The organism is Rheinheimera tilapiae (assembly GCF_042432165.1).
Classification (GTDB): Bacteria; Pseudomonadota; Gammaproteobacteria; order Enterobacterales; family Alteromonadaceae; genus Pararheinheimera; species Pararheinheimera tilapiae.
Map to the genome: position 1 here is coordinate 227699 of NZ_JBHLXP010000004.1, position 57671 is coordinate 285369.

The 57671-nt window shown below is 52.5% G+C and carries 48 protein-coding genes; 30 read left to right on the top strand and 18 right to left on the bottom strand.

What is annotated here, in order from left to right; all coding sequences use genetic code 11:
• Positions 1–256: 256 nt before the first annotated feature.
• From ubiK to ACFFJP_RS15895, 5 genes are all read left to right on the top strand, one after another.
• Positions 257–517 (top strand): ubiquinone biosynthesis accessory factor UbiK, encoded by a 261-nt coding sequence (gene ubiK, locus ACFFJP_RS15875; protein WP_377246282.1) that lies wholly within the window; start codon positions 257–259, stop codon positions 515–517.
• A gap of 9 nt (positions 518–526) precedes the next feature.
• A complete protein-coding gene (locus ACFFJP_RS15880; protein WP_208932701.1) occupies positions 527–679 on the top strand; it encodes a hypothetical protein in 153 nt (50 codons plus the stop codon).
• Entirely contained in the window at positions 654–1457 is an 804-nt protein-coding gene (locus ACFFJP_RS15885) for an alpha/beta hydrolase (protein WP_377246285.1), read from the top strand. Before ACFFJP_RS15880 ends, ACFFJP_RS15885 begins: the two co-directional genes overlap by 26 nt.
• A 106-nt stretch (positions 1458–1563) precedes the next feature.
• Complete coding sequence (locus ACFFJP_RS15890; RefSeq protein ID WP_377246288.1) at positions 1564–3084, top strand: catalase; 1521 nt, start codon at positions 1564–1566, stop codon at positions 3082–3084.
• A gap of 142 nt (positions 3085–3226) precedes the next feature.
• Complete coding sequence (locus ACFFJP_RS15895; RefSeq protein WP_377246291.1) at positions 3227–3820, top strand: ankyrin repeat domain-containing protein; 594 nt, start codon at positions 3227–3229, stop codon at positions 3818–3820.
• A gap of 12 nt (positions 3821–3832) precedes the next feature.
• On the opposite strand, the gene ACFFJP_RS15900 is transcribed toward ACFFJP_RS15895, so the two are convergent.
• Complete coding sequence (locus ACFFJP_RS15900; RefSeq protein ID WP_377246294.1) at positions 3833–4180, bottom strand: RidA family protein; 348 nt, start codon at positions 4178–4180, stop codon at positions 3833–3835.
• 190 nt (positions 4181–4370) lie between these two features.
• On the opposite strand from ACFFJP_RS15900, the gene ACFFJP_RS15905 reads away from it, so the two are divergent.
• Positions 4371–4838 carry a hypothetical protein gene (locus ACFFJP_RS15905; RefSeq protein ID WP_377246297.1) on the top strand — a complete coding sequence of 156 codons (468 nt, stop codon included), beginning with the start codon at positions 4371–4373 and terminating at the stop codon, positions 4836–4838.
• A gap of 99 nt (positions 4839–4937) precedes the next feature.
• Here the strand turns inward: ACFFJP_RS15905 and ACFFJP_RS15910 are convergent, their stop codons facing one another.
• Positions 4938–5753 (bottom strand): DUF2884 family protein, encoded by an 816-nt coding sequence (locus ACFFJP_RS15910; protein ID WP_377246300.1) that lies wholly within the window; start codon positions 5751–5753, stop codon positions 4938–4940.
• Between the two features lie 316 nt (positions 5754–6069).
• On the opposite strand from ACFFJP_RS15910, the gene ACFFJP_RS15915 reads away from it, so the two are divergent.
• The 3 genes from ACFFJP_RS15915 (at position 6070) to ACFFJP_RS15925 (ending at position 10544) form a co-directional block, all read left to right on the top strand.
• On the top strand, positions 6070–7881 hold the full coding sequence (locus tag ACFFJP_RS15915; RefSeq protein ID WP_377246303.1) for an assimilatory sulfite reductase (NADPH) flavoprotein subunit: 1812 nt from the start codon (positions 6070–6072) through the stop codon (positions 7879–7881).
• Positions 7881–9599, top strand: coding sequence for an assimilatory sulfite reductase (NADPH) hemoprotein subunit (cysI, locus tag ACFFJP_RS15920; RefSeq protein ID WP_377246306.1), 1719 nt, complete (start codon positions 7881–7883; stop codon positions 9597–9599). Before ACFFJP_RS15915 ends, cysI begins: the two co-directional genes overlap by 1 nt.
• A gap of 210 nt (positions 9600–9809) precedes the next feature.
• Positions 9810–10544, top strand: a complete 735-nt coding sequence (locus ACFFJP_RS15925) for a phosphoadenylyl-sulfate reductase (protein WP_377246309.1) — start codon at positions 9810–9812, stop codon at positions 10542–10544.
• A 70-nt stretch (positions 10545–10614) separates the two neighbouring features.
• On the opposite strand, the gene ACFFJP_RS15930 is transcribed toward ACFFJP_RS15925, so the two are convergent.
• The 9 genes from ACFFJP_RS15930 to ACFFJP_RS15970 form a co-directional block, all read right to left on the bottom strand.
• Positions 10615–13401, bottom strand: a complete 2787-nt coding sequence (locus ACFFJP_RS15930; protein WP_377246312.1) for a cadherin-like domain-containing protein — start codon at positions 13399–13401, stop codon at positions 10615–10617.
• Between the two features lie 242 nt (positions 13402–13643).
• On the bottom strand, positions 13644–14408 hold the full coding sequence (locus ACFFJP_RS15935) for an outer membrane lipoprotein-sorting protein (RefSeq protein WP_377246315.1): 765 nt from the start codon (positions 14406–14408) through the stop codon (positions 13644–13646).
• A 134-nt stretch (positions 14409–14542) separates the two neighbouring features.
• Positions 14543–15760: an ABC transporter permease gene (locus ACFFJP_RS15940; RefSeq protein ID WP_377246318.1), complete on the bottom strand. Its 1218-nt coding sequence runs from the start codon at positions 15758–15760 to the stop codon at positions 14543–14545.
• Between the two features lie 14 nt (positions 15761–15774).
• Positions 15775–16476, bottom strand: a complete 702-nt coding sequence (locus ACFFJP_RS15945; RefSeq protein ID WP_377246321.1) for an ABC transporter ATP-binding protein — start codon at positions 16474–16476, stop codon at positions 15775–15777.
• A 57-nt stretch (positions 16477–16533) separates the two neighbouring features.
• Positions 16534–17094, bottom strand: coding sequence for a hypothetical protein (locus tag ACFFJP_RS15950; protein WP_377246324.1), 561 nt, complete (start codon positions 17092–17094; stop codon positions 16534–16536).
• 190 nt (positions 17095–17284) lie between these two features.
• Complete coding sequence (locus ACFFJP_RS15955; protein WP_377246327.1) at positions 17285–18136, bottom strand: LytR/AlgR family response regulator transcription factor; 852 nt, start codon at positions 18134–18136, stop codon at positions 17285–17287.
• On the bottom strand, positions 18133–19191 hold the full coding sequence (locus ACFFJP_RS15960) for a sensor histidine kinase (RefSeq protein WP_377246330.1): 1059 nt from the start codon (positions 19189–19191) through the stop codon (positions 18133–18135). Before ACFFJP_RS15960 ends, ACFFJP_RS15955 begins: the two co-directional genes overlap by 4 nt.
• Positions 19181–20419: a hypothetical protein gene (locus tag ACFFJP_RS15965; protein WP_377246333.1), complete on the bottom strand. Its 1239-nt coding sequence runs from the start codon at positions 20417–20419 to the stop codon at positions 19181–19183. Before ACFFJP_RS15965 ends, ACFFJP_RS15960 begins: the two co-directional genes overlap by 11 nt.
• A 123-nt stretch (positions 20420–20542) precedes the next feature.
• Positions 20543–21709, bottom strand: a complete 1167-nt coding sequence (locus ACFFJP_RS15970; protein WP_377246550.1) for a tetratricopeptide repeat protein — start codon at positions 21707–21709, stop codon at positions 20543–20545.
• Positions 21710–21889: 180 nt separating this feature from the next.
• On the opposite strand from ACFFJP_RS15970, the gene sstT reads away from it, so the two are divergent.
• The 9 genes from sstT to ACFFJP_RS16015 all read left to right on the top strand — a co-directional run bounded on the left by sstT (position 21890) and on the right by ACFFJP_RS16015 (position 31906).
• Positions 21890–23122 (top strand): serine/threonine transporter SstT, encoded by a 1233-nt coding sequence (gene sstT, locus ACFFJP_RS15975; RefSeq protein WP_377246336.1) that lies wholly within the window; start codon positions 21890–21892, stop codon positions 23120–23122.
• Between the two features lie 253 nt (positions 23123–23375).
• Positions 23376–24785 (top strand): siroheme synthase CysG, encoded by a 1410-nt coding sequence (gene cysG / locus ACFFJP_RS15980; protein ID WP_377246544.1) that lies wholly within the window; start codon positions 23376–23378, stop codon positions 24783–24785.
• 51 nt (positions 24786–24836) lie between these two features.
• Complete coding sequence (gene cysD, locus ACFFJP_RS15985) at positions 24837–25739, top strand: sulfate adenylyltransferase subunit CysD (RefSeq protein WP_377246339.1); 903 nt, start codon at positions 24837–24839, stop codon at positions 25737–25739.
• The gene (gene cysN, locus ACFFJP_RS15990) at positions 25739–27148 is read left to right on the top strand and encodes a sulfate adenylyltransferase subunit CysN (protein ID WP_377246342.1); all 1410 of its coding nucleotides are present in this window, start codon (positions 25739–25741) and stop codon (positions 27146–27148) included. Before cysD ends, cysN begins: the two co-directional genes overlap by 1 nt.
• A gap of 17 nt (positions 27149–27165) precedes the next feature.
• Positions 27166–27795, top strand: coding sequence for an adenylyl-sulfate kinase (gene cysC / locus ACFFJP_RS15995; RefSeq protein WP_377246345.1), 630 nt, complete (start codon positions 27166–27168; stop codon positions 27793–27795).
• Positions 27796–27810: 15 nt separating this feature from the next.
• Positions 27811–28590 (top strand): 3'(2'),5'-bisphosphate nucleotidase CysQ, encoded by a 780-nt coding sequence (gene cysQ, locus ACFFJP_RS16000; protein ID WP_377246348.1) that lies wholly within the window; start codon positions 27811–27813, stop codon positions 28588–28590.
• Positions 28591–28855: 265 nt separating this feature from the next.
• The gene (locus tag ACFFJP_RS16005) at positions 28856–30436 is read left to right on the top strand and encodes a methyl-accepting chemotaxis protein (protein WP_377246351.1); all 1581 of its coding nucleotides are present in this window, start codon (positions 28856–28858) and stop codon (positions 30434–30436) included.
• A gap of 154 nt (positions 30437–30590) precedes the next feature.
• Positions 30591–31364, top strand: coding sequence for a DUF417 family protein (locus ACFFJP_RS16010; RefSeq protein WP_377246354.1), 774 nt, complete (start codon positions 30591–30593; stop codon positions 31362–31364).
• A gap of 113 nt (positions 31365–31477) precedes the next feature.
• Positions 31478–31906 (top strand): hypothetical protein, encoded by a 429-nt coding sequence (locus ACFFJP_RS16015; RefSeq protein WP_377246357.1) that lies wholly within the window; start codon positions 31478–31480, stop codon positions 31904–31906.
• A gap of 112 nt (positions 31907–32018) precedes the next feature.
• On the opposite strand, the gene ACFFJP_RS16020 is transcribed toward ACFFJP_RS16015, so the two are convergent.
• Positions 32019–33365, bottom strand: coding sequence for a sodium-dependent transporter (locus ACFFJP_RS16020; RefSeq protein WP_377246360.1), 1347 nt, complete (start codon positions 33363–33365; stop codon positions 32019–32021).
• A gap of 335 nt (positions 33366–33700) precedes the next feature.
• Between ACFFJP_RS16020 and ACFFJP_RS16025 the strand changes: the two genes are divergently transcribed.
• From ACFFJP_RS16025 to ACFFJP_RS16040, 4 genes are all read left to right on the top strand, one after another.
• Entirely contained in the window at positions 33701–34444 is a 744-nt protein-coding gene (locus tag ACFFJP_RS16025; RefSeq protein WP_377246363.1) for a substrate-binding periplasmic protein, read from the top strand.
• A 76-nt stretch (positions 34445–34520) separates the two neighbouring features.
• On the top strand, positions 34521–35213 hold the full coding sequence (rsuA, locus tag ACFFJP_RS16030) for a 16S rRNA pseudouridine(516) synthase RsuA (protein ID WP_377246366.1): 693 nt from the start codon (positions 34521–34523) through the stop codon (positions 35211–35213).
• 334 nt (positions 35214–35547) lie between these two features.
• Positions 35548–36633, top strand: coding sequence for an efflux RND transporter periplasmic adaptor subunit (locus tag ACFFJP_RS16035; RefSeq protein WP_377246369.1), 1086 nt, complete (start codon positions 35548–35550; stop codon positions 36631–36633).
• Positions 36633–39827, top strand: a complete 3195-nt coding sequence (locus ACFFJP_RS16040) for an efflux RND transporter permease subunit (protein WP_377246372.1) — start codon at positions 36633–36635, stop codon at positions 39825–39827. The genes ACFFJP_RS16035 and ACFFJP_RS16040 overlap by 1 nt, the downstream gene beginning before the upstream one ends.
• A 6-nt stretch (positions 39828–39833) precedes the next feature.
• On the opposite strand, the gene ACFFJP_RS16045 is transcribed toward ACFFJP_RS16040, so the two are convergent.
• Positions 39834–40298 (bottom strand): GNAT family N-acetyltransferase, encoded by a 465-nt coding sequence (locus ACFFJP_RS16045; RefSeq protein ID WP_377246375.1) that lies wholly within the window; start codon positions 40296–40298, stop codon positions 39834–39836.
• Between the two features lie 178 nt (positions 40299–40476).
• On the opposite strand from ACFFJP_RS16045, the gene ACFFJP_RS16050 reads away from it, so the two are divergent.
• The 4 genes from ACFFJP_RS16050 to ACFFJP_RS16065 all read left to right on the top strand — a co-directional run bounded on the left by ACFFJP_RS16050 (position 40477) and on the right by ACFFJP_RS16065 (position 46343).
• On the top strand, positions 40477–41151 hold the full coding sequence (locus tag ACFFJP_RS16050; RefSeq protein WP_377246378.1) for a putative 2OG-Fe(II) oxygenase: 675 nt from the start codon (positions 40477–40479) through the stop codon (positions 41149–41151).
• Positions 41152–41294: 143 nt separating this feature from the next.
• A complete protein-coding gene (locus ACFFJP_RS16055; RefSeq protein ID WP_377246381.1) occupies positions 41295–42269 on the top strand; it encodes a catalase family peroxidase in 975 nt (324 codons plus the stop codon).
• Positions 42270–42398: 129 nt separating this feature from the next.
• On the top strand, positions 42399–44189 hold the full coding sequence (locus ACFFJP_RS16060; protein ID WP_377246384.1) for an alpha-amylase family glycosyl hydrolase: 1791 nt from the start codon (positions 42399–42401) through the stop codon (positions 44187–44189).
• 519 nt (positions 44190–44708) lie between these two features.
• Entirely contained in the window at positions 44709–46343 is a 1635-nt protein-coding gene (locus tag ACFFJP_RS16065) for a sensor histidine kinase (protein ID WP_377246387.1), read from the top strand.
• A 22-nt stretch (positions 46344–46365) separates the two neighbouring features.
• Here the strand turns inward: ACFFJP_RS16065 and ACFFJP_RS16070 are convergent, their stop codons facing one another.
• Positions 46366–46629 (bottom strand): DUF1289 domain-containing protein, encoded by a 264-nt coding sequence (locus ACFFJP_RS16070; RefSeq protein WP_377246390.1) that lies wholly within the window; start codon positions 46627–46629, stop codon positions 46366–46368.
• Between the two features lie 520 nt (positions 46630–47149).
• Between ACFFJP_RS16070 and ilvG the strand changes: the two genes are divergently transcribed.
• The 4 genes from ilvG (at position 47150) to ilvA (ending at position 53000) form a co-directional block, all read left to right on the top strand.
• Positions 47150–48817, top strand: coding sequence for an acetolactate synthase 2 catalytic subunit (gene ilvG / locus ACFFJP_RS16075; protein WP_377246393.1), 1668 nt, complete (start codon positions 47150–47152; stop codon positions 48815–48817).
• Positions 48818–48819: 2 nt separating this feature from the next.
• Complete coding sequence (gene ilvM / locus ACFFJP_RS16080; protein WP_208932749.1) at positions 48820–49095, top strand: acetolactate synthase 2 small subunit; 276 nt, start codon at positions 48820–48822, stop codon at positions 49093–49095.
• Between the two features lie 359 nt (positions 49096–49454).
• The gene (gene ilvD / locus ACFFJP_RS16085; protein WP_377246396.1) at positions 49455–51305 is read left to right on the top strand and encodes a dihydroxy-acid dehydratase; all 1851 of its coding nucleotides are present in this window, start codon (positions 49455–49457) and stop codon (positions 51303–51305) included.
• A gap of 150 nt (positions 51306–51455) precedes the next feature.
• Positions 51456–53000, top strand: coding sequence for a threonine ammonia-lyase, biosynthetic (gene ilvA / locus ACFFJP_RS16090; RefSeq protein ID WP_377246547.1), 1545 nt, complete (start codon positions 51456–51458; stop codon positions 52998–53000).
• A gap of 111 nt (positions 53001–53111) precedes the next feature.
• Here ilvA and ACFFJP_RS16095 read toward each other — a convergent pair whose 3' ends face one another.
• The 4 genes from ACFFJP_RS16095 to ACFFJP_RS16110 form a co-directional block, all read right to left on the bottom strand.
• Positions 53112–54593, bottom strand: a complete 1482-nt coding sequence (locus tag ACFFJP_RS16095) for a DUF262 domain-containing protein (protein ID WP_377246399.1) — start codon at positions 54591–54593, stop codon at positions 53112–53114.
• The gene (locus ACFFJP_RS16100; RefSeq protein WP_377246402.1) at positions 54526–55125 is read right to left on the bottom strand and encodes a DUF262 domain-containing protein; all 600 of its coding nucleotides are present in this window, start codon (positions 55123–55125) and stop codon (positions 54526–54528) included. The genes ACFFJP_RS16095 and ACFFJP_RS16100 overlap by 68 nt, the downstream gene beginning before the upstream one ends.
• Positions 55126–55612: 487 nt before the next feature.
• Complete coding sequence (locus ACFFJP_RS16105) at positions 55613–56164, bottom strand: HEPN domain-containing protein (RefSeq protein ID WP_377246405.1); 552 nt, start codon at positions 56162–56164, stop codon at positions 55613–55615.
• 392 nt (positions 56165–56556) lie between these two features.
• A complete protein-coding gene (locus ACFFJP_RS16110; protein WP_377246408.1) occupies positions 56557–57291 on the bottom strand; it encodes a hypothetical protein in 735 nt (244 codons plus the stop codon).
• Positions 57292–57671: the final 380 nt, after the last annotated feature.

A 57671-nucleotide genomic window follows, 5' to 3' on the forward strand; every position in this document is an offset into this window, starting at 1 on the left:
CGTCATTTTGTTGCGTATTCAGTTTCATCAGAGTTTTCAGTCACAAAAAGCCGGGTGGTCCGGTCAGGCGCCGCTCGTCGCAGGCAGATGGCGCTTTGGTGGTCGCGCAAGAGGGCGTTAGTGTAGCCCAAAGCAGACAGCATCAGAAGATCCGGCATTTTAATTCAGCGCGCCAGCCTTGAAAAAACAGTCGCCAGCGCCATGTACAGCCCTTACACTGAGGCTTCAATCACGACCTCAGTTCAGGGAGTCTGACATGCTGGATCCGAAAAAAATTGAAGACATTGCGCGCCAGATTGGCGCCTCTATTCCACCAAAATTCCGTGAAGTGGCCGACGATGTCGAAGCCAAGGTCAAAGCAGTACTGCAGGCCAAACTGAGTTCGCTGGATTTTGTCTCGCGGGAAGAATTTGACGTCCAACGCCAGGTGTTATTGCGCACCCGCGAAAAACTCGAAGCGCTGGAACTGCAGGTCCAACAACTGCTGGCTGCTCAAGCCGCTGATAAAACTGAATAAGGAGCTATCGTGGACGATTTTGACCTGGATTTAGATCATCTGGATTTTGATGCTGCTGCAGAAAACAACGCGGCAAAATTGGCCGCAGCAGATGCAGCTGCCGCTGCCGCAGAAGCGTTACCGGACGAAGACGACTGTGCCGGCGGCGCCTGTAAAATCTGACCCGCTCCCAAGGCTAGTCACCGCGCTGGCCTGCAGCCTACTGCCAGGCTGGTCAGCGCCGGGCCTTGCTGCCACGGCAGACTGGCAGCGGATCCACAGCCCGCAACTGCAATACGATCTGCAATATCAGGCGGTGCCAAGCCCCGGTTATCAACCGGGTGATCCGGTGCTTTATGTCACCGACGGCGCCTGGTACGCCGAACCGGGCCAACTGCCTGAGCTGATCCAGCAACTGCGTCATGCAGGCAAGATCCGGCCTTTGTTATTGGTACTGGTGGATGCGCGCGATCCGGCGGATTTGTCCGTCAACCGACGTCATCAGCAATTTATGTGTAATCAGCAGTATGCGGCGTTTTTCCGCGATACCTTGTTACCCGCAGTGCAACAACAATATCAGCCATCGACTGCACGAACAGACCGGGTGATCCTTGGTTTGTCCTTCGGCGCTATTAATGCCGCCTGTTTTGGCCTGTTACTGCCTAATCAGTTTGGCAATCTTGCAATGCAATCGCCCGGCAATAAAGACCATCTGGCGGTACTGACCAAACTCTATCAACAACAGCCGTTGCTGCCACTGAAGATGTCGTTGTCCTTTGGTACCCTGAACGATAATCTCGGCGCCGGCCGCAAATTCCATCAGACTTTGCAGCAAAAAGGTTATGCCGTGGCCTATCAGGAAGTGCGTTTTGGCCATAACTGGCACAACTGGCAACCTTTATTGGATGACGTCCTGCTGCACTTTTTTCCCGCGACATCGACGCCATCGACGGGTGGTTAATCGCATTTAGCGATTACATCTATTTATTTATATCATTTTTTAAATTCATGTGGTGACCCTAAGCTGATCAGGCAGGAAAGAGCTGACTCAGACAGAGGACCACAACATGTACAAAAAAACGTTAGTCGCGTTAGCGATACTCACTCAGATAAGCGGTAGTTTCGCCCTCCAGGCGCAAACTCTGACCAAAGACAACGGCGCACCGGTCGGTGATAACCAGAATTCCATCACTGCAGGTCCAAACGGCAGCACGCTGCTGCAAGACGTACATTTAATCCAGAAATTACAGCGCTTTGCCCGTGAGCGGATCCCTGAGCGAGTGGTCCATGCCCGCGGCACCGGTGCCCATGGCGAGTTTGTTGTCAGTCAGGCTATTCCGGATTTAACCATCGCCAGTCTGTTTGCACAGGCCGGGAAAAAGACACCAGTGTTTGTGCGCTTCTCGACCGTGATCCACGGCAACCACAGCCCGGAAACCCTGCGCGACCCGCGTGGTTTTGCCACTAAGTTTTATACCGATCAGGGCAACTGGGATTTAGTCGGAAATAACCTGCCGGTGTTTTTTATCCGCGATGCGATCAAGTTCCCGGACATGGTGCATTCGCTGAAGCCGTCACCGGTCGACAACATGCAAGACCCAAATCGCGTCTTTGATTTTATGTCGCAAGACCCGGCCTCGACCCACATGCTGACGCAAGTGTATTCAGACCTCGGTACGCCAGCGAGCTACCGTGAAATGGATGGCTTTGGTGTTCACGCATTTAAATTCGTCAATGCCAAAGGCGAGACGACTTATGTCAAGTTCCAGTGGAAATCACAGCAGGGCATCAAGAGCCTGAATGCGGATCAGGTTGCCAAAGTACAAAGCATGGACTTTAACCATCTAACGCGGGACTTGTATAAAGAAATCAATGCCGGCAATTTCCCGAAATGGGACCTTTACGTGCAAACACTGAAGCCGGAGCAGCTGGATGACTTCAGTTTTAACCCGCTGGACGCGACCAAAGTGTGGCCGGGTGTGGCAGAGACCAAAGTCGGCACTATGACGTTGAACCGGATGCCGGATAACTTCTTCCAGGAAACGGAGCAGGCCGCATTTGCGCCAGCCAATCTGGTGCCAGGCATTGAGCCGTCGGAAGACCGTCTGTTGCAAGGCCGTGTATTCAGTTACAGCGACACGCAAATGTATCGCCTTGGTGCCAACCATCAGCAATTGCCGATTAACCGGCCACTGGTTGCTGTCAACAGCAACAATCAAGATGGTGCGATGAACTATGGCAACACCAAATCGAATGTGAACTACGAACCGTCCAGTATCGAGCCAAAACCAGCACTGGCAGCGGCCCGCGCTGTGGCGACGCCGCTGTCGGGCACTGTGCAGCAGCAAATCATCGCCAAGACTGACAATTTCAGTCAGGCCGGCGACTTCTACCGCCAGTTGGACAAAACCGCGCAGCAGAACCTGGTACGCAATCTGGCCGGTGATTTAGGTGCGGTGCGCGATAGCAACACCAAACACAAAATGCTGGCGCATTTTTACAAGGCGGATGTGAACTACGGCACTGCGCTGACCAAAGCAGTTAAAGGCGATATCAAGACCGTGAAAGCGGTGGCGGCAACGCTGTAAAAAGGTGGTCCGGTCCCGTCACAGGCAGGAGTGCCGGGACCTTCTGAGTGTTTAAGTCCTGCGGGGCCCTTTGGCTCCTTCCTGCAATTAGGGTTGGGCTTCGCAGGCATTTTATGGACAGAACAGCTCCGGGAGATTTCAGATGAAAACAAAACGACAGCTGGCCGCAGCATTATTTGTGTTGATGTTCGCTGATGTGGCAGCAGATCCGTTACAGCCTCCAGCGCAGATGGCGACAGCAAAGGCTGCAGAACAGAAGGTGGCCCCGCAGCAGACAGCCACGTTGGCTGAGTTAAGCCGTTATTTTTTTGCCGCAGCGCGCACGGGTGAAATGGCGGTGTTAAAAGAGTTCTTGCAAGCCGGCTTTCCGGTCGATATGCCCAATGATGGCAGTTACACCGCGCTGATGATCGCGGCTTATCAAGGTCAGGCGACTGCGGTGGACTTATTGCTGAAGGCCGGTGCCGATGCCTGTATTCGCGACAAAAGAGGCCATACCGCTTTGATGGGCGCGATGATCAAAGCCGAGTGGGGCATTGCCAGGCAGTTATATGCCATTGATTGTGATCAGGAGAATACCGCAAAAGCAACAGACGCCATCACCGACAAAAGCCAGATGACGGCGGCGCAATTCGCGGAAAAATTTGGCCAGAGTGAGAAATTCAAAGCGCTGGCAACCGAGCTGCAGTCAGCTAAAACAAAGGACGCTTCGACTTCTGCAGCCGGTCAGCCTTAAACTAAGGCTGGTTTAACCGCGAAATGCGGTGACTTTGATTTCGATTTTCCAGGCCGGATCGGCGAGGCGCGCTTCGACTGTGGCACGGGCAGGTGCCTGACCAATGGCAACCCAGCCATCCCATGCCTGATTCATGCCGGTGTAATCCGCCATATCCGCGAGATATATAGTCGCGTCTACGATATCCGCTTTGCTGGCACCGCAGTCCGCCAGTAAAGCATCAATTTGTGCCAGCACATCGGCAGTCTGGCCCTGAATATCCAGGCTGGTGTCGTTTGGCACCATGCCGGCACAAAAAATAAAACCGCCGGCGATCACGGCTTCGGAATAACGGGTTCCCGGTAAAATACGCTGAATCATGGTTGTTCTCCGTAGAAGTTGCGCTGTTTTAACAGGCGGCGATCCTATTGGCAAGTGACATTGAAGGCCTGGTCTCAACGAGGCCGCCCATCAGGGCAAATCAGCGAAAATCGAGGCTTGCCTGTTGCATCAATGGGCTGGGAACGAGAATATACGCTGCATTTCACTAGAGGTTAAAGGATTCAGACTGATGAATAATCCAGCTCCCGGATTGACGATGAATAAATGGCTGTTATTGCTACTGGTAACACTGGCATTTGGCATCAGCGGCTATCAGCGTTGGTTACAACAAGACTGGCTCGCTTTAGGCGCGGTGATTACGGCCTGGTTGATCGTCATTTGGCTGATCCAGCGCCATCGCAGGCAAGGTGCTGCAGTGCTGGCCGTGGAAATCACCTCTTTAAAATCTCAACTACAGCTGGACGGTGATCTGCTTCGAATTGCCGACGAAAGTTGGCCACGTCAGGCCATTTCACAAGTGGAAATGGGCGTTATTGATCAGCAGCGGGCCTATCTGTATTTGACGATCGAACCTGAGCCAACCAGCGCAGAAACAGCTGAGCGGACGCGTAAGTTTTTAATTCCTTATGCCGAATATGAGTTGGTCCGACAGCAATTGAGTGCGGCACTGCCCAATGCGCGCTGGCTATTACCTTAAGACCGAAGTTTGTCTGCTTATTGTGTATAAAAAAAGCCCCGCTTTGGGCGGGGCAACGGGTGTTGAGAGTATTCAGCAAACTCTCGTGGGAAATAAACCTTATTCAGCGCTGTTAGTTTTAGCGGTATCAACATGGTTTTCTTTGGTTGAAACCTGAATTAAATCAAACTGCTGCATCGCCGGTACTTTAGCCTGAATTTGCGCTTCCAGACCGTCCAACTGTTGCAGCGAGCTGCAGATTTGCTGGCCACGCGCTTCCAGTTGCTCGCCGCGGACATTCATATCTGCTTCCAGCTCGTCGCCAAATTTTTCCATTTTCTGGCCGAATGCTTCCATCCGCTGGTCAAAATTGCCTTCACCGCTGCTCATGGCTTTACCAACCAGCATCAGCGCATTGCCGGTGATTTCGGCGACTGACTCTTCAATGGCTTTGGACATTTCGTCATCAAAACCGTTGTCAATGCCAGCCAATTTGCTGCCGTTGATGCGGATACTGTTGTCGCTGCGCAGTAAAATCTGGTCAAGGTTAGTGCGCATCTTGTTCAGCGCGCGGTCGATATTGGCCTGTGCGTCGCCGTTGTCGACTTCAAATTGTGCCATCACACGGGTCAGCGCTTCAGATGCCATGGAGACTGCATCTGCGACCAGCGTCACGGTTTGTTCCGCATTGTCGCGCAGGCCGGCCTGATATTGCTGCAATAACACGGCGGTGGATGCATCGGTATCGACTGATTTATTGTTGATCCAGAGTTGCCCTTGATCGCTGATGCGCCACAGTGGATTGTCACTACGCAGCAATTGCACATCGGCGCGTTGCACTAATAAATCGTCGTGTAATTCCAGTGAGCAGTTCTGCTCAGATTCGTGTGCCATAGCGATTGAGCTAAATAAAGTGGCTGCAATTAACAGTTTCATAAGTCCATTCCTTCTTCATTGTGTTTGATGACGTCAGAGCTGGTCCGGCTGAACCTATGCTGACTGTTACAGATACTTGGATATCGCAAAGGCTGTGCCAAAGTTTATCTTATTGATTTATATGAAGTGTTGTTGATGATGCGTTGGAAAGAGAAATCGGAAACTGGTGTTTTTCACCAATATTTAGCTAAATTCCCACTATCGCCAGACAGTATTGGTATATAACTAATTTGCATAAGTGGTGCAGATCAATTCTTTATTGTTTAGCCGTCTATATGGATAAAATAACGACAATTTTGATAGTACAGGTGTCGTTATGCCGTTTACTTCACTGATCGCACCGGCCAGCCCGCTGAATGCGCAGCAAGTTCAGGATTTACAGAAACTAGTCAGCCAGCTCAATCCAATTCAGCAAGCTTGGGTCAGTGGTTATCTGGCGGCTGCTGCCCAGCTCGCTTCCGGCACTGCCGTAGCCGGCGCTGCTGCAGCACCGCAACAGGCTGCAGTGCTGACCATTTTATATGCCTCGCAAACCGGCAATGCCAAAGGTGTCGCCAGCAAAATCAAAGCAGCGGCCGAAGCACAGGGTGTTGCGGTGCAGTTGCAGGACATTGCCTCCTACAAGACCAACGGCCTGGTGAAGGAAAAATTCCTGATCATCGTGACCTCGACTTACGGCGAAGGCGAGCCGCCGGAATCTGCGGTGAGTTTCCATAAATTCCTGTTTGGTAAAAAAGCGCCGAAACTGCCGGACCTGCAATATGCAGTGCTGGGTCTTGGCGACACCAGCTATGAGTTTTTCTGTAAAACGGCACAGGATTTTGATGAGCAGCTCGAAGCGCTTGGCGCCAAACGCCTGTATGCCCGTGCCGATCTGGATGTTGATTACGCCGATGCCGCCGCGACCTGGCAGCAAGGGGCGTTAGAAGTATTCAGCCCGCTGTTAAAAGCCTCTGGCGCTGGCAGTGCGCAAGTGATCGCTTGGCCTGGCAGCACTGCAACGGCCGGTCATCACAACCCGTATGACAAACAAAATCCAGCCAGCGCTGAGCTCGCGGTCAACCAGAAAATCACTGCGCGCAATTCCACCAAAGATGTGCGTCACATTGAGATTTCCTTAGCCGATACCGGCCTGACCTATCAGCCAGGTGATGCGTTGGGTGTGTTTTTCGATAACGACCCGGCGCTGGTTGATGCCGTGCTGCAAGCGACTGGCACCGCGGCCGATGCCGAAGTCAGTTTTGGCGCTCAGACACTGACGCTGCGCGATGCGCTGCAACGTGAATTAGAACTGACGCAGTCCTACCCGTCTTTTGTCGAGAAATATGCCGCAGCGACCGGCAACAGCGAACTGCAGCAACTGGCAACCGATAAAACAGCATTACGCGCTTATCTGGCCGAGCGCCAGACCGCAGACGTGATCCTGCAGCATCCGGCACAGTTAACCGCCCAAGCTTTAGTGGATTGCCTGCGTAAAGTGCAGCCACGGTTGTATTCGATTGCTTCCAGTCAGGCTGAAGTCGGCGAAGAAGTGCATTTAACTGTTGGTGTGGTGCGGTTTGATGCTTTTGGTCAGACCCATTTAGGCGGCGCTTCCGGTTTCCTCGCCGAGCGGCTGGAAGAAGGTGGCAAGGTGCGGGTCTTTGTTGAGCACAATGACAACTTCCGCCTACCGGATAACGACACGCCGGTCATTATGATTGGCCCTGGCACTGGGATTGCGCCGTTTCGCGCCTTTTTACAGGAGCGGGACAACGCCGGTGCAACCGGTCAGAACTGGTTATTCTTTGGTAACCCGCACTTCAGCCGTGATTTCCTCTATCAAGTGGAATTGCAGGACTATTTAAAACGCGGCGTGCTAAGCAAACTGGATGTGGCGTTTAGCCGTGATCAGGCGCAGAAAGTCTATGTGCAGGATAAACTGCAAGCCAAAGGTGCCGAAGTCTGGAACTGGCTGCAGCAGGGTGCCCACCTGTATATTTGTGGTGACGGCAACCGGATGGCCAAAGATGTCCATCAGGCTTTGTTGCAGATCGCCGAGACGCATGGCGGCCTGAGCGCGGACGCGGCTGCAGACTATTTCGAACAACTGCGTGAAACCAAACGTTATCAGAAGGATGTGTATTAATGAGCCAATATCCAATTAACCCTGAACTGCAGGTGCAGGGCGCGCTGTCTGATAACGAGCGATTAAAAGCCGAAAGCCATCATTTACGCGGCACTATCACCACAGACTTAAAAGATGAAATTACCGGCGGTTTCACCGGTGATAACTACTTAATGGTGCGTTTTCACGGCATGTATCAGCAAGATGACCGCGATTTACGCGCAGAACGTGCTGAGCAAAAACTGGAACCGCTGCACAACGTGATGCTGCGGGCGCGGATGCCTGGCGGCATCATTAAGCCGGAGCAGTGGTTGGCTATCGACAAGTTCGCCAGCGAAAAAACCCTGTACGGCAGTATCCGCTTAACAACGCGGCAGACGTTCCAGTTCCACGGTGTGTTTAAGCCAGACATCAAGCCAATGCATCAGATGCTGAACAGCATTGGTATCGATTCGATTGCCACGGCCGGCGACGTCAACCGCAACGTGCTTTGTACTTCGAACCCGGTGGAATCAGTGCTGCACCAGCAAGCCTATGAATGGGCTGTGAAAATTTCTGAGCATCTGCTACCGAAAACCCGCGCTTATGCCGAAATTTGGCTGGATGAGGAAAAGGTTGAAACCACCGAAACCGAACCGGTACTGGGCGATACCTATTTACCGCGGAAGTTCAAAACCACCGTCGTCATTCCGCCGCATAACGACATCGACGTGCATGCCAACGACTTAAACTTTGTCGCTATTGCCGAAAACGGCCAGTTAGTCGGCTTTAACGTGTTAGTTGGTGGTGGCTTGGCGATGACGCACGGCGACAAAGGCACCTACCCGCGCCGCGCTGAAGATTTTGGCTTTATCGGCCTCGAACACGTGCTGAAAGTGGCTGAACATGTGATCACAGTACAACGTGATTATGGTGACCGGGTTAACCGCAAAAATGCCAAAACCAAATACACCATCGACCGTATCGGCGTGGAAACCTTTAAGCAGGAAGTAGAAGCCCGCGTTGGTGTGAAGTTTCAACCAAGCCGTCCTTATACCTTCACCCATCGCGGCGACCGCTTTGGTTGGGTCGAAGGCATTGACGGCAAACACCATTTAACGCTGTTTATCGAAAACGGCCGCTTGCTGGATTACCCGGGCAAGCCGCTGAAAACCGGCGTGTCGGAAATTGCCAAAATCCACCAAGGCGATTTTCGCATGACGGCGAACCAGAACCTGATCATCGCCGGCGTTGCCGCTGAAGATAAAGCGCAGATTGAAGCCATTGCCCGCGCGCATGGCTTGATTGAAGACACTGTGACCGAACAGCGTAAGAACTCGATGGCCTGTGTGTCGCTGCCGACTTGCCCGCTGGCAATGGCGGAAGCTGAGCGCTATTTGCCGACTTTGGTGACCCATGTTGAAGGCATTCTGGCGAAACACGGGGTGGCGGAAGACCACATTATTCTGCGGGTGGTCGGTTGCCCGAACGGCTGTGGCCGCGCCATGCTGGCGGAAGCTGGTTTAGTCGGCCGTGGCCCTGGCAAATACAATCTGTATCTGGGTGGCAACACCGCCGGTACGCGCATTCCGAAGCTGTATTTAGACAATGTCGCCGAAGCGGAAATTCTGGCGGCACTGGACACGCTGATTGGCCGCTGGGCACTTGAACGTCATGCCGGCGAATGTTTTGGTGATTTCGTGATTCGGGTCGGCGTGGTCGCTGAAGTGAAAGTCAGCAAAACCGACTTCCACGCGTAGATAAACTGTAGGGGTAACCCTTGCGGTTACCCGCCATACAGCGGAGTCGGCAGGGCGGGTAGGTACGGTAAGCAAAGCGCCACCGTACGTTTACCGCCACCGTATATTGGCTGCCCGCCCAAAACACAGCTTTCACGCATCGGTTTGGTCAGCGCTAGGGGTAACCCTCGTGGTTACCCGCCAAACAAACAAAGCAATACAGGTAAACAAATGAGTTATCAGCAGATTCTACAGCTGGACCCGGCCGCGCAGCTGCAAGCATTAGCGGCGATCAATCAGCAGCTGGCGCCGTTGTCGCCCGCTGAACGGGTGGCTTTTGCGCTGCAGGAATTACCGGGCCAGCATATGCTGAGTTCCAGCTTTGGCATCCAGGCGGCAGTGATGCTGCATCTGGTGACTCAGGCCAAAGCGGACATTCCGGTCGTGCTGACCGATACCGGTTATTTGTTCCCGGAAACTTATCGTTTTATTGATGAGCTGACTGAACGGCTGCAGCTGAATCTTCAGGTGTATCGCGCACAGATCACGCCGGCCTGGCAGGAAGCGCGTTTTGGTAAGCTCTGGACGACGCCGGAAGGTTTGAAGCAATACAATCAACTGAACAAAGTCGAACCGATGCAACGCGCGTTGCAGGAGCTGCAAGTCAGCAGCTGGTTTACCGGCCTGCGCCGCAGCCAGAGCAGCAGCCGCACCGAGACGCCGATTGTGGGTATTCAGCGTGGCGTGTTGAAGATTAATCCGATTGTCGAATGGACCAACAAAGATATTTTTTACTATCTGAAGGACCATGACCTGCCGTACCACCCGTTGTGGGAACAGGGTTATGTCTCAGTCGGCGACACGCACTCCAGTGCGCCACTGTCAGCCGGGATGAACGAAGAAGACACCCGCTTTAATGGAATGGGCCGCGAATGTGGCCTGCATGTCGCTGGGGACGGCATCTAACAACTGCACGAAGGCACAGCCAGCAAGAACGAACCCGCCGCTATGCGGGTTCGCACCTTTTGCAGGATAACTAGGTTGTGGCGCTCAAATGGCGTCTAAACCCAACTGCCAGCCATAACAGCGCCAGCCAACCGAATCCAAAGCCACCACCGGATTTTTCTGCCGGCGCTTCTGGTTTTGTTACCGGAGGTACTTCAGTCGCAGTGGCTGTAATAGTCACACTGACTTTGCCGGTGGTGACACCACCTCGTCCATCAGTCACCTGATACTGAATGTCATCGGTTCCGGAAAAACCCGCCTTGGGCTGATAGCTCAGCTGCTGATCAGGCAAAATGCTGACCAGGCCCTGCGTGGCTTTCGCGTCGGTGACAGTCAGCAGATCAAAGTCGGGATCAGCATCGTTTGCCAATACCGCGATGGTAATTTTGGTCGTGTTATTGGTTGTGGCGCTTTCGTTTTTGACCACAGGTGGCCGATTCGGTAACTGAATTTGCCTGATCCGTTCACCATCGGCATTATCTGTAGCGACATAATAAAGCTTGCCACCCAGCTCTACCATGCTGGCACCGATATCGGCGAATTGCTGCGCAGGCAGCAGGTTGCCTTGCAGCACCGGCTTACCATTCACCTGTTTCCATTGTCCTAGTTGGTTCTCAGACAGCAGATAGGTTGAATCCAGAAATTGAATCGAATTGCTAAAAAACTCGCCGGTGAACTGCTGTTGTGCTGGGGTGCCATCAGGCTGAAATTGCTGCCCCCAGCTGCCAAACAAAAAATCACCGTTTTGTATGACTCGCGGCTCTGGTCGGTCGTATGCATCAAAGTGTACCGGTTTGCCTGTCGGCAGATTTCTGGTTTGGTTGTTAAGATCCAGTTTGACTAAATTGCGGGTGAAGATACCACCAGAATCCCAACCGCTCTCGTAATGTTCGGCGATCCCAAAAAGCTGCTGCCGGTATTCAAACACTTTGAGCAGGTTTGAAAAGGTTGGATTCACCATTGCCCCGCCAGCTGATTCCATTTTTCTCGCTAAGGCTTTATTCGCTGTGTATGCCAAGTCTGAAAGATTCAGGATCCCTTCTGACAAGTAGACCTTGCCATTGCTGATGCCGAGCAGCCGAATCGCAGATGAGGAGGGCGGTAACCATTTGAGATTCTGAACTTGGCCTGATATCAAATCAAAATGATTCAATCGTGCCGTGTTGATGTATGTGTCGCCTTCGTATCCTTCTTTATGGCTGAGATAATAAAAACTGTCGCCAATCAACATGCCATCACTACCCTGGTATTCTTCCAGCACAGTGGTGGTGGCTTCAAAACGCTGAGTGTCAGGATTAAAACGGTGGATCTTGTTGTAGCGTAAATGCCACAGATTTGTACTGCCCGGCAGCAACATTAAATGTTTAGCGCTGAGATTGTCTGAAAATGTATCTAAAACAGATGTTTGCTGAGTCTTCGGGTTGAAGCTTTTAACACGCCATTGCTCGTTCTGCTCCAACCATAACAAAGTATCTTTCCATGTAATCAAGCCACGGATGGGGGTGCGGTTCGTGACCTGAACCTGTGCCAGTTCTAGTAATTTTGTCGAAGGCAGCACTAAGTAAGACGGTGCCTTCCCTTTACATTCACGGGCGGTGAGGTTGTTCGCTGGTGATCCATAGACGAATAAGCAACTGTTTGCCACATAAAACAGCTGCTCATTCAGTTCGACCGGTTTTACATCGACATAACCATGGCAACAATAGTCTTTTGAGGTAAACCACGGCTGCTGGAGTGACGTAAATTGAGTTGCTGTTGACTGCAGTTGGGCGATTCCGCCTCTGCCGTAAAACATCACAAAACTGTCGTCTGGCAGCCCCTGAGCACAGGAATAACTCTGAGTACAAACAAGCAAACTACCATCCCAATTACGATTGTTGTCAAAAATCGTTGTATCGATTTGTACAATTTTCTGACTGGCAAAATGGAGGCGTTTAAACTGCGAAGCCCGCCCGTTTTCATCTTTGGTCACATACAACAAATGGTTGGGGCTGATGCCAATCACCTGGAATTTATTCGGTTCAGCATTGAGCGCTGTAGCATTCAGAATGATTTGCTCATTGCTGTGACGTTTCTGCATCACCACATTACCGTTACTTAAGAACCAAAATAACTGTTGGTGTTTAATGACAACCTGAGTTGGCAACGACTCATCTTGCAGACTGTACTTTTGCGAATTTGGCCACTCGTGGCATGTCTTACCAAGACAAAATAAGCCTTCTTTAACAATGATTTGGTCAGAAGCTTTGAGTGTGGTTGCAAAGGGATGGAACAGGCCATCGGCCGCATCTAATCGAAAAACTAAGCTGTTGCCTTCGGTATTCAGGTCACAATAGAGCAAGGGGCCATTTTCCCAGCCCTGTATCGAACAGTTTTTTAATTCTTCTTGCGGTTGCTGGGCAAACGCACTGTAAAAAGACTCACTTTTGGGATCAAACCATTCGACATAGCCAACCGGCGCAATTTTTAGCAGCAAGCGGTTGCCTATCTTGATTCCTTCCTCAGGTAGATCAGGTTGATACGAGCCATATTTTTCTTTACGGGGAAAATGCGAGCGCCGTACATCAGCAATTTTTCGTTGAACCTGAGTTTTAGGGTCAAACTCTAGGATGAAATGGGCCGCCAAATCTTTGACATAATCATTCGTCTTCTCTTTGGCAAATAAATAGACTTTTTCATTCAGATTGACCGCATTACCGGTCAGATATTCGACATTGGCCAGGTGTTTCTCAGTGAGTGGATCAATAACCTGTTGCGCCTGGATCATTGTGGCCGCGCTCATCAGCGCGAACGCTACAAATCGTTTTATTCCATTCATCAGCAATTCCCTGCATTTACGTCCGGTAGGATTATTGCATAAAAGTTAACACGAGAAACACATTTTATTCAATCGTTCCTTTTTTAGTGTGAGGCTTGTTCCAAGAAAACCCGAATATTTGCAGCAAAGTAATTGCAGGCCACCCATCGCCAGAGCAAGACCTGCCTGTCGCCGGTGACGGCATCTGAACAACAAACGCCTGCGCCAGCGTTGCCGCAAGCGTGTTGATCTCTGGCTAAAGGTTATATCGCCTGCACAGTGCTGAGCGCCTGCGGATTAAATAACCGTGCCGGCAAAGTTTGTGGTGTCACCACATCGTAATGCAGCACCGTCACGTCTTTGCTTTGCATCCGGTCCAGCAGTTCCATTGCGACCACGCGCGGTGCTTCACTGTTACTGCTGCGGACAAAACGGGCGGATTTGGCCTGTTTGCCGGATGGCAGATAAAACTCAGCCCGCAGCGGGAATTGATCGGTGCTGCTGACCCATAGCTCAATGCGTTGATAGCTCAAGCCTTCGCGCTTGGCCTGCAGGCTCAGCTGAATACCTTCACTTTGTGTATCTGCGGCCACCAACTGGTAATCCTGTTGCCAATTCAGTGTTGCGACATCACCGCTGGACGCTTCGCCCATCAGCTTTTGCAGCGGCGTGATGCGCAGCGCGCGGCGGCTGCCTGGTAGCTGTAACCAGAATTGCTGGTCCTGCAATAACACTTTTTGCCCCTGGCTGGTGCCTCCAGTGAAAATCACCAGCGACTTGCGATCTTCGCCCGACAACAGCTGATACGGCTGCATTTTTTCGCTGCGACCGGCCTTGATGGTTTCAATCCGGCCCTGCAGCACAAAACTTTGTTGCGGTCCGCGAAACTGTTCGGCGGTCGCCAGATATTGCTGCGCCTGCGGCAGTGGTAATTCAGCGGCGACGCTGACATTGAGGGCGCTGCCGAGCAGTAACAAAGTCGGGATCAGTGTCGTCAGACGGGAAAATGTATTCAGTTTCTGTGTCATGGTGCAGTTCCTTACCGTGCTTAGGTTTAGAAGCAGACTAATGAAGATTGGTTTTTGTTGCAGAGCGCTCTGACCAACGGTTGCTGGCGCCGCCAGATGGCAGCCGGTGCGGACCAGCTGCCAACGAGTGTTAGTTAAACAAACCCCAACGCTTCCACTAACGGCTTACGCGCGGCGCTCAGACTGGCTTTCAGCGCAAACAACATACAGACCGCCATCAACACCAGGCCGGCATAGAGGGTCAGTTCGGCACTGAAACTGATCATCAGTGGGTAGCCCTGACTGGAGCCTGGTGGCGGTGGCATCATCACTTTAAACTGGCGCAGCAATTCGCAGCAAACTAAGGTCGACAGGGTAGCGACGACGGCGCTAAAGGCACCTAACAGCAAGGCTTCCAGTACGAAGTTACCGACGATGCGGCTGCGGCGCTCGCCAAGCGCAGCCATAGTGCCAATTTCGCGGGTGCGCTCAGTCACCACTTGCGAAATGCCATGGCCGACGGCGAATAACACCAGCAATAACATCAGGATACCGAGAGTACCGAAAATGCGGTTGTATAGGTCGCGCACGGCTTTAAATACAAAGGCGCGGTCTTGCCAGGGCGTCACTTTGCTATCCGGTAATTCGCTCTGCAGCGCGGCCGCCAGCTCGTCTTGGTGTTGGTCGTGCAGTAAATAGATATTCAGTTCGCTGATTTTGTCGCTTTGCAGTAATTGCTGGCCAGCTTTGATCGGCAGATATAACTGGCGTTTATCCAGGTCCGGCACGCCGGTAGAAAAGATCCCAACGACCACTACATCTAACGCATTCAGCGCGCCAGTACTGGTGGCAGACATCAGGCTCAATTCACTACCGACTTTGGCTTTTAAAATGGCCGCCAGGCCTTCACCAATTAGCAGCGGAATGCTGTCGTCGGCTTTGCTGAGATAGGCCGGCGGTAACACGCCGCCTGCTTTGATTTGCAGGAACGGGCCTTTTAACTGGAACTCGCTGCCATCGACGCCACTGCCGAGGAAAATCGTCGATTTTTCACCGTTGGAAACCAGGCCGGAAAACTGTAAGCGAGGTAACACCGCTTTGACGTCGTCGCGCGCCAGCAGACGTTTTTCTAGCGCCGGGTCGCGGTTGATGCCGTGTTGCAACGGTACATCTTCGTTATCTAAGAAATAATCCGGGTGGCTCAGGGTCAGATGACCCAAATCGCGCGCGGCTTTTTCCGCCAGCGACTGATAAGTAAACAGGGCAAAACCAGCCCCCAATAACACAGCGGTCATGGCGGCACTACAGACCAGACCGGTGAACAGCGTGCGGCGGCGGTGGCGCCATAGATTGAGTAATGCGGCCTGAAACATGATGATTCTCCTTGTTAGCCGGCGCGGCGCGCTGGGTTAAGGCTTTGCGGCTGGTTTTCCACCAGCACGCCGTCTTTGAGGGTTAACAACCGCGAGCAGCGCTCGTACAGCCGTGGATCGTGGCTGGCAATTAAAAAAGTGGTGTTGGCATCACGACCAAGTTGCTGCATCAAATCAATCACTTGTGCAGCGCTGACGCCATCGAGGTTGGCCGTCGGTTCGTCCGCAATCACCAGTGGTGGCGCTTTGACTAAAGCCCGCGCGATCGCGACGCGTTGTTGTTGGCCGCCGGATAACTGGTCCGGGCGTTGGCCGGCAAATTGACCAACGCCAACCGCCTCCAGCAGTGCCATGGCGCGCGCCCGCCGTTCTGATTTGGCGACGCCAAGCAACTGCAGCGGATATTCGACGTTTTCCAGCGCAGTCAGCACCGGTAGTAAGTTATAGCGCTGGAAGATAAAGCCAATAGCCCGGCAGCGCAGTTGGGCCAGAGCGGCCGGATCTGTTGGCACCGGCTGCTGATCCAGCCAAATCTGGCCTTGCGTTGGCGTGTCGAGCAGTCCGAGCAGGTTCAGCAAGGTGGACTTGCCACTACCGGACGGGCCGCATAAAGCCACCATTTCGCCACAGCTGATGTCGGCGCTGACATCCTTTAATGCGGTGTTTTGCAACAAACCGCTGCCGTAAGTTTTGCTTAAGTGTTGAAAAGTCAGCATGGCTGTTTCCTTGCCTGATCTATTGGCTTGAGTCGTTGGCTAGAGTAGTTGGCTTGTTCACTGCGCGCTTTGCTGTTGCCAGGTTTTAGCCAATGCTTCGTCACCGGCTTTGCTGGCGGCTTTGGCGCCACAGCTATACAGGGCTTGTTGCGCTGCTGCGGGTGCAAAACCGAACGCCGGGCTTTGAATTTGGTTTTTCAGCAGGGCATACCCTTCTTCAAAGCGGTTAAACAGGTCGGGCAGATTGATAAAAGTACAACCAGCGATGGTATGGACCTGCATCGTCACTATGGCCTGTGTACGGTCTTGCGGGTCTAACTGACGCAGCGTTTTATCCAGTTTGCTGAGGCCTTGTTCGGCCGCTTTCATTTTGTTCCACGGCAGCATGGCATGCTTAGCCGCCGCTGTTTCGACAGCTCCCAGCATCGCCTGCAACTGCAGATCTTCCGGGGCAGCAGCGCTGGCGGTGCTCAGCGTCGCAATGGCCTGTTCGTTGGCGGTCGCATCGCCCTGTACGCCTTGTTGATAAACGGACATCCAGTTATTCGCCATGGCTGGCGTGGTCAGGATCAGCGCTGAGGTCAGTAACAGTGGGCGGAAGAAGTGAGTTGTATTCATGTTGTCTCTCCTGAGTTGAGGCCGGTTGGGCATAGTGGCCTGATGGAGTGACTTTAAGGGCTCAGCGAACAAGCTGCAGACTGAGCTGACAGACGGGCAAAAATGGCGCTGAATGGTAAAAAACGGCGCTGAATGGTGGACAGCAAGTCGCAGACTGCGCGGTAGTGAGCTTGTTAAACGAGATCGTTTCCTAATGCTGCCGAAATAAATGCTGATAAGCGCGGCTGACGGCAAGTTCCGTCGGGTTGTTTTTCAGCACTAGCGTCATATGGCCAAACTCGTCGCGTTCGACTTTCAGGATGCTTTTTACCCGGACTATGCAGCCGCGGTGAATGCGCCAGTACAGCTGCGGGTCGAGCTGTTGCTCTAAGGTGGCGATTGAGGTGCGGATCAGGTATTGCTGGCCGGCGCTGTCCACTGTGGTGTATTTGTCTTCGGCGAGGAAAAAGTCGACATCGGCGACATCCAGTAAATGAATAGTGTCGCGCTGGCTGGCCTTGATCCAGCGCAGTGGCTCTGTCTCAGACGTTGCAGCTTTTACTTCCGGGGCTTCGTTCAGCGGCAGCGTTCCTGCAGCTGTGGGAAGCAACTGGCTCAACAGCTGTTGTAAATGCAGTAAATTGGCCTGTGGCTTTTGCTGCTGGCTCAGTCGTTGTTGCAGGCGTGTGATGCACTGCTGCAGCCGCGCTTCTTCTAAAGGCTTTAACAGATAATCCACCGCCTCCAGTTCAAAAGCACTGACCGCATGCTGGTTATAGGCGGTGCTGAACACGACCAAAGGCGGCGCGGGCAACCGGCGTAACTCGCGCAATAACTGCAGACCATCTAAGCCCGGCATCTGAATATCCAGAAAAGCGACGTCGAACTGTTGCTGCTGACACAAAGTTAATGCCACAGCGCCATCTTCGGCCAATGTGGTCTGTGCTTCTGGCCAGAATTCTGCCAGCAGTGCCTGCAAATGGCGGCGTAATAACGGTTCATCATCGGCAATTAACAGACGTGGGGCCGCAGGATTTACACTCGAATTCAGACCAGTATTCACAACGGGATCTCCAGACGGACAATGGCCTGATGGTCGGCCAGCGTTAAAGTTAAACCAGACAAATCGCCATATCGTTGTTGTAGCCGTGCGCGGGTATTACTGAGGCCAATGCCTTGTCCCTGATGACCGCCTTGCGACGGAATGTCGCTAACGGACGGGATCGAGTTGCTCAGCACACAACAAAACTTCTGCTGTTCAACAAAAAGCCGGACTTGCAGCTGACCGCCGCTACGCACCGGTTCAACGCCGTGCTGCAAGGCGTTTTCTAACAAAGGTTGCAACAGCACCGGCGGAACCTGCAGTTGCAGTGGCAGGTCGTCGCTTTGTTGCCAGTCCAGCTGCAAACGCTCACCGAGACGAATTTGCTGAATTTGCAGATAAGCGCGGCTGAAGCTGATTTCATCGGCCAGCGGCACCAGCTGAGCGCGGGTCTGGTCCAGACTTTGACGTAACAAGGTCGTTAAGGCGGCCAGCATCTGACTGGCCTGTTGTGGTTCAATCCGGATCAACGCCTGCACATTGGCCAGCGTATTAAACAAAAAATGCGGTTCGATTTGCGATTGCAGCAGTTTCAGCTGTTGTTCCAGCAGCTGTTTTTCCTGCTCCGATTGTTTCAGCGCGGTTTGCATCAGCTGTTGTTGTAATTGAAAGCGTTGATCCAGCAGATAATAAAACGCCGTCATCGCCACGCTGACCACCAGTACGATGCCGAGCAGCGACAAGTCAAAGCCGGGTTTAAACTCCTTGCCGGCTGCACTGAGCTGCCACCAGGTCCAGCCCAGCGGCAAGCCAAACCAAAGCAAACCGGCCAGCGCCAAGGCGAGAAGTGTATTGAGTGTCATCGACAGCGCAGGTCTGTTGCGCTGCAGCCAGCGGATCGTTGTGCGCATGGTCAGGCCTATGCCGTTGGCGTAAACCAACTGTAGCCACAACGGCCCCATGCCAAATAACGTGAACAGCAGTGCCAACAAAGAACAAGGCACAATCAGGTTTAGTTGATCGCGCCAGAACGGGGGTTGTCCTTTGCAATGGACGGGTGGGCTGTCAGAAGGCATATTGGGCTCCGGCTACGACTTCGTGTTTTTTGCCAAGCAGACGGAAGCTGCTATCGGCAGGGCCAGCGAAGTGCTTGATCCCTAAGTTAATTTTAAACTGATCGCTGACACTATAACTGACAGCCCCTGAGATTAACAATCCTGTTACCGCTGGTTGATACAGCAACGTCAGTGACGGGTGCCAGTCGCCTTCAGCGCGCAGATGCAGCAACCATTGTTGCCGCGTCAGCTGGCGGCCACTGAACAATTGCAGACTGCTTTGTCGTTCCCGCGTTTGCAGCGCCGGGCCTTGCAGCCGTTGTTGCAGCGCCTGCCAGTCCCTGTCGGCGCTGGCCTGACCGTCATAGCTATATTCCAGTATCAGATTCCAGCCGGCGGCAGCGGTGTAATTCAGGCCGGTACTGAGCTGCCAGGCACCTTGTTGTTGCAAAGCATCAGCCAGCGGGCGATCGATGCCGGTTCCGACTCCGGCGCCAGCCGGCTGTTGTGACGTGGGCCATTTGATCCAGTGATTGGTCCAATAGTGCTGCTGCCAAAGCAGACTACCCTGCAGCGCCAGCCCTGCATTGAGCACCCAGACCTGACTGGCGCCAACGCGCCATCCGATGTCCTCGTCATAATGCGCCAGCGCCTGCCACTCCAGATCGCCGGCCTGCTGGTAATAACGCGCGCCACAACCGGTGCTGGCGGGCAGAGTTTGGCCATAGCGGCGAAACACTTGTTCCGTCTGATTGCACAGTAAAGTCCAGGCATTGTCGGCACCAAACCAATCGGCAGCCGCTTGCCAGACGCCGGGTGCGACGACGGTGTAGAGCGCTAAAGTGTCGGTCGGAGAAAATAAATCCAGCGGCCGCAGGCCATAATTCACGTCAAAATCGCGTTTGCGTTTGCCGGCGCTGAAACTCCAGTTGCCTTCGTCAATGCTCCAGTAAGCTTCGGAGAATTCCAGCTTTTGCTTCGATGTGGCGCCGGCCGGCTGCTGCGGATCTGTGCGCCACAATGTACTGGCGAGCTGAAATTGCTGGTTGGTGCCAAGCTGGTTTTGCCATTGTAAATCGAGGGTCTGCAGCAGCAATTGCTGATGCTGTGGCCCCCGTAACCGGCTGTCGCCTTTGGCGTTGCTGCCGAGTACACGGTATTGCAGATCTGGCTGTGCCGCCTGCACGCTCGTGCTGAAGCTCAGACTAGCACTCAGTACCAAAGCCATTGTTGGATACCACCACGACATAGATCCACTCCTGTTCATTCAACTCAACCCGGGAAAGGCTGTGCGGACAGGATAAAAGCAGTGGTTCACTGCTGCTCTGCGCGCTGACCAAAGGTCAAAAACGCCGACCAGCTGTTGGATTTGCTACATAGTTCGTAGCATTGTCAGTTTGTGCTCTAGTAACGAACGCTTTTCTGGCTCGTAACTATATTCCAGCGCCTGTTCGAGTAGCTGTCGCGCGGCTTGGTATTGATGATTTTTCAGATAGTGCCGTACCAGCGCCTGATTCGCTTGCAATAGATAGGGCACTCGTTTTTGTAACCGCTGATAGAAGCTGATTGCCAGCGCCTCGCGACCAGCTTGCTCCGCCTGGACCGCCTGAATATACAGCTCAAAAGGATCGTCACTGTCAGCCAGCGCCAGTTGCTGTTCTAACTGCTGCACCAGCGGCTGGTCGCCCAGTTGTATCGCCAGCACCTGATAGTTGTTTAACAGCGCCAGCTGCTGCGGGGCAATCGCAAGGCCATATTGATACCATTGTTGTGCCAGCTCTGGCTGTTGCTGACGACGCAATAAAACCGCCATCAGGTTAATTGCCGGGACGAATTGGTCATCCTGCTGCAGGCTGGTCTGTATCAGTGCATACGCCTGATCAAGCTCACCACGCAGCAAAGCTTCCGCCGCCAAATTGTTGAATACAGTAGCGAAGAACCGGGCGTCACTGAGAAAATCACCCTGATAGCTGATGGGACCGCGGAAATAATCGATGTACAGCGGGCTGATCATGCTGGAATCCGGATCCGCGTTCAGGTAGCTGCGCACATGCGTGGCCTGTAACAACAAGTCGCCACGAATATCGATGACGGGTTCCCGGTAGGTTGCCCGGAATCGAACTTCAATGTCGGCGACATCAGCCAGTGCCTTGGTTAGCAAGGCGAGACTGACACAATTGGCCGAACCGGTGCGCATCACCTCACTGGCGCTGGTGGTGTTGCCGTTAAACTGAAACACAGCCAGCACGTTTTGCATATAGCTGTACAGCCGATACTCGGGTTTTTGCCCGGCATAAAGCGGGTCATGGAAATAGCTGAGGAAATCTTGTTGCTGCGCGGCTGTCAGTTGCGATAGTTCCGCGAGGTCCGGTACAGCGGCGGCAGTAGCGAAAATCTGCGGCGGGATCTGCGGTGCTTTCGCTCGTATCGGCGGTTGCACGACTGCATTCGTCTGCTGGGCCTGGTTTGCAGTAGCCAGGGGTACTTGTTGCGCGCAACCGGCCAGACAGATACTGAGGAATAAAGCCATCAACCGCATGAATAGACTCCGTTAGAATTTTTCATATTGTTAACACAGAGACAACACTGAATTCCAGCAGTAAATAAGCGGGATCTGTCGCATACAACCGGTGGTTTAGCCACATCTATGCTGGTCAGCCTTGCTCCGCCCGTTCGGACACGGCAGAATCAGGCAGTACTCCATTTGGAAATTCCTATAATGACAACAAAAACAACAGTATCAGGCGCTGAAATTCCGAAAAAGGGCTTTTTTGCCCATTTTGGTTTAGTGCCACAAATTTTATTGGGCATGATTTTAGGTGTCGCACTGGCGAGCTGGTCGACAGAGGCAGGTCAATCAGTTGCGATGCTGGGTGCGTTATTTGTTAAAGCGTTAAAAGCAGTCGCGCCTATTTTGGTGTTTGTGCTGGTGGCATCCGCCATTGCTAACCGCAAAATCGGTGGCCAGGCCAAAATGAAACCGGTGTTGGTGCTGTATTTACTCGGCACCTTTTTAGCGGCGCTGACTGCAGTAGGCGCCAGTTTTCTGTTCCCAAGCAGTTTAATCCTGAGCGACGCCCAACAAGCGGTGACAGCACCGGAAGGCATTGGCCAGGTGCTCAAAGGCATTCTGTTTCAGGCAGTCGATAACCCGGTCAATGCGCTGCTGACCGGCAACTTTATCGGCGTTTTAACCTGGTCTATCGGTTTTGGTCTTGGTCTGCATCACGCCAACAGCACGACGAAAAAAGTATTCAGCGATATTTCGCACGGTGTCTCGCATCTGGTGACGTTAATCATTCGGTTAGCGCCTATCGGTATTTTTGGTCTGGTGGCTGAAACTGTCGCTACCACTGGTTTTGCTGGCCTCGCCAGCTATGGCCACTTACTGGCTGTGCTGGTTGGTTCGATGGCCTTTATTGCTTTTGTGATCAATCCGCTGTTGGTGTTTATCACAACGCGGCGCAATCCTTATCCGCTGGTGCTGACCTGTTTGCGTGAAAGCGGTGTGCCGGCATTTTTCACCCGCAGTTCAGCCGCCAATATTCCGGTTAATATGATGCTGTGTGAAAAGCTGAAACTGGATGAGGATACCTATTCAGTGTCAATTCCGCTTGGTGCCACTATTAACATGGCCGGAGCTGCGATCACTATTACAGTGCTGACGCTGGCTGCAGTGCATACCTTGGGCATTCCGGTCGATTTTGCTACCGCGATGTTGTTAAGTGTGGTTGCGGCGATCTGTGCCTGTGGTGCCTCTGGTGTGGCCGGTGGTTCTCTCTTATTGATCCCACTCGCTTGTGGCCTGTTTGGTATTCCGGCGGAAGTTGCGATGCAGGTGGTTGCGGTTGGCTTTATCATCGGTGTGGTGCAGGATTCCTGCGAAACTGCACTGAATAGTTCAACAGATGTGGTGTTTACCGCAGCTGTTAGTCAGCGCGCTGGTGCCTGATTTTGTCGCCTTGGCCGGTGTCGCCAGACGCCGGCCTCTGCTGATAACCCACCTTTGAATCCTCCTAAAGTCCCAAAACCAAGCCGCTAATTCCTTTTAGTTATATCTGAGCCGATTTGCTTCTTGGATTCAGGACGTTTAGACGTCTAATATCGCAGCCATATTGGATAACCCCGCTGTGTTTTACTCAAATGCAGTATGGTGTGTCGATGATCTGAGCCTGACTAAGGCAAGAGCCCGTGGGGACCTGAGCGTGCAGTATTTACCGATTTTCACTGATTTGACTGGCAAAGCCGTGCTGCTGATAGGCGGCGGTCACGTTGCCTTGCGTAAAGCGCGGGCGCTGCTGGATGCTGGCGCTGTGCTGACCGTGGTGTCGCATCAGTTTGAAACGGATTTCCAACATTGGGCTGCGCAGGGCAAAGCCGTGCTGGTGCAGGGCGATTTTCAGCCTGCGCAAATCTCTGGTCACTGGCTGGTCATCGCTGCGACGGACGATGATGCCGTCAATGCTGCGGTGCATCAGGCCGCCACGGCGCGTCAGGTCTGGGTGAATACCGTCGACGACCAGGACAAATGCGAGTTTATTTTCCCATCCATTATTAACCGCGCGCCTATTCAAATCGCGATTTCCAGTGGCGGCACTGCGCCTGTGCTGGTGCGCCGGCTGCGCGAACAGTTAGAAACTTTGTTACCTCAGCATCTGGGGCCTTTGGCCACGTTGGTGGGGAAGTTTCGTAAAAACGTGCAGCAGAAGCTGGACAATTTTGCCGCCCGCCGGCAGTTTTACGAACAGGTATTCAGCTCTAAAGTGGTGAGTTTGCTGCAAAGCGGCCAGCCACAGGCGGCGGAAGATACACTGGAGCAAATGCTCGATGGCCATCAGCCACTGCGCGGTGAAGTCTTTGTCGTCGGCGCCGGGCCTGGTGATCCGGAGTTATTGACGCTCAAAGCGCTGCAGCTGATGCAACAGGCCGATGTCGTGGTGTACGACTACTTAGTGTCGGAGCCGATTATGCAGCTGGTGCGCCGTGACGCCGAGCTGATTTGTGTCGGCAAAAAAGCCGGCGCGCATTCAGTGGCGCAGGAAGAGACCAATGCTTTGCTGATTAGGCTCGCGCTGGAAGGCAAAAAAGTCTGCCGGTTAAAAGGCGGCGACCCCTTTATTTTTGGCCGCGGTGCGGAAGAAATCGAAGTCTTGTTGCCGCATCAAATCCCGTTTCAGGTGGTGCCGGGCATTACCGCTGCCGCAGGTTGTGCCGCTTACGCCGGTATTCCGCTGACGCACCGCGACTATGCGCAGGCGGTGCAGTTTGTCACCGGACATTGCCAGAAAGACGGCAAAGAGCCGGACTGGCAAAGCCTCAGCCGGCCGAACCAAACTTTAGTGATTTATATGGGCCTGATGAAATCGGCGCATATTCAGGCGCAGCTGCTGGCTGCAGGCCGATCAGCAGACACGCCGGTCGCCATTCTGGAAAACGGTACGCGACCTGAGCAGCGGGTGTTCACCGGCACGCTGGGGCAGCTGGCGGCATTGATTGAGCAACACCAGGTGCAATCGCCGGCCTTGCTGGTGATTGGCGAAGTGGTGGCGCTGCAGAAAAAATTGGCCTGGTATGGCGCGCAAACACCGCGTGCGCAGATCACGCCGCTGAATTGATCGCAAGTCAACCGTATTGAATTGAATAGTTTTTATAGCAAGGTAACTGATATGCCGACCCTAACGCACTTACAACAGCTCGAAGCGGAAAGTATTCAGATCTTCCGTGAAGTAGCGGCCGAATTTGATAATCCGGTCATGCTGTATTCCATTGGTAAAGACTCGTCGGTGCTGTTGCATCTGGCGCGCAAAGCCTTTTACCCGGGCAAGATCCCGTTCCCGCTGCTGCATGTCGATACCGACTGGAAATTCCGCGAGATGATCGCGTTTCGGGATCGCTTGGCTAAAGACTACGATTTTGAACTGATCGTGCACAAAAACCCGGAAGGTCTGGCAATGGGCATGAACCCGTTCACTTTCGGTAGCGCTAAACATACCGACGTGATGAAAACCGAAGGCCTGAAACAAGCGCTGAACAAATATGGTTTTGACGCGGCCTTTGGTGGCGCACGCCGGGATGAAGAAAAATCCCGCGCCAAAGAGCGGATTTATTCATTCCGTGACCAGTACCACCGCTGGGACCCGAAAAACCAGCGGCCTGAGCTGTGGCATACCTATAACGGTCAGGTCAATAAAGGCGAAAGTATCCGGGTGTTCCCGCTGTCCAACTGGACTGAACTGGATATCTGGCAATACATCTATCAGGAAAACATCGACATAGTGCCGCTGTATTTTGCTGCGCACCGCCCGGTGGTTGAACGCAATGGCACCATGATTATGGTCGACGATGACCGGATGCCGCTCAATCCGGGCGAAGTACCGGAGCAGAAACTGGTGCGTTTCCGGACTTTAGGTTGTTACCCGCTGACCGGTGCTGTCGAGTCGGAAGCGACGACGTTAACCGGCATTATTGAAGAGATGTTGTTATCGCGTTCCAGTGAACGGCAAGGCCGGGTCATTGACAGCGATTCCAGCGGGTCGATGGAAAAGAAAAAACGTGAGGGCTATTTCTGATGTCAGTGGCAATTGAACTCGAACAGCTGGGGATCGAAGAATACCTCAAGCAGCAGCAACACAAATCTTTGTTGAAGTTTTTAACCTGTGGCTCGGTCGATGATGGTAAAAGCACCTTAATTGGCCGTCTGTTGCATGACAGTGCACAGATTTATGAAGATCAGCTGGCGGCTTTGCATAAAGACAGCAAAACCCACGGCACCACCGGTGAAGCCATTGATCTGGCGTTACTGGTCGACGGTTTACAGGCTGAACGTGAGCAGGGTATTACCATTGATGTGGCCTACCGGTATTTCTCCACGTCCAAACGGAAATTTATCATCGCCGATACGCCGGGCCATGAGCAGTACACCCGCAATATGGCGACCGGCGCTTCAAACTGCGACCTGGCGATTATTCTGGTCGACGCGCGCTACGGCGTGCAGGTGCAGACCCGTCGCCACAGCTTTATCTGTTCACTGCTGGGCATTAAGCAGTTTGTCGTGGCCATCAATAAAATGGATTTAGTCGGCTTCTCTGAAGCGCGTTATGACGAGATCCGCCAAGAGTATTTAGCTTTTGCGGCGCAGCTACAGGTACCGGATATTCAGTTTGTGCCACTGTCAGCGTTAAATGGTGACAACGTGGTGAACCGCTCGGCGCAAGCACCTTGGTATCAGGGCCCGACGTTACTGGCGCTGTTAGAAGATGCGCCGGTGACTGGCTTTAATCATGCGTTTGAAGCGCGGTTGCCAGTGCAGTATGTCAGCCGACCGAATCTGGACTTCCGCGGTTTTGCCGGTACAGTTGCCTCTGGCAGCTTTAAAGTTGGTGATGCAGTGGTTGCCTTACCGTCAGGCAAAGGCTCTGTGGTGAAATCCATTGTGACTTTCGATGGCGAATTGCCGGAAGCTTATGCCGGTCAGGCGGTCACATTAACGCTGACTGATGAAATCGACATCAGCCGTGGTGACGTGATTGTGCCTGCGCAGCATCATGCCAGTGTGTCGAACCGGATATTGGCCAAAGTGGTGTGGATGCATGAAGATCCGCTGAACATCGGCAAGCAATACAACATCAAACTCGGCACGAAAAAAGTACCAGGCACAGTCACTGCCATTGCGCATAGCATTGATGTGAACACGTTGGAAGAGCATGCCGCTACCGAGCTGAGTCTGAACAGTATCGCGCTGGTTGAGCTGGAACTGACCGAAGCCGTGGTATTTGACCCGTACAGCAAGAACCGCGACACCGGTGGCTTTATTTTTATCGACCGGATCAGCAATATCACCGTCGGTGCCGGCATGGTCGACAGCGCGCTGGCGTCAAGCAGCAGCCGTGCTGAGTTCAGTGCTTTTGAGCTGGAATTTAACGCCTTAGTGCGTAAACATTTCCCGCACTGGCAGGCAGTTGATATCAGTAAGTTGTAATAGAAGGCAAACAGCAGATGGGTCAGGCTCCAGCGTCAATCAACGCCAATAACATCGTTTGGCAACAACATGCCGTCAGCCGCAGCGAGCGCGAAACGCAGAAACAGCAGCAGGCGGTGGTGTTGTGGTTCACCGGCTTAAGCGGTGCCGGCAAATCGACCGTCGCCGGCGCTTTGGAGCAGGCATTGCTGCAGCGCGGCGCCCACACCTATCTGCTGGATGGCGATAACGTGCGCCATGGCTTGTGTGCCGGTTTAGGTTTTAGTGAAGCCGACCGCAATGAAAACCTGCGCCGCGTAGGGGCTGTAGCCGGTCTGATGCTGGATGCAGGTCTGATTGTATTAAGCGCCTTTGTCTCGCCGCTGCGCAGCCAACGCGATGCTATTCGCGCCAGTTTGCCAGAAGGCCGTTTTATTGAAGTGCATGTGGCCACCTCGCTGGATGTCTGTGAACAGCGTGACGTCAAAGGCCTGTATCAGAAAGCCCGCCGTGGCGAAATCGCCAATTTCACCGGGATTTCAGACCCTTACGAAGCGCCGTTACAGCCGGAGATTAGCCTGGATACCGGTGTGTTATCGCTGGATGACAGTGTGCAGCAGTTGCTGAAATTACTGGAGCAACGTGGCATTATCCAGCCACAATCCTGACAGGGACCTTCCTGAATGTTAACGACACCTGCTGAACTCAGCCATTGGTTGCCACAAATCCGCCGCATCAGCATCGATGCGGGTCATGCCATTCTGGCGATCTACAATCAACCACAAGCCATTGATGTGCAAAATAAAGCTGATGACAGCCCGCTGACAGCCGCCGATTTAGCCGCGCATCAGCTGATCATGCGCGAACTGCAGACGCTTACGCCGGACATTCCGGTGTTATCCGAAGAAGCCGCCGATATTCCGTGGAGCGAGCGCCAACACTGGCAACGTTTCTGGCTGGTCGACCCGCTGGATGGCACCAAAGAATTTATCAAACGCAACGGCGAATTCACCGTCAATATCGCACTGATTGACGCCGGTGAGCCGGTGCTCGGCGTGATCCATGCGCCGGTGCTGGGCAAGACTTATAGCGGCGCCGAAGGGCTGGGAGCTTTTGTCGCAGACAGCAGTGGTGAACGCCTTATTCAGGCCATAGCACCAAAAGCCGGTGAAACGGTACGGCTGGTCGGCAGTAAAAGCCATTATCAGCCTGAAGTAGAGCCGTATCTGGCGCAGTTTCCGCAGCATGAACTGGTGGCGGTTGGCAGTTCGTTAAAATTCTGTCTGGTCGCCGAAGGCGTAGCGCATATCTATCCACGCTTTGGCCCAACCATGTTATGGGACACCGGTGCCGGCCATATCATCGCCACCGCCGCAGGTGCCAGTGTCGTATATGACGGCGTCGAAGGCCCGGCCTATCAGCGCGAAAACTTGCGCAATGGCAATTTTGTCGTGCGGGTATAACTCCTCCTTCATTCTGCCCGGTACCGGATTGATGCCCAATCTGGCACCGGGCTGTTTGGTTGCAAATGGCCAGGCAGACCGCTTTGTCACCGCTTTCTTTTGCGGGCTTACGCCAATATTACAAACTTCAAAGCCCGCACCACGCCGTTGCGCATCCTATTTTTTTGCGAAGACCTGAAAGAATTTTATCCTTGCGCCAGTCTTTCTATTGTTCATTCAGACAACAGCAGAAACAGGCAGGTGCTCCTTGGCTAGTTCAGGTTCAGTGAAAAGTCGTATTTTTATCGGTTATGCCGCTATTTTCTTCGTCACTCTTGTTGCTGCTGTCTTGCTGATCCAAAGCAATCGCCAGCTGATGCACGAAGTCGGTGGTTTTGTTGACCGATCCGTGCCGGCGTTACAGGCCATATCAGCGTTGCAGAATGTGACGCATCAGCAAGTGCTTGCCGGCTACGAGCTTTACGGCACGACCATCAAAAGCGCGGAATTTACCGACAAACAGCAACGGATGGAACAGTCGTTGCAACGCCATCTGCAGGTGTTGGATAAAGTCGGCGGGCAAGGCTTGCAGACCGGGCAACAACAGCTGCAGCAAGCTTTACAGCAGCTGTTGCAGGTGATGGCTGCGGCACAAGTGGATTGGGACCAGGCCCGCTTACAACTCAGCGCCATTAATCAGGCTGCCGGCGCTCTGAATCAACAGCTGGAAAAGCTCGCCGCCAATATCACCAAAGACGCACAAACCAGCACCACCAATATCAGCGGGTCATTAGCGCAAAACAGTACCACTGTTGTGGTGCTGGTGTTATTGATCCTCTCGGTGGCCATTGGCTTTTTCCTGTTGGCACAAAAACAAATTGCCAATCCGATCATCCGGTTGTCCGGCGAATTACAGCAAGTCGCGGATAGCCGCGATTTAAACCGCAGCCTGAGTACAGATACGGTCGCAGAAGTGAACAGTGTGGCCGCCAGCGTTAATTTGCTGCTTCGGGTATTTAAAAGCGGCATCACCGATATCTATCACGCGATTTCCGGCATCAATCAGGCAGTTGACGCGTTGGCGGGTAGTTCGGCGCAATCTTCAAGTGCGGTGCAGCAGCTGGAGAAAACACTCTCTGTATTGGTCAGCAGCATGGCGCAGCTGGAGCAGCAAATGGAAGACAGTGTCAGCCGCTCGATGCATGCTGCCAGTTCGGCACATGCCGGTGCGGCGGCCATGTCGCAGAGTCAGATCGAAGTGCGGCAAACTTCGGACAGTATTAGTCAGTTGTCTGGGGACATTGAAACAACAGGGCAAATGCTGCTGACGTTGCAGGCGACGGGCACTGAAGTCTCTGGAGTCGTAAAAACTATTGCCGACATTGCCTCGCAAACTAATTTGCTGGCCCTGAACGCCGCGATCGAAGCGGCGCGCGCCGGTGAATCGGGCCGTGGTTTTGCCGTGGTTGCGGACGAAGTACGGACGCTGGCCGTGCGGACACAGCAATCTACGGCGGAAATTAACAATATGCTGGCGAAGATTGTTAGTTCGATCCAGGCTGCTGTGGCCAATATGCAATCCAACCGTGAATCCGCGCAGCGCTCAGTTGAGCTGGCCGGACAGCTGGTGCAAACGCTGGAAAGCGGGCGTCAGGTGATCCTGACGCTGGCGGGGGTGAGTCAGGAGGCCGCAGATTTGGCCAATCACTCCCAGCAAAAAGCCCGTTCGCTCAAACACGAGATCGCCGCGTTTGAGCAAAATGGCCAGTCGGTAAGTGCCGCCAACCAGGCGGTGGCATCGACCAGTCAGGCGTTAACCGGGCTGGCCGGTCAATTACGCAACACAGCGGGCCTGTTTAAGCTCTGAGGGCTGCACCACTTCAACTGTGGTATTTCGGCCAAAGACGGGTGCAGTGAAAGAAAATTGGTGCTGCACCGGTCAACTGCCCGTCATTTTTCCAATCAGGTTGTTCAAGATGTTGCAAGCCGCGTTGATTCTAATCGCCCTTTCTGCTGCGCTGATGGCGTGGTCATTTCAGGCCGGTCAATATGGCGCGTTTAGCGCTATTGTGGCCTATTTCACTGAAGTCTCACCGACTTTACTGGCCCAGTTAGCACAACCGCAGATTGGGTTGCTTTGGACTGTGGTGTTACTGGCGTTGCTGGGGTTGCGTTGGCGTCTGCCGCAGCGGTTACTGGCGCTGACTCTGGTCCTGTTCAGTCTTTTGCCGTTAATCAGCCTGTTCGGCGCACAGCACTATATCGCCAGTCTGGGTGGCTTCCCGATTATTGGTTCCGGCCAGGGCGTGATTAAATTTGTCGCGCTGGTCGCGCTTGCTATCACATTATGGCGCTGGCCTGTGTCTTCACCGGCCGAACGTTTTTGGCTGAATTATCTGCCGGTCGCTTTGGTTTTGCTGTGGATTGGCGGCATGAAGTTTCTGCCATATGAAGCCAAAGGCATTGTTGATTTGGTCAGCAGTTCGCCGCTGTTAAGTTGGCTATATCTGGTGGCGGATGAGCAAACAGCGTCTGATTTGATCGGCCTGTTTGATTGGCTGGCGCTGCTGCTGCTGGCTGCAGGTTATCGCTGGCCACGGCTGTTTGTGCCCGGTTTTCTGATGTGTGGCTCGGTGTTTGTCACGACGCAGACCTTTTTAATCAGTTTTCCGGATGCCTGGACAGCACCAGCAGTGCTCAGCAGCAGCGGTGTGTTTATCATCAAAGACTTGTGGTTTATCGCCAACATGCTGTTGCTGGCGCAGGCATGGCTGATTCGACCAAAGCAGGGTTAAAATTTCCGCAAATAATACTGTTTTTCTTTACAGCTCCGAAGGATAATAGCCGGACCGCCCGTTGCCGTGTTTGATCCGGCTGCTGAGGGTGGCATGCGACCCCGAGGATCGGAATGAGACTGTTACGTCATCTGCATAAAGCGCCTTTGCGAGTGCTCCGGTTACAACGTCGCAAAAGTATGATGCGGATCCGCTTTAGTATGATCCGGCTGCAATGTGCGTTGTCGCAGGAAAAAGCTGAAACTAAGCAGATGCTGCGCATTTATCAGCAATATGTGACCGGTCAGGTCAGTAAAGCTGAGTTGCAGCAGGCGAATGCACAGCTGGCAGACGTATTGCGCGCCACCGGACTTGGTGTGTTCGCGATTCTGCCGTTTGCACCTATCACTATTCCGCTGATCGTTAAACTGGGCCGTAAACTCGGCATCGAAGTCATGCCCAGTGCTTTTGCGCCAAAAGACAAATATCTGCATCCGGGCAAATCCAGCAAAGCGTTGTCCGGGCCTGCGACAGCCAAGTCGGTAAAGAAGACTGAGAGCTGAGTGAAAGTTCAGGTGCCGTTTTTATCGCACCAGTCAGCCAAAAATAACAAAGCCAGCGAATGCTGGCTTTGTCTAAGATGCAAGTCTTACTCTTACACAGAGCCTACAGGCATCAGCCCTTAATCGTCATATAAGCCACGATCGCAATCAGCAGCGGTGCGACCACGGCAGCAAGCAGGCGATAGCCTGACAGCACGTGTTTATGCATTTCGTCCTGCAGGATTGGCTTGATTTTGTGCCAAATTGCCCAGCCAACAAACACGGCGGCAAACATACCGCCCAGTGGCATCAGCAGGTTCGATGCGACAAAATCCATCAGGTCAAACGGCGTTTTGCCAAAGACTTTCATGCTTTCGGCCATGCTGCCAAACGACAGTGCTGCTGGTACACCCAGAATCACGTAGTTGGAAACAGACACGACCAATGTCGCTGTGCGACGTGCCATGCCGTATTCATCAATCAGGAAAGCAACCGCTGGTTCGAGGATCGAAATCGAAGAGGTGACTGCTGCGAACAGTAACAATGAGAAAAACACCAGTGCCAGTAACTGGCCACCAGCCATTTGCGCAAACAGGGCCGGCATCGTGATAAAGGTCAAGCCAGGGCCAGCCGCCGGGTCAACGTGGAAGGCAAATACCGCCGGCAGAATCATCAAGCCAGCCAATACTGAGGCCATAGTCGCAAGGCCGGCGATCCACAAACCTGCGTTGACAATTTTGGTCTCTTCACTTAAATACGAACCGTACGCGATCATCAGACCGGCACCGACCGACAGCGAGAACACCGCCAAACCCAGCGCATCTAACACCATCTTAATCGACAGCTTGCTCCAGTCCGGCGTAATAAAGTACATCACGCCTTCCATCGCGCCTGGCAGCGTCAGACTGCGGTACACCAGGAATAACATCAACGCGAACAACACTGGCATCAACACCTTACAGATCCGTTCGATACCAGCTTGCACGCCGGCGACGACAATCAGTGCTGTAATACCCATAAAGCCGGCGGTGTAAATGAGCGAGGCTGTCGGATCGGCAATAAAGTTGGTGAAGGTATCACTGAGCACTTTGGCGTCAGTGGTTAAGATGTCGCCTTTGACCGCTTCGACGATGTAGGCAATGGTCCAGCCACCGACGACGCAATAAAAGCCCAGGATCAGATAGACACAGAGCACCGAGATCCAGCCGGCCCAATGCCATTTGCCTTTGCCAAGCACCCGGTAAGCGGAAGTGGCTGATTTTTTCGCGCTGCGGCCAATCATCATTTCCGCCAGCATCATCACGACGCCTACCGAAAATACACAAGCCAGGTACACCAGTAAAAATACGCCGCCGCCATTGGCGCCTGCGACATAAGGGAATTTCCAGATTGCACCCAGGCCTACTGCTGAGCCAGCTGCGGCCAGAATAAAGCCGATGCGTGAGCCCCAGTTGCCGCGGGCGGTTAATTGATCAGTCATGATGTTCTCGTCGGTGAATCATTCGTTTTAATAATTATGTGGGTTGGTAGGCAACCCCGGTCCTGCTGTTGCGCAGAAGTCAGACAGAGGCAGCAGCAATGTAGAGGAAAGCGCGGGGTAAATGCAACCAAAAAACGCTGAGAAAAGCCGCGCTGCGGTTAGCAACAGGTTAGCAATGCAGCAGGTCATGGTTTTCTGCGGCAGCAGGCGCCAGTGCAGGGTTGGACCAGTTTGTCCGGTTTTCATTTGCTACAAACCGGCAACATTTGGCCAGCTGGCGTATCGATGCGATGACAGCTAAGGTTAAAACCGGGAGTCCAGTGGAGTGGCAATGCATGCGGAATTGGTGGTGGTTTATTCTCTGGTGCTGGCTGAGCCCGGCCACCGCCACAACAGTGGTGACGTTGTATGCGTACCACAATGCGCCGCCCTTTGTGATCAACGCAGAGAATGACACTGGGCTGAATTATGATCTGATCCGCGCACTCCAGCAGGAATTGGGCGACCAGTATCAACTGAATCTGCAGCAAATCAGCCGGCCTGAACTGAATCAGCGGCTGGCGGCACGATTACCGACCATTGCCTTGTGGACCAACCCGGCCTGGTTTGTGGCAGATGCAGAGCCTTACCTCTGGTCTGGCACTTTATTCAGCGATCGCGAAGTCTTTGTGTCGCCGTATCAACATGCACATAAAATTCAGCAGCTTAATGAACTGACCGGCAGCCGGATTGGTGCTATCCGCGGTTATAGCTATCCGGGTTTGAATGAGTTGATTGCCGAGGGCAAAATCCAGCGCATTGATACCGATTCGGACAAAGAAAATCTGACGCGCTTGCTGGAAAAACAGCTGGAGCATGTGGTGATCACACGCTCCAGCTTTTTATATTACGGGCGGCAAACCCAATATCTCGGTAAGCTGAAAATTACCGGTCAGCCTTATCCGGCCTATCGCCGGCAAATTCTGTTTACCCGGGATTATCAGCAGCTATATCCAGAGTTTGAACAGGCATTGCAGCGACTGACGTTGCAGAAATACTGGCTGGACCGGCTCAGTCTGTACGGCTTAAAACCGCTGTAATAGCAGCCTGCCGCTGCTTGCAGGTGCGCGGACGCCTCAGTACACTGACGCCCCCACCGTCATGGACCATATACCAATGCGTTTAGATAAATTTGTCTGTGATTGCACCGGACTGACGCGTAGTCAGGCCGGCAAACTGATCCGCCAGGGCGAAATCCTGCTCAATGGCGTGTTGTGCAAGCAGCCGGCGCAGCAAATCAAAGACAGCGATATTGTTTTGCTGGATAACGAGCCACTGCAACTGACCGGGCCGCGTTATATCCTGCTGCACAAACCCACCGGGTATGTCTGTTCGACTGACGACCCGGATCACAACACAGTGTTCGTGTTGCTCGATGAGCCTAACGTCGAAAAACTGCATACCGTCGGCCGGTTAGATTTAGATACTACAGGCTTGCTGCTGATCACCGATGATGGCCAGTGGTCACATAAAATCAGTAGCCCAAAACATCATTGCGCCAAAACCTATCGCGCTTGGTTAGCTGATCCGGTTGAAGACAGCGCTATTGCCTTGTTTGCTGAAGGTGTGATGCTGCGCGGCGAAAAAGATCTGACCAAACCGGCACAGCTGGAAATTGTCAGCCCGACCGAATGCCTGTTGACCATTCATGAAGGCCGTTACCATCAGGTCAAACGGATGTTTGCCGCCATTGGCAATAAAGTGGTACGGCTGCACCGCGAACGTGTAGGTTCGCTGGCGCTGGACGAAAGTCTGGCCGAAGGTGAATATCGTTTTCTGAGCGCGGACGAAGTCGCCTCATTTAAGTAAGTTTCTAATTTGTAATAAGTATTTAACCCTGACTAAGCGTCAGGGTTAAATACTTTGCGCCTTGCCCCAACGATCCCACATCATTTGATCTCGACTGCCTTTTATTAATCTGGTTTTTCGGTTCGATCCAGCTGTAGGCACGGCACTTTCTAATTAGAATTTTCTAATATATACTTATATTAAATTTATCTAATGCAGTGTGTGGCGACTATACTGTTCCTGCCTCAGGGAACTATGTCGGGGAACTATGTCGGGGAACTATGTCGGGGAGCTATGCCAAGCACCAGCGCATGGAAATGCTACACAGCAGCAACGCAATACATTGGGAGGCAATATGCAGATGAAAGAACTGGGACAGCAGCTAAGTGCGTCATTGACCGCGCTTTTTACTATGCTTGCCATTGCCATACAGCCGGTGGCAGCGAGCGCAACAGAGTGGCATACGCTAACACCGCAGGCGCAACCGGTCTGGCTGGAATTACCGGCGCTGGTCGAAGCGGTGGCGCAATCGACCATTTCAGCTCAAACCTCAGGCCGCATCATTGAATTGCCATTTGATGTGAACGATCTGGTGCCGCAGGGTGCGGTGGTGGTGCGTTTTACCGATACTGAACAAAAAGCCCGGCTGGCGCAGGCTGAAGCGGCGCTCAGTGAAGCGCAGGTGCGTTTTATCGAGCAGGACAAAGAGCTGAAGCGGGTGCAGCAAATTCATCAGCAGGGGCTGGTCGCCAAAGCTGCGCTGGATTTGGCACAGGCCAACTTTAATGCCGCCAAAGCCCGCCAACAACAAGCCAGTGCCGCTGCCAGTGCAGCAAAAGAGCAGCTAGAGCAAACCGTGGTGCGAGCGCCTTACAGCGGTATTTTACAGCAGCGACTGGTCGAGCTGGGCGAACTGGCGACGGTCGGCAAACCATTGTTGGTCGGCCTGAGTCTGGAACACTTACGTTTAACGGCGCAGTTACCGCAACAACAATTACAGGCTGCGCGGCAAAGCAACGCGGCCGAGTTGCAATTGGTCAATGGCAGTCAGCTGAGTCTGGGCGTGCCGGATCTGACCATTGCGCCACAGGGTAATGCGCTCAGCCATAGTTTTCTGCTGCGACTGAAATTACCAGTCGCTGATTACAGCGCCCAGCAACTGTATCCGGGCAGCTGGACCACACTGAAACTGCAAACCGGCAGTCAGCAGCAATTACTGTTACCAGCCAGCGCCGTGTTATGGCGCGGTGAAGTGGCGATGGTGTATCTGCAGCAGCCATCCAAGCCGCAGTTACAACCGGTGCGGGTGTTACGACTGCATCAGCAGCAATATCAGCTCTTATCGGGTCTCAGTGCCGGGCAGAAGATAGCGTTGGATGCGCAGGCGATGCTGCAAAGCCTGCAACCGGCGGCTAATGCGACAGTGCAGGAGTCAAAATAATGCAACTGGGCATCTCCGGCCGTTTAGCGGCAGCCTTTAAACAAAATCAGATCACGCCACTGCTGGCGCTGGTCAGTTTGTTGCTGGGGCTGTTTGCGGTGCTGGTCACACCGCGTGAAGAAGAACCGCAAATTGAAGTGACATTTGCCAATGTATTTATTGCTTATCCCGGCGCTTCGGCTGCCATGGTGGAGCAGCAAGTCGCAGTGCCGGCGGAAAAAATCATCGCCGAAATTGCCGGCGTCAAACATGTGTATTCAGTGTCAGAACCTGGCCGAACTGTGCTGACCGTGCAGTTTGAAGTCGGCGAAAAACGCACCGACGCGTTAGTGCGCTTATACAACGCATTTTACGCCAAAGCCGACTGGCAACCCGCCGCCGCTAATATTGGTCCCGTGCTGATCAAACCCAAAGGCATCGATGATGTGCCGGTGTTTGCCGTCACGCTGTGGAGTAAAAACCCGCAGCTTGGCCGCGCTGAATTACAAGCCGCCGCCAATCTGCTGGAAGAACAGCTGCAGCAAGTACCCGGCAGCCGCGATATTTATACGATCGGCCGCCAAGCCGAGCAGGTCAGCGTGCGGCTGGACCCAGCGCGGTTAGGCGCTTATCAGCTGTCGTTACCGCAATTAAGCCAGGCGCTGCAGCAAGCGGGTACGGTGCGCAGCAGTCAGGCGATGCTGGCGCCGCAGCAGCTGGTGCAGCTGGAAAGTGGCAGTTTTTTATCCAGCGCTGATGAAGTGGCGCAGCTGGTGGTGGCAGTGCGTAGCGGTACACAAGGTGAATTGCTACCGGTTTACTTACGCGACGTTGCCGACATCAGCCGCGGTGTGGCTGAACCTGATACTTATGTGCAGCATCTGCAGCCGGTTGGTTCGGATAACAACGCACTGAGTTCTGCTGCTGTCACTGTAGTCGTGGCGAAACAACCGGGTTTTAATGCGGTGGATGTCACTGCTGCATTACAGGACAAACTGGCACAGCTGCAACAGAGTTACTTAAGTCAGGATATCGAACTGAGTATCAGTCGCGATTATGGCCTGACCGCCAAAGATAAAGCCGACACGCTGATCCATAAACTTGTTTTTGCCACCGCTTCGGTGGTGTTGCTGGTCGGTTTCGCACTCGGCAAACGCGAAGCCATAGTCGTCGGTGCGGCTGTCGTGATCACGCTGGCGCTGACGTTATTTGCATCCTGGGCCTATGGTTTTACGCTGAACCGGGTGTCGTTGTTTGCGCTGATTTTCTCCATCGGTATTTTGGTCGACGATGCGATTGTGGTAGTTGAAAACCTGCACCGCCATTGGCTATTAGGTGGCAAACCGCTGTCTGAGGCGGTGCCGCTGGCGGTCGAAGAAGTTGGCAGCCCGACTATTCTGGCCACTTTCACCGTCATCGCCGCATTGCTGCCGATGGCTTTTGTCAGCGGGCTGATGGGGCCTTATATGAGCCCTATTCCGCTGAATGCCAGTATGGGCATGCTGATCAGTCTGCTGGTCGCCTTCATTTTCACGCCCTGGTTATTCCTGAAGATGTTTGCCAACCGCACGCCGGCGGCTGGTGCCCATCATGCGCAGGATGAAAAACTCGAGCATTTCTTCCGCCGCCTGATGCAGCCGATGCTGCGGGCGCGGGCAGGGCGCAGTAACCGGGTGAAACTGCTGGTGGGCTTACTGGCCGCGATCACGATGTCGGTGCTGCTGGTGACCAGTCAGCAGGTCGTGCTGAAAATGCTGCCGTTTGATAACAAATCTGAGTTTCAGGTGGTGGTGGATTTGCCTGAAGGCAGCACGCTGGAGCAAACCCAGGCCGTGCTGAATCAGGTGAGTCAGGCGCTTTTGACCTTACCGGAAGTCACCCATTTGCAGACTTATGCCGGCACCGCCGCGCCGATGAATTTTAATGGCCTGGTACGGCAATATTATCTGCGTCAGCTGCCGTGGCAGGGTGACGTGCAGGTCAATCTGCAAGACCGCCATCAACGTGACGAGCAAAGCCATGCCATTGCGCTGCGCGTGCGGCCGCTGCTCAGCAAACTCGAACAAAGCACCGGCGCCAGCATCAAGCTGGTGGAAGTGCCACCCGGACCGCCGGTGATGGCGCCACTGGTCGCCGAAGTGTATGGCCCGGATTATCAGGCACAGCTCAAAGCCGCGACGCAGCTACAACAGCAGTTTGCGGCGACACCGCTGCTGGTCGATATCGACAGCACGGTCGAAGCACCGCAGCCGCGCTGGCAGCTTATCGCTGATCAGCAAAAAGCTGCACTGCTGGGCGTGTCGGTCGAGGCGATTAATCAGACTTTACAAATGGCCGTGGCCGGTCATACCGCTACTTTTGTCCGTGACGACCACAAGCGCCAGTTGACGCCGGTCGAGCTGCAACTGGGCGAAGGCGTGCTGGCCAACTGGACAGCGCTTGGCCAGCTACCGGTGGTGAGCCAAACCGGCCAACTGATTGCGTTGTCTGAACTGACGCGCAAAGTCGAAACCACGCGGGAAAACACGATTTATCGCAAAGACTTACGCCCTGTGGTGTTTGTTACAGCCGATCTGGCCGGTGGCCCGGACAGCCCGCTGTACGGCATGCTCGATGTGAAAGCTGCGCTGTCACAGGGCGACGCCGCGCCTACGCAACAGCTGTTCAGTGTGCCAACGGATACCGACCAAATCAGTATCAAGTGGGACGGCGAGTGGCAAATCACTTTTGAGACTTTCCGCGACATGGGCATCGCTTATGGCGTCGGCCTCATCATGATTTATCTGCTAGTGGTGGCGCAGTTTAGATCTTACGGCGTACCGCTGATGATCATGGCGCCGATTCCGCTGACGATTATCGGCATTATGCCGGGCCATTGGCTGCTTGGTGTGCAGTTCACCGCGACGTCGATGATTGGCATGATTGCGCTGGCCGGTATTATCGTGCGTAACTCGATTTTGCTGGTCGATGCGATCCAGCAACAAACGTCAGCTGGTATCGATCTGGAGCATGCCGTGGTGCACGCTTCAGCGGTGCGGGCGCGGCCTATTATCCTGACCGCACTGGCGGCGATGTTAGGCGCGATGTTTATTCTGGATGACCCGATCTTCGGTGGTCTGGCGGTGGCATTGATTGCCGGTTTAGGCGTGTCGACCGTGCTGACGTTGGTGGTGATCCCGGTGGTGTATTACGCCTATCACTATCAGCGCGTTTGATCCTGCCTAAAAAAAATCATACTGCATCACCGCAACCCAATGGTTCTCGTAGAACTCGCGGTGATGCAGCTCCCAGCCTAATTTTTCGTAAAACGCCTGCTGGTCTTCAGTAAACAGATACAGCTTCCTGAGCTCGCGCTGGCGCGCTTCTGCCATCACCTGCTTCACCACTTGTTTGCCTAAGCCTTTGCCGCGTTGCAGCGGGTGAATATAGATATTGGCAAGCCACGGGCTTAACTGCTGATTGGTGGTCATATCCGATAGCAACAAAGACGCAGTGCCAATCGCTTCACCCTGCGCATCCAACAACACCCAGGTTTGTGGCAGCTCATCCTGCTGCAGCGACTCGCGCAAGTCAGCAGCGAAATCTTCCACCGATTTATGCGGGAACAAGGCGTGCCATTCATCAAAATGCCAGCTTGCGATGGTCGGGATAAAGTCAGCACATTCAAGCAGATTCAGCAGTTGCATCGGGGCGGTTCGATCTTCAACAAATTCAGTTGCCGCAGTTTAGCAGAGGCCTGATGGTTTCAGAATAATCTTAATTGATTCAGTGATTAAGCGTTAAAAAAAGGTTGCATAGCCCATTGGCACGTCGAGACAACTGTTGATAAGATCGCGACAGAACCTATGGAAGATTGGCGCAAACATGTATCAGTTACTGCAGTTGTTTCCGAGCCAGGTACTCAAAGTAACCTGGCCGCAAGCGCAACGTTTAAATCCGGCATTAATTGCTGAAGTGCTGAATTTGAGGGGCCAGTTACCTTCAGTCAGTAAAACTAATGTCGGTGGCTGGCATTCACCTTCGGTGTTACAAGAGCGGAACGAACCGGCGCTGCGTGAGTTTACCGACACGCTGCCCGCTCATTTGTCGGCCTGGGCGCAACAATTTTTCGCCCTCGAGACACCGCTGGACCCGGAGCTATGGCAAATGGAGATCTGGGCGAACTGTAATGAAACCGGTCATTTTAATAGAGCGCATGATCATTTCCGTAGCGGCGTTGTCGTCAGTGCATTTTATTATCTGCGTTGCGGTGGTGCCGGTGTCGGCGGCGAAACAGTGTTTATTAATCAACAAAGTTGCCCGCTGAATATTCATAGTCCGGTGCCGTTACGTGAGCAGAGTTTCGCCGTGACGCCCGAAGATGGCGATATGTACATCTTCCCGAGCTGGCTGGGGCACCGGGTGAACCCGTATCTGGGTCAGCAAACGCGGATCAGTCTGGCGCTGAATGCCTGGCATCCGGCACTGAATGTGCGGAAAAAAACCGATAAACAGCGTTTTGCCGGATTACGGCAGGTGCTGCGGAAAATCCGTCGTTGATGGCATACCGACAGCCTGGAGTAGATAATTTCGGGCTGTCATCTCTGATATCGGGCGGTTGACCGCAGTCCCTGCACACAAATGCACGAAAGACCGGTCCGATGGGCTACAAACTATGTAACTCAGTTGCCCAAGGACCCAAGATGTCTCTGCTCAAACCACTATGTATTGCGACTTTGCTAAGCCTGACTGCGCCCGTCGCAGCCGACCCTGCCACCGCGCCAGAATTTATTGATACCTTTGCCAAAATTTTTGGGGAACATCCCGGCGTGCGCAAAGGCCACGCCAAAGGTATTTGTATCGCCGGCGACTTTCAGGGCGCTGCCGCCATCCAACCCTACAGTAAATCAGCCTTGTTCAGCGGCGCCAGTTACCCGTTAATCGGACGTTTTTCGATGGCCGGTGGTAATCCGAAAGCTGCAGAAAACAGCCGTTCTCCGCGTGGATTGGCGCTGCAAATCAAGCTCAATAATGGCGAGCTGCAGCATTTCGCGCTGTTGTCGACGCCGATGTTTGGCGCCAAAGATCCGGAGTCATTTCTTGGTCTGCTAAAAACGCTGATCCCGGGCCCAGACGGTAAACCAGACATGGCGAAAGTGGCCGCGTACCGCGCCGCCCACCCGGATACGCAGGCGCAGGCCAAATATCTGGCCAGCACACCACCGCCGGCCAGCTATGCCAATACGCCATATTTTGGCCTGCATAGTTTTATGCTGACGAATCAAAATGAGCAGCAGCAGGCGGTGCGCTGGCAACTGCAACCGGTCGATGGCGTGAAAGGTTTAACTGCAGCTGAAATTGCCGCCAAACCCAGCGAATTCCTGCAACAGCGACTGGCAAAGCAGCTCCAGCAGGGGCCGGTGCAATTTAAGCTGCAACTGGTGCTGGCCGAAGCCGGTGACAATCTGCTCGACCCTTCAATCGTCTGGCCGGCGTCGCGCAAAACGCTGGATGCCGGTTTGGTGACGCTGCGCACGCAGGGTGACAACGCTTGCGACCAGGTGAATTTTGACCCCAATGTGCTGAGTGCCGGCATCAGCCCCAGTGCAGACCCAATCCTGGCGATGCGCTCGGCGGCCTACGCGATTTCCTTTGGTAAACGGCTGACCGGCCACTGATTTTTGCCTGATGCATACCATAGCCAAAGCCACTGCAAACGTATGCAGTGGTTTTGCACCAAAGCGGTGCTATTCGCGGTACGTTGACTTCGACTAAGCTGAGGCGGTCTTTATTCACCGGAGCCGCCCATGGCCAGATCTATGCTGCGTACTGCCTTTTCCCCTGTCGCTTTTGCTTGTCGCCGTGCTGTACCTGCACTGAAGGTGTCATTGCTGGCGGCGTTGTTGTCAGCCTGTCAGCCAGCCCCTGAGGCCAGTAAGCCTGTTAGCGCGGCTGTCACGGTACAAAAGGTAAGCGAACAAAAAACCAGCCAGACGCAGACCGCTGCAGTGACCACGCCCTGGTGGCAGGACGCAGTGTTTTATCAGATTTGGCCACGCAGTTTTGCCGACAGTAACGCCGACGGCACCGGTGATTTCAACGGCATCGCGCAAAAGCTGCCGTACTTAGCTGATTTAGGTGTCGACGCGCTGTGGCTGACGCCGATGTTTGAAGCGCCGAGTTATCACGGTTATGACTTTACCGAGTTTTATCAGGTTGAAACCGACTACGGCAGTCAGCAGGAATTCAAAGCGCTGATTGATGCCGCCAAAGCAAAAAATATCCGTATTATCCTCGATTTAGTGATTAACCATATCTCAGACCAACACGATTGGTTCAAACGCTCCGCCGCCGGTGAAGCGCCGTATAAAGACTACTTTATCTGGCGCAAAGACCTGCCAACCGACGGCTGGGGCCCGGCCTGGGATGCCAGCAAAACCGACCCGAAAGTGGTCTGGCATTACCATGAAGGCCGCAAAGAATATTATTACGCTGCTTTTGGCGCGTCACAGCCGGATCTGAATCTGACCCATCCGGATGTGGTCGCTGAGATGAAAAAAATGGCGAAATACTGGCTGGATATGGGAGTTGCTGGGTTTCGCTTAGATGCGGTGCGTTATGCCATTGAAACCGGGCCGGATGGTCAGGCCGATACCATGGAAACCATTGAATACTGGAAAGATTTCACCCAATACGTCAAGTCAGTGCAGCCCGATGCGATGCTGGTCGGTGAAGCCTGGGCCGACCTGCCGGTCGCAGCCAAATATGCCGGTGATGGCAAAGCACTGGATGCCGGTTTTGATTTTGAATTTGGTTATAAAGTGCTGGAATTGCTGCAAGGCAACGGTGGGGTCAAAGCCGAATTTGGCACTATGAATAGCAACACTGCCAGTGGTGCCGAACAGCTATTGCAGGCCAATTTCAACGCGCGTAAGGCCGCCGGTGTTGCCATGGGTTACTTCAGCCCGTTTCTGACCAACCACGACCAACCGCGGCTGGGCTGGCAGTTACAGGGCGATCAGGCCAAAGCCAAGCTGGCGGCCGCGATGCTGCTGACCTCACCCGGTAGTACTTATCTGTATTACGGCGAAGAAATTGGCCTGAATCAGGCGTCGGATGCTGAACATATTCAGCGCCGCGCGCCGATGCTGTGGGACCAAAGCCCGCAGGCTGGTTTCACCACTGCCGCCAATGCCTGGGTGCAATCGGACCAACTGTTCCCGCCACAGCGCGAAACCAGCTGGTGGGCGCCGTTCCTGCAAGCGCAGCTGGCCGCTAAAGTGACGGTGGCAGACCAACAGCAAGACGCCAAATCACTGTGGTCGCTTTACAAATTCCTCATCGCGCAAAAACAACAACGCGCCGAATTTGGCGTCGCTGGCAGCTATGAAGCAAAAGCGCTGAACGGCGGCAAAATGCTGCAAATCAGCCGCGAACTGGCAGGGAAAAAGAGCATTGTGTTGCTGAATCTGTCGGCAGAGCCACAGGCGGTTCCGGCTGAATTACTGCAGGATAACAACTTGCAAAACGGCTGGAACGAAGCCGCTGCCGACGCCACACAACTGGCCGCCTGGCAGCTGCGCAGCTGGTTTAACTGAGCATCTGGCAGCGGTTCCGACCGCTGCCACTTTCCGGGTTTGGCGCCCTGGTTCCGAGCAAGTCCCCCGGTCCCCTGTGACTGATGTTGGTCGCACCCCATTTGTGTGGATGTTTAGAGCGTGTTGACGTTTGGTGTTTGTTTTTGCAGCAGTTTGGCAGCTTTTTATGCAAGGCAGTGTGAGTGCGGTGTAGTTATTCTACTCAAGCGAGCACTAACGCAGCAGAAAGAGCTGCCAAACGCTGCCCGAAGGGTTCGTTTGGCGGCGCTTTGGGCTTTGTCACTCGTTGCTCACATAGAATCACTATGCTACGCGCCTCGTTTCGCGCCCCAAACGCCGCCAACTCGAACAAAACCTAACCACCAAACGTCAACACGCTCTAGTCACAGCGGACTTTTTAAAGGGCCGGGCGCCGCTTGTTTTGTTTGATCTCGCACCGCCTTCGGATTTTCGCTGGCAATCTGGCTGCGGCGTTCTACCTTTAACGTTTCAGTCGTTGTGAATAAGCGAACTCTAACATTGCAGCAGTCCAATATACCTTCCTGGTTACAACAGCAAAAACTCCAAATCACCGGCCAGTTTCTCGACTCGTTATGGCGCGATTTTTTAATCCTGACGGCGGTAGTGTTGCCGGTGTCATTGTTGCGGATCTTCCAAACAGGCTGGCTCAATCTGTACGCCGTACATCTGACCATTGCCACAGTCGTCATTGTCACGGCGCTGAACCGGCAACGTTTATCCGTGCAGTTAAAAGGTTTTTTGATTATCACCGTGATGCTGGTGTTGGGCGCGGGTGGTTTGTACAGCTTTGGTCTGGCGGCCAACGGTACTTTCTGGTTGATTTGTGGCTGCCTCATCACCGGTTTTTTGTATTCAGCCCGCACTATGTATTTGGTTTGTGCGTTGGCGCTGACCATCTTCCTGACGATTTTTGCCGGCTATAGCAGCGGACTGCTGCATACCCAAACCAATCTCGATGTATACATGCAGAGTATCAGCGCCTGGCTGAATTTCCTGCTGACCGCGGTGATGATGGTGTTTATCCTGCATCGCGCGGTACAGGCACAACAACAGCAACTGATGGCGGTGACACAACACCAATACCGGCAATGGCTGGATGATTTACCGCTGGCGCTGGAAGTGGTCGACCTGCAGCAAAAAACTTATTACCACAATCACGCGGCGAGCCGTTTGTTTGGCCAGGATAGTCAGGCTGGCATGCCGCTACAGATGATGGCGCACCTGCGTGATAAAACCAGCGGCATGCCTATGCGGGCCGCTCAGTTACCGGCGATGGCGGCACTTCGCGGTGAAAACCTGTTTATCGATGCCGCGTTGCTGCAAACCAGCAGAGGTGAGACTGTGGTGCGCTGCTGGGGCTGGCCCGGTTATCTCGAAACGGGCGAGATCGGCTATGGCATCACCGTATTTGAAGACATCAGCCGCCAGGCGCTGGCAGAACAACATAAAAACGAATTTATCGCCAACGTCAGTCATGAACTGCGCACCCCACTGACCGCAATCCGTGCCAGTATCGGTTTAATTATGGGCGGCGCTTTGGGTGACATTCCGAAACGCGCCGAAGATATGGCACGGATCTGCCAGCAAAATTCAGAACGTTTGTTGTTTTTAGTCAATGACTTACTCGACCTGCAGAAGATTGAACAAGGTAAGCTCGAAGTGACGGCGATCCCGGTCGATGCCAGTCAATTGCTGCGCGCCTGTGCGCAGAATCTGCAGGGATATGCTGAGGAATTTGGCTCCAAAATCCTGTTTAACGACCAGGCGCCGCATGCGGTGGTGAATCTGGACCCGGACCGGCTGCAGCAAGTGATTGCGAATCTTTTATCCAATGCCGTGAAGTTCTCGCCAAAACATAGCGTGGTGATGATGTGGGCACGCTGCGAGAACCATCAGCTGATTATCGGCGTACAGGACCAAGGGTACGGTATTCCGGCCGCGCAACAGAGTAAAATTTTTGAGCCTTTTGTACAGCTGGAGCCGCAACCTGATCAAAGCCATCCCGGCACCGGTCTTGGTTTGTCGATCAGTAAAAAACTGGTGGAATATATGGGCGGGCAGATTAGTTTCAGCAGTCAGGAAGGCCTCGGCACCACCTTTGAATTGCGTTTTGCGTTGCTGGTTAATCCTTAACAGCCGCCGATGAATACTGGGCTCAGAAACCAAATAAATCTGGTGTTGAGGGCGGTTGATCGGCTTCGAGGCTGGCGTCGGGCTTACCGGCCAGTCGCGCGGCGTCGCGGCGGGCGCGGCGTTGTTCCAGCAGTTTCAGAATGCGGGCGCGTTCGGCGGCCGGTTTCTGATGCCAGTTAAAGCGTTCATCCCGCGAGCGCAGACACCCCATGCAATAACCGCGGTTATTGCTCTGGCACACCCCGATACAGGGGTTGGGTAAGTCAAACAGCTCGAGTTGGTCCATAGCACCTGATGTGGTGGCAGCGCCGGCCTGAATCGCGGATCCCTTGAGTCTACCCAATCTGCAGCCACACTGCCAAGCCGCTGACCTTGCTGATTCTGTCGCCAAGCCCTGTACAAATGTTAATCCACAGCCGTTTTGACGGCTGATTTCGCTAAAACGGAAAATAACTGTTGACTTAGGCCGTGCAGACGGCTATTTCTAATAGCGTTTTGCTGTGGCCGATGTGCCATCGCCGTTTTCAGACATATAACCAACAGAGTTATTGCAACAAACATTATGCGTAAAACAACCATCCTGAACATTATTGTGGTCCTCGTAAACGTGGTGATTATTAGTCGCCGCGGGGGCTGCTGTTTGGGACTGAGACCGTAAAATAATCAGATTCCAACAAAACCCCCGCACCGCAAGGTCCGGGGGTTTTGTACTTTCTGGGCCTGTGAAAAAAATGCAGGCGGCGGGAATTGGCGGATTAGCAAAGCGACTACAGCCGGCACAGGCCGGACAGACAGAGGATACGGGTATGACAGGCGCAGAATTGGTAGTGAAATTATTAACAGAGCACGGCGTGCATTCCGTGTTCGGTTATCCGGGCGGGGCAATTATGCCGATCTACGACGCGCTCTACCAAAGCCCGGTCAAACACTACCTCTGCCGTCATGAGCAAGGCGGCGGTTTCAGCGCTATCGGTTATGCCCGCGCCAGCGGCCAGACCGGCGTTTGCCTGGCCACTTCCGGCCCTGGCGCGACTAACCTGATCACTGCTTTAGCCGATGCGCTGCTGGATTCTGTGCCGGTGGTTGCCATCACGGGTCAAGTGTCGCAAGCGGTTGCCGGCACCGATGCGTTCCAGGAAGTCGACGTATTGGGCCTGAGCTTAACCTGCACCAAACACAGTTTTTATGTGCGCGATGTCGCCGATTTAGCCGACACCCTGCGCGAAGCTTTTGTGTTAGCGCAAAGCGGCCGGCCTGGTCCGGTGCTGGTTGATATCCCAAAAGACGTGCAGTTAGCGCAAGTGGATTACCAACCGCTGCATTTGACCACCGCCACCGCTGCGCCAGATTGCTCCGGCCTGGCCACACAAATCGCTGCCGCCCGGACCTTGCTGCAGCAAGCGCAAAAACCGATGGCCTACATCGGTGGCGGTGTGCATATGGCCGATGCGTTGCCGGAACTGAATGCCTTTTTAACCGCCACCGGCATGCCGTCGGTCACCACGTTAAAAGCGATGGGCTCGGTGGAAAAAGCCAATCCGTTGTATTTAGGCATGCTCGGCATGCACGGCACGCAGGCGGCGAATATCGCAGTGCAACAAACTGATTTGCTGGTCTGTTTAGGCGCCCGTTTTGATGACCGGGTGACCGGCAACCTGAAGAAATTCGCGCCGGAAGCTAAGGTCATTCATATCGATATCGACCCGGCTGAAATCAACAAGTTACGTATTGCTGATGTCGCCATGTTAGGCGATTTAAAAGCGCTTTTGCCCGCCATCACAACAGCTGGTGATTACAGCCAATGGCAGGCGCACTGCAGCGCGCTGAAAAACCAGCACGGCTGGCGCTACGACCATCCGGGCGAGCGCATCTTCGCGCCGTTATTACTGAAACAGCTGAGTGAGCGGATGCCGGACAATTCGGTGGTTAGCTGCGACGTTGGCCAGCATCAGATGTGGGTGGCGCAGCATATGCGCTTTAACTCGCCACGCAATCATTTATCCAGCGGTGGCCTCGGCACTATGGGCTTTGGCTTGCCAGCAGCGATTGGCGCCAAAATCTCGCGGCCGCAGGATACCAGCGTACTGGTGACCGGCGACGGCTCTTTTATGATGAACGTGCAGGAACTGGCGACGATCAAACGCTTCCGCCTGCCGGTCAAAATCGTTGTGATCGACAACCAGCGCCTCGGCATGGTGAAACAATGGCAACAGCTGTTTTTCGCCGGTCGCTACAGCGAAACCGATTTATCTGACAACCCGGATTTTGTCTCGCTGGCCGCTGCTTTTGCCATTCCAGGCCACAGCATCAGCCACAAAGACGAAGTGGAATCGGCCTTAGACGCCATGTTCAGCTGGCCAGGCCCTTATTTGTTACACGTACGCATCGACGAAACGGACAACGTCTGGCCATTAGTACCGCCAGGTGCCGCCAACCACGACATGATGACCGACTTACCCCAGTGGGAGGAATAACCATGAGCAACGCAGCCAAAAGCCACCAGCATACTTTGACGATCCACACCCGGCATGAAGCCGTCGCGATTGAGCGTTTATTGCAAGTCACGCGCTACCGCGGTTTTACTTTGGCCGGTCTTGAATTAAAGCCGCTGGCTGATTTGACTGGTTTACTGATAACCTTAAGCGTGGTCAGCGACAAGCCGATCAGCCTGTTGGTGAACCAGCTGAATAAACTGTACGACGTGCTGGATTTGGAGCTGCATCAGGCCGAAGCCGGTGCGCTGCGGGCGTGATTCGGAATACGTTGAATGGATTGGTAACGGGCGGGTACAAGACCCGCCCCTACGGCGCCATCTCTGATCCGAAATTAACGTAGGGGCGGGGTTCACCCCCGCCCGCAACGGGCGTGAAAATGCCCAATGCGAAGACGAAATTGTAGGGGCGGGGTTCATCCCCGCCCGCAACGGGCGTGAAATCCGCCCGTTAAAAACGTAAAAAAACAACAGCACGGGCACCCCATAACCGCCCGGCATGATCACTGCCACAGGCAGTGACGTTACAACCAAGTGGCCCTGAACCCAAAACCCGATGCTGGCGCATTCATTTTCTTAAACGCCGCATCACTCAATTTGTAAATGCAGGAGTAAATTGCATGCCTAAATTACGTTCAGCCACGACCACCGAAGGCCGCAATATGGCGGGTGCCCGTGCCTTGTGGCGCGCTACTGGTGTCAAAGACACCGACTTTGGTAAGCCGATCATCGCCGTGGTGAACTCGTTCACTGAATTCGTGCCGGGCCATGTGCACCTGCGCGATCTCGGGAAGCTTGTCGCTGCAAGTATTGAAGCCGCCGGCGGTATCGCCAAAGAATTCAACACCATCGCCATCGACGACGGTATCGCCATGGGCCACGGCGGTATGCTGTACAGCCTGCCGTCGCGCGAAATCATCGCTGACTCGGTCGAGTATGTGGTCAATGGCCACTGCGCCGATGCGATGGTTTGTATCTCTAACTGCGACAAAATCACGCCGGGCATGCTGATGGCCGCACTGCGCCTGAATATCCCGGCGATCTTTGTTTCCGGTGGCCCGATGGAAGCCGGCAAAACCAAGCTGTCGGACCAAATCATCAAACTCGATTTAGTCGATGCGATGGTGTCTGCCGCCGATCCGAAAGTGTCAGACGAAGACAGCGAAAAAATCGAGCGTAGCGCCTGCCCAACGTGCGGTTCCTGTTCCGGCATGTTCACTGCCAACTCGATGAACTGCTTAGTGGAAGCTTTAGGTTTAGGTCAGCCGGGCAATGGTTCAATGCTGGCGACCCACGCTGACCGCCGCGAACTGTTTATCAGCGCCGGCACGCGCATTATGGACCTGACGCGCCGTTGGTATCAGCAAGACGACGCCAGTGCGCTGCCGCGTTCAATCGCCAATAAAACCGCCTTTGAAAACGCCATGATGCTGGATATCGCGATGGGCGGTTCCACCAACACAGTACTGCATTTACTGGCTGCCGCCATTGAAGCCGAAGTTGATTTTGGCATGGCCGACATCGACCGCTTGTCGCGCATCGTGCCGCATTTATCCAAAGTGGCGCCGTCGACGCAAAAATACCATATGGAAGATGTGCACCGCGCCGGTGGTGTGGTCGCCATTCTGGCCGAGTTACAACGCGCTGGCCTGGTGAACCCGGACACGCCGCATGTCGCCGGCAGTTCGCTCGGTGATGTATTAAGCCGTTTTGATATCGTCACGACGCAAGATCAGGCAGTAAAAGATTTCTACCGCGCCGGCCCGGCCGGGATCCGCACCACGCAGGCGTTTTCGCAAAACTGCCGCTACCCGACACTGGACGATGACCGTGAAAACGGCTGTATCCGCAGCAAAGAACATGCGTATTCGCAGGACGGTGGCCTGGCCGTGTTATTCGGCAACCTGGCGCCAAACGGCTGTATCGTCAAAACCGCCGGTGTAGATAAAGACAACCTGGTGTTTAACGGCGTGGCGCGGGTGTTTGAATCGCAGGACGACGCCGTGACCGCTATTTTAGGTGGCGTGGTCAAAGCCGGTGATGTGGTGGTGATTCGCTACGAAGGGCCAAAAGGCGGCCCGGGTATGCAGGAAATGTTGTACCCAACCAGCTACTTAAAATCGATGGGCCTCGGCAAAGCCTGTGCTTTAGTCACCGACGGTCGCTTCTCTGGCGGCACGTCTGGCCTGTCGATTGGCCACGTGTCACCGGAAGCAGCCAGCGGCGGCGCTATTGCGCTGGTTGAAGATGGCGACGGCATCGACATCGATATCCCGAACCGCAGTATTAATATTCGAATTTCTGACGAAACTCTGGCGGCGCGCAAAGCCGCCATGGACGCCAAAGGCAAACAAGGCTGGAAACCGGTGGACCGCACCCGTTACGTCAGCCCGGCTTTAAAAGCCTATGCCTTACTGGCGAGCTCGGCCGACAAAGGCGCAGTGCGCGATTTGTCCAAGCTGGAAGACTAATAGTTTCAGGCCGGTGCTGTGGGTACGAAGCCACAGCCCGGTTCATCAGAAAGGCGAGAAAAAATGACTGCGTTACAACAAGTGCCCGTGTCTGTTGCAGAAAAGGGCGCTGCTGCACTCCATGCCCATCCGGCAGACGAACGCGCTGCTTTGCAACAACATTATCTGCGCGAAATATTGCTGTCGCCGGTGTATCAGGCGGCGGTCGAAACCCCGTTGCAGACGATGCCAAAACTGAGCAAACGCTTAGGCTGCCAGGTCGAGCTAAAACGCGAAGACCATCAGCCGGTGTATTCATTTAAGCTGCGTGGCGCTTTTCATAAGCTGCATAAAGTAGCGGCCAAAGCCACGGCAGCCGGCACTTTAGACAGCACGCGGGTCATTTGTGCATCTGCTGGCAACCACGCGCAGGGCGTGGCTTTGTCAGCCAGCAAACTGGGCTTGCACGCCACTATTGTGATGCCAATCACCACGCCGGAAATCAAAGTCAGCGCGGTACGCGGTTTTGGCGGCAATGTGCTGCTGCACGGCACGGCGTTTGACGAAGCCAACCGCCACGCTATCGAATTGGCGAAAAACACCGGCGCCATTTATATCCCGCCGTTTGACGATGTTGATGTGATCGCCGGACAAGGCACTGTTGCGAAAGAACTGCTGACGCAAAACAATCAGTTAAGCGCGGTATTTATTCCGGTTGGCGGCGGTGGCTTATTGGCCGGCATGGCGGTCTATATCAAAGCCGTGCTGCCGAATGTGCGGGTGATTGGCGTAGAGCCGGACGACGCCGCTTGTTTAGAGGCTGCCCTCAAAGCTGGTGAACCGGTCACATTAGACCGAGTCGGCTTGTTCGCCGATGGTGTCGCCGTTAAACGCATCGGTACTGAAAATTTCAAATTAGCCCAGCTGTTTTGCGACGAAGTGGTGACAGTTTCCAGCGACGAGATCTGCGCCGCCATCAAAGACATCTTTGAAGACTTACGCGCCGTGGCCGAACCGGCCGGTGCTTTGGCGTTAGCGGGCCTGAAAAAATACGCCCAGCAACATAGCCAGACCGGCGATGTGACTGAGCAAACGCAGCTGGCGGCGGTATTAAGCGGCGCGAACCTGAACTTTGACACGCTCAGATACGTGTCCGAGCGCTGTGAACTGGGTGAGAAAAAAGAAGCGGTATTCGCCGTCACCATCCCGGAAGAAAAAGGCAGTTTCCGCCGCTTCTGCCAGACGCTCGGCGGCCGCGCCATCACTGAATTTAACTACCGCTACGCCAGTGACAACAAAGCGCATATTTTTGTCGGTATTAAGCTTAGAAACGGCGCACAAGAACTGGCACAAGTCACGCAAGCACTAACGGACGCTGGCTACCAATTCCAGGATTTATCCGACGACGAACTGGCCAAACTGCACGTCCGCCACATGGTCGGCGGCATGCCACCACGCCTCGTCAACGAACAAGTCTACCAGTTCAACTTCCCGGAATACCCTGGCGCCCTGATGAACTTCCTCAACACCCTCGGCGAGAAATGGAACATCACGTTATTCCACTACCGCAACCACGGCGCCGCCACCGGTGATGTGATGGCTGGGTTTGAGATTGCCGAACCTTCTGAGATTGAAGGGCACTTAGAGGCTTTGGGTTATCCGTATCAGCTGGTGAGTGGAAATAGTTCTTATAAGACTTTTTTGACTGCTGGGTGAAATTACTATGTCACATCAGTCTTACGAGGAATGCGCGCCCCCGTAAGACTGTATTATTTTTCGACAACCTGATCGTATATCTTTAGATATATTTGACGTCAACTTCCTGTCTTATTTTCGCGTTATTTTTTCAATTTGTTCAGCTGTCATTGTCTTTAATAAAAAGGATAACCCTAGAGCTTTAACTTTTTGTTCAAATGTACCAAGTGGTATTGACCAGTATTCTTCTAAGAAATTTAGCATTAAAATGCCACGTTTAAGAATTTCATACTCGTCCCATTCTCTACATGATGAAACTTCAATTTCTGAATAACTGCCATATCGATATCCAACTTTATTAGTATCATCACCAACTTTATCAGGAAAAGGTTTGTTACTTAGGGACGAATTCTTTGGCTGAGATAAAGCCAACAGATTGCCAAGTGAGTTTCTGAGAAGCTTCTTTTCGTGTGGTTTAAATTTAGCGAAACGATCAGTCCAGTATTTTTCTCGCGCTCTCTGTGGGTAAATATGCTCAATAGATGTGTAGTTGTCATCGAATATTTCAGATGAAAAAACATCCCAATCTATTTTTATCCTGCTTGATTTAGATTTCTTCTGTAGGTGCGATTCATATTCATATAAAAAATAATTTATCGCTTTCCAACCATAGTATCCTTGACTGCCTTTCACCCAATCGCTGATTATTTCTAATGATGTGTCTTCTTTTAGCCATGAACTAGATATGTTGTTGTAAGAAGTGGTTAATTGCTCAATGGTTATTTCATCTTTTATGTATTTTGCATGTTCGGTTATCATGTTTTTTTCAACGCTTGATATTCTTCCGAATCTAAGTGTTGCAAGAAAGGCAAGTTTTTCGTATGATTTTAAATAATTTATTCTTTTCTTAGCGTCATGTTCTTTTATGTACACAGCCAAAGTAGAGTGTCGTGGGCTATAGCCTAACAATCGACAAATACGTTCAAGCAGCAAACATTCTTCTGGTTTGAAATTTCCGTCCTGAGGGGTGCTAAGTTTATAGTATATCTCGACCGTTCTTTTTAAATCTAAGGAGTACTTATGTATTTCTTTACAGGTTATTTCCGGTAGCTCTTCGCCAGTATTATTCCTCCTTCTGCGGACAAAAACTTTACCAAGAAGAAAATCACCAGCCCTATCTACAATTCTCTCGAGTTTTCTCATGTGGAGGTATGAATCGTCTTCATCTTTTACGGGTTTTTTATTTATTTCTTTGTTGTAGTATATGAAAAGATGAGATCCAAGGAAATCATCATCCTTGAGCAATCGTTTATCATTTTTGCCAAGATAGTGATAGACAGATTTCCATGCTTCGTTAATGTCTCTTCTAACTTTTATATTGTCAGAATTGTTTGGAAGGTGTGCAGATAAATAGATAAGTCGATTCTTTAAAAGTTCTAGGTTTGTTAGCGGTTTACCACGGTTGTTCATCGTTTCAAATGCAACGAAAACATCAATTTCTTTCGATATTTCATAAGCGTTAAAAACCAATTGCTGAGTTATTGTTCTAAAAATTTTTTCCGCTTCGGATATCGATAGTTGTTGTATTTTTTCGCAAAAAAAACTCTTTAGCATTCATTAAATTTTTTGTGTATATGGTGTATTCTGTTGCATGGTGTATGCTGGATGTTTCTTCAAATATAGAGCTTTTGAGATACTCATAGCTCGGATTATCTTTTTCATATCCAAAAATATACGACCTTTCTATGGAGTCAGCTTTGCAGTCAAATATATACTTCCTTCGCAAATCACTTATCATAGTGTGGTTTATAAATTTTGAGTTTTCAGCTTCAAATTTTTTAATTATGCAAAATATTGCAATGGTAATTGTTGTTATTCTTTGTTGTCCATCTACAATGTAATATGGCCTGAAGTTTCTGTGATTCATAATCCATGCATCTTCCTCCCATGTTTTCCAAGATGATTCTGGAACATCTTCAAGAGTGAGAACCCCAGTATAGTGTCTCTTTTCTTCATCAAGCTGTTCAATGTCAGACCAGAAATCTTCCAATTGAGAATTATTCCAAGAATACCCTCTTTGGTAATCTGGTATTCTAAATATATTTTCATTGAAAATCTTTGATACAGTTAATAGTTCAGTTTTCATTATGCAGATCCAATATGAAATAATAATATTGAAATTTAATGTATGTAAATCAATAGAGTCAAGCCGTGCATTTTGCCTAAAAATAATTGCCAATAATGGGGTCAGGTCTTGCCCCGCGCCCGTTATTTTTCTTTCTTTACTACTGACCTTACAATTACTATCTATTCGACACGCACTGCTATATATCCCAATATATATGCGATTGCGCCAAACCTTAGAACTATTATTTTGCTCCATTTCGAAGAAAATTCTTTATTTCTTTTGATGTAAAATGATTACCTTACCACCTTGCTGCCCAACGTTTTCTTTTTCTTTTACAGAGCCGTCGGGTGTGGGCGGTTGTTTCGGGCCAGGGACCATAGGCACGGAAATCGGCAGGTTTTACTGGCGTGCCGTATGTGTGCAGCGAAATGGACTGCCGATTTTTATTGCGTCTGATAAGCCATCGTTTCATTTGTGCTCTCTGCCTTAAGCCAGAAATCCGGTACTATCCAACTGTCACTTTCACCAATTCCCGAAAAAACCGAATCGCTTTATCCAGCTCATCCCGTTTGACCAAATGCGGATTTTTCGGGTCGTGACTCGACCGGCCCTGATGCACTACTTCTCCGCGTAAGGCCAGATATTTATTCAGTTGGGCACAAGCAGCCACTTTGTCGAAGTTATTCCACTGCCACTGATCTGTGACATCAAACTGCAAAAACTCCACACTCAGTTGCCGGACTTTATTGCTGTTTGGGTTATTCAGTTGGTTGATAGATTCAGTGAATTTTTTCTGGATATAGTCGCCGGCAAAACTGCCTTTTAAAGCGGTGAGCTTTTGGCACATCTGTGCTTTTAGCCAGCTTTCGATAAAGGTTTCCCAAGCGGTCAATGTCATCACCAGCGCGGCGCGTTTCAGTACTTCATTGTCTTTTCGTTCGGCAGGTGAGAGTTTGTCGAACAGCTCAAGCAGCCGCTCTGCATCAGATATGGCGGTATCAAAAATAGCAGTGGGGTTTTCCGGCGCGGCAGTGGCTGTCGTTGCAGTCTGAACCATCCATGTCCTCCTGATTGCCAAACCCGCTACTGTGGCGGGTGGCTTGTCACAATTCATCCAAATTAAAACAGCCAACAGCTGCTGACAAGGGTTATATCGGGACAAAGGTTAATCAATTCTAAACACTGACACTAGTTGCCGAAATTGAAATTATTGTCTAAGCACAACTATTTTTTGGTCTTAGTGGCAGTGAGAGTAGAGATTAGAATAGTCCTGGTCTTCATAAATTGGTTTCGGCATCTAATCAGCCAGCACTTTCTCAACAGTCCTAGATACTGAAGTAGCATGTCGTGGGAGTAAGTTGTAACGATACATGGGTCTTTATTAACAAGTTAGACGCTGCGCAAGCCGACGCTCTCTAGATTTAAGAGTCGGCTTGATTAGCAAGATTGTTATCTCGTGAAGTTAAAGCCGATGGCAAATGAAACCCAAACTTTATCTTGGTATTGCCATTTTTCCCCAATATCACCAGATAAGTGATCTTTCCCAACTATCACAGCAATATCCCAGTCTTTGGCGATTTCGAAACTGACACCGGCACCATAAGTTAGGCCGCTTTTGCTCTCTACTTTTTCTGTGCCTATCTCACTAGTCGCAATTTGCGAAATACCTGCAGTTCCTAGTATTTCGAATCTTTCAAACTTATAAGAAATATAGGGGCCTACGGTAGAATCACTATAAATATCACCACTTCTTAGTTTAAATGGGATTACCAGCAATCCGGTACTGATACCACCTATTCTTTTATAATTTGACTTTTGAACTTCGTTGACTCCCTTTTTGCATAATTTAAAAGGTTTAGAGAACCAATTGGATTCTTCTGAAGTAGCGGGTATTTGGTAGACGTGGACTATGGATTCTTCTAATGTTTGTGCAGAAGCATCTAATGTCTCTCTGAATCTTGAATCCTTGGGGAGTGTGTTTTTTTTCGCATCAGATTTTGTACAATCTCCATCGATATTAAGCATGTCAATTTCATATATGTTTCTGAATGAAGGTGTGAAAGAAAGATCAAGCGGCACTTTGGTTTTATCGTTGGTTCTGGGTTCTTTATTATCATTTGCTGTTGCTTGTGAACTAGCTACCAAGATTAAAAATAGAATTTTTTTTGCATTAAATATTTTCATTACTGTTTTCCTGATAATTATTTTGCCCAATGAGCATAAGTAAGAAGCAAAAAAACAAACGACTAAGCTTTCTATGTTTAGCTGAATTGGGCGTTAAAGGCCCATTATTTATAAGGGATTTTTCCTTATTGTTACCGTAATATATCGAGCAAGCATATTGGCTAAATTTTTGAATTAGCGTTTATTACTATGTTCAATAGCAAGAGCACTCAGAGGTCAGTTTTAAGCTTCACTACACTCTTTTTAGACCCTAAAGTGAAAATGCCGTTAACTAAGCTAGCAGTTCTTGTACCCAATTTCCTTATTGAGCAAAAAAAATTTTCCAAAAAACTCAGTGAATCAATTGGACTGCTTAACATGGTTCGAGATGAAAGGGCATC

Coding starts and splice junctions, on each gene's coding strand:
- ACFFJP_RS16020 (WP_377246360.1), bottom strand. CDS start 33,365: ATGACTGATCAATTAACCGCCCGCGGCAACTGGGGCTCACGCATCGGC.
- ACFFJP_RS16095 (WP_377246399.1), bottom strand. CDS start 54,593: ATGCTAAAGAGTTTTTTTTGCGAAAAAATACAACAACTATCGATATCC.
- ACFFJP_RS16045 (WP_377246375.1), bottom strand. CDS start 40,298: ATGCAACTGCTGAATCTGCTTGAATGTGCTGACTTTATCCCGACCATC.
- ACFFJP_RS15945 (WP_377246321.1), bottom strand. CDS start 16,476: ATGCTGACTTTTCAACACTTAAGCAAAACTTACGGCAGCGGTTTGTTG.
- ubiK (WP_377246282.1), top strand. CDS start 257: ATGCTGGATCCGAAAAAAATTGAAGACATTGCGCGCCAGATTGGCGCC.
- ilvG (WP_377246393.1), top strand. CDS start 47,150: ATGACAGGCGCAGAATTGGTAGTGAAATTATTAACAGAGCACGGCGTG.
- sstT (WP_377246336.1), top strand. CDS start 21,890: ATGACAACAAAAACAACAGTATCAGGCGCTGAAATTCCGAAAAAGGGC.
- ilvM (WP_208932749.1), top strand. CDS start 48,820: ATGAGCAACGCAGCCAAAAGCCACCAGCATACTTTGACGATCCACACC.
- ACFFJP_RS16055 (WP_377246381.1), top strand. CDS start 41,295: ATGTCTCTGCTCAAACCACTATGTATTGCGACTTTGCTAAGCCTGACT.
- ACFFJP_RS16060 (WP_377246384.1), top strand. CDS start 42,399: ATGGCCAGATCTATGCTGCGTACTGCCTTTTCCCCTGTCGCTTTTGCT.
- cysI (WP_377246306.1), top strand. CDS start 7,881: ATGAGCCAATATCCAATTAACCCTGAACTGCAGGTGCAGGGCGCGCTG.
- ACFFJP_RS15940 (WP_377246318.1), bottom strand. CDS start 15,760: ATGTTTCAGGCCGCATTACTCAATCTATGGCGCCACCGCCGCCGCACG.
- ACFFJP_RS16025 (WP_377246363.1), top strand. CDS start 33,701: ATGCGGAATTGGTGGTGGTTTATTCTCTGGTGCTGGCTGAGCCCGGCC.
- ACFFJP_RS16050 (WP_377246378.1), top strand. CDS start 40,477: ATGTATCAGTTACTGCAGTTGTTTCCGAGCCAGGTACTCAAAGTAACC.
- ACFFJP_RS15965 (WP_377246333.1), bottom strand. CDS start 20,419: ATGTCGTGGTGGTATCCAACAATGGCTTTGGTACTGAGTGCTAGTCTG.
- ACFFJP_RS16015 (WP_377246357.1), top strand. CDS start 31,478: ATGAGACTGTTACGTCATCTGCATAAAGCGCCTTTGCGAGTGCTCCGG.
- ACFFJP_RS15895 (WP_377246291.1), top strand. CDS start 3,227: ATGAAAACAAAACGACAGCTGGCCGCAGCATTATTTGTGTTGATGTTC.
- ACFFJP_RS16035 (WP_377246369.1), top strand. CDS start 35,548: ATGCAGATGAAAGAACTGGGACAGCAGCTAAGTGCGTCATTGACCGCG.
- ACFFJP_RS15950 (WP_377246324.1), bottom strand. CDS start 17,094: ATGAATACAACTCACTTCTTCCGCCCACTGTTACTGACCTCAGCGCTG.
- ACFFJP_RS15890 (WP_377246288.1), top strand. CDS start 1,564: ATGTACAAAAAAACGTTAGTCGCGTTAGCGATACTCACTCAGATAAGC.
- ACFFJP_RS15970 (WP_377246550.1), bottom strand. CDS start 21,709: ATGCGGTTGATGGCTTTATTCCTCAGTATCTGTCTGGCCGGTTGCGCG.
- cysC (WP_377246345.1), top strand. CDS start 27,166: ATGGGTCAGGCTCCAGCGTCAATCAACGCCAATAACATCGTTTGGCAA.
- ACFFJP_RS15935 (WP_377246315.1), bottom strand. CDS start 14,408: ATGACACAGAAACTGAATACATTTTCCCGTCTGACGACACTGATCCCG.
- ilvD (WP_377246396.1), top strand. CDS start 49,455: ATGCCTAAATTACGTTCAGCCACGACCACCGAAGGCCGCAATATGGCG.
- ACFFJP_RS15900 (WP_377246294.1), bottom strand. CDS start 4,180: ATGATTCAGCGTATTTTACCGGGAACCCGTTATTCCGAAGCCGTGATC.
- ACFFJP_RS16040 (WP_377246372.1), top strand. CDS start 36,633: ATGCAACTGGGCATCTCCGGCCGTTTAGCGGCAGCCTTTAAACAAAAT.
- ACFFJP_RS16110 (WP_377246408.1), bottom strand. CDS start 57,291: ATGAAAATATTTAATGCAAAAAAAATTCTATTTTTAATCTTGGTAGCT.
- ACFFJP_RS15910 (WP_377246300.1), bottom strand. CDS start 5,753: ATGAAACTGTTAATTGCAGCCACTTTATTTAGCTCAATCGCTATGGCA.
- ACFFJP_RS15930 (WP_377246312.1), bottom strand. CDS start 13,401: ATGAATGGAATAAAACGATTTGTAGCGTTCGCGCTGATGAGCGCGGCC.
- ACFFJP_RS16070 (WP_377246390.1), bottom strand. CDS start 46,629: ATGGACCAACTCGAGCTGTTTGACTTACCCAACCCCTGTATCGGGGTG.
- cysD (WP_377246339.1), top strand. CDS start 24,837: ATGCCGACCCTAACGCACTTACAACAGCTCGAAGCGGAAAGTATTCAG.
- cysQ (WP_377246348.1), top strand. CDS start 27,811: ATGTTAACGACACCTGCTGAACTCAGCCATTGGTTGCCACAAATCCGC.
- ACFFJP_RS15960 (WP_377246330.1), bottom strand. CDS start 19,191: ATGCCTTCTGACAGCCCACCCGTCCATTGCAAAGGACAACCCCCGTTC.
- ACFFJP_RS15905 (WP_377246297.1), top strand. CDS start 4,371: ATGAATAATCCAGCTCCCGGATTGACGATGAATAAATGGCTGTTATTG.
- rsuA (WP_377246366.1), top strand. CDS start 34,521: ATGCGTTTAGATAAATTTGTCTGTGATTGCACCGGACTGACGCGTAGT.
- ACFFJP_RS16010 (WP_377246354.1), top strand. CDS start 30,591: ATGGCGTGGTCATTTCAGGCCGGTCAATATGGCGCGTTTAGCGCTATT.
- ACFFJP_RS15915 (WP_377246303.1), top strand. CDS start 6,070: ATGCCGTTTACTTCACTGATCGCACCGGCCAGCCCGCTGAATGCGCAG.
- ACFFJP_RS15925 (WP_377246309.1), top strand. CDS start 9,810: ATGAGTTATCAGCAGATTCTACAGCTGGACCCGGCCGCGCAGCTGCAA.
- ACFFJP_RS16100 (WP_377246402.1), bottom strand. CDS start 55,125: ATGAAAACTGAACTATTAACTGTATCAAAGATTTTCAATGAAAATATA.
- cysN (WP_377246342.1), top strand. CDS start 25,739: ATGTCAGTGGCAATTGAACTCGAACAGCTGGGGATCGAAGAATACCTC.
- ACFFJP_RS16105 (WP_377246405.1), bottom strand. CDS start 56,164: ATGGTTCAGACTGCAACGACAGCCACTGCCGCGCCGGAAAACCCCACT.